Consider the following 57,671-nt stretch of genomic DNA (forward strand, 5'->3'; position numbering starts at 1 on the left):
TAGCGTCTCGCTGAGACCTTTTGTTTAGTCTATTATTTTGTGCTTTAAGAATTAATAATACGTATGCAGCCCATTCCTAGCGCAAGTCTCCTATGTTTACAAAAGTTTAAATTCGTAAATATAATTGAAAAAAGATGAGAGCACATGCAAGTCTAAATAACTATCAAGTATATTGTCACTAAGATCAAGCCATGCGCTAGGAATGGGCTGCATACGTATTATTAATTCTTAAAGCACAAAATAATAGACTAAACAAAAGGTCTCAGCGAGACGCTAAGACCAGATTGGGTATCTAATTGCAATCCGCTTGGACTAGCAGGGGAGAAAAAATACATTATTTAAAGATATTTTTCTAAGATTTGCTTCTTTAAAAAATCCAAGAAATCATTAGCATACTTTTCATTACTAGGTAGTTTATACACAGGAGCTTCGCCATTTTCGTCGATCTTTAGCAAATCAAAAAAAAATGTCTCACCTACATCATTACTCATTATCGATAACTGCGTAGAATTAATAAACCCATTTTTCCTATCAAGCTTATTTATATATACTATATCGCCACCAGGAATATCCTCATCTTCCGAATTATAAATGCTGAATATTTCATCTCCATAAATTTCCCCGCCAAAATAATGCTTTAGCCACCATATATATGATGGTGGAAACACTACATTTAATCTCCTCTCCGCGCTCAAGATTTCTTCATCTGAAACTCCATCGCCATATTCTGCAAAATTTAATATTTCAGAATTATCTTCAATAAGGTTTTTTATTTCTTCAAATTTATCCATGTTATTTTTTTAGTTTGAAATCCAACGATCTATTCTCCCAATAAGCCTTTTTCCATTTATCAAAAAGTTGTCTATTTATACCTGAACCTGTAGTATTAGGATTTATATGCAAAATCTTAGAATATTTTTTATGAAATGTTTCCGTCACTTCAGCTACTCCTGCCCCCAAGCTGGTGCGAGCTTGTAGCTCGTATCCAAATTAACTTAAATTATATCAATTTCTAACAACCCCTTTCTCCAGAAAAATCTATTGCGCTGCTATACCTCACAATGGTAATCTGCTGTTACAAAGCCTGCCTCAACTGGATTGTTATATCTTGAAAATTATGAAAGTTTAGGATTGCGACCTTCTAAATTTAGAACTATGGCTTTTTTATATTGGTACGAGTTAAAAACTCGCACCAGCACAATTTATCTAATTACAATCCACTCGGACTAGCAGAGGCTAGTGAGGGAAATTCATTTTGATGTAACTTTATCCAAGCTGTTTCTTCCTCTGAAATCTTACTATTTAAAGGATGTTCTGAATAATCTTTTATGACCCCCAAACACTCTTTTTTTAATTGATTATTGGGATTCCCATAATCATATATTATATGAGCTGCCCATAGGGGAACAAAATATTGGCTCTCTCTAAAGAAATATGCAAACTCTTCAATTTCATTACTATGAAGATATTCCACTCCAATGTCAATTAATAGCTGGTAATCCAAGTCCTGATAATTAATTGGATTGGATGGAGTAATCCCTTTAAAATAGTTCACTTTGCATTGCAATAAAAAGCGATCGCCTTTGTTATTCATTATTTTATTATTTAACTTTATTTATAGTGACTCCTGGCGCATTTTTAGGTATCCCGTTAACAATACCTTCCGTAGTGCCACCCCAAGCTGGTGCGAGCTTGTAGCTCGTATCCAAATTAACTTAAATTATATCAATTTCTAATAAACCCTTTTCTCCAGAAAAATCTATTGCACTACTATACTTCCAATGGTAATCTTCTGTTACAAAGCCTGCCTCAACCGGATTGTTGTGAATATAATCGACTTTTTGATCAATTACTTCATTTGACCACAGCTCAATAGGCTTGTTATGCTCTTGCCAAAACTGGCCATTTGTTATATTACTGTTTTTCTCTCCTGCTCGTTTAAACATCCAAAGCAGCCACTCTTTTCTGCTTTCTTGTATATTTTCACTAATCTCCTTTTGAAGCTTCTTGGATGTGTGTACTTTGAAATCGCGTAGTACATCGCCTGGATTATTATTTTTTGCACTAAATATTAAATGTACATGGCTAGGCATTATGCACCAGCAATAAACTTCCATGCCTTTACTTTTTCGACAATAATCTAAACTCTCTATCAAAATGTTAAAATATTGTAACCTAACAAAAACATCAATCCAATACACAGTTGCAAAGCTGACAAAATATAGTCCCTCTTTGTTATAAAACTTATACTTTCTGCTCATTTTGTTCCGTTATCTAATTTATAGCAATTTAGATAATCTATGATTATTATGTCTCGAAAATTATGAAAGTTTAGGATTGCCATTTTCTAAATTTTAAAACTATGGTACGAGTTAAAAACTCGCACCAGCACAAATTTATCTAATTGCAATCCGCTCGGACTAGCAGGCGACAGCCATGGACAACCCAAGAAGACAGCCTGTTGTTAAAGCATTTTAATGAAGGCAACAAAATCTCCGACCTGACCAGACTGCACGGACGATCCTATGGAGCCATAAAAGCAAGGCTAATCAAACTCGAAATGCTGGAAAAGTAAAAAGCCCGGCACAAATACGCCAGGCTAAAATTATTTTAAACACAAGTCAGCCAGCTCACAAGCCTTCACACGAAGACTTGCGCTAGTGATGATTTCTTTTTTTAAAAGGGTATAAAAAAAATAGCATTATAAAGATCATAAATATATCAAAAACGAAGATTAATGCTCTTGGAGTATTATAACCATTTAAATATGCTTTAGTCTTTGTATATGAAATTACTATATCTTTATGATTACTCCTCAATTCTTTTGCATCGTAATTATTCAGACTCACACTGTCCACCTTTAATTGATTTAATAACTTATTATAATAAGTAAACTGAACGATAGCTTTATCATGTCCCTCACCTAGAATAATACTTTTAATTTCACCTACGCTAGCTCTTCGAATTATATAAAACTTACAGTTTGAATATAAATCATATGTAAAGCCAATTAGTATAATCGACGCTACAATCTTAACAATAATTCCACTAAAAGATTTTTGCATTATTTATTTTTTAAATGATCGTTGTACTTATCGGATAAATAGTCTAAACCACCTTTTAGCATTAAGCTTTCACCAAATTTCTCTGTTGATTTAAGACTGTTCCTAGCGCCTCGAGTCACATCGTCATAACCCCCAAGCTGGTGCGAGCTTGTAGCTCGTAACCAAATTAACTTAAATTATATCAATTTCTAATAAACCCTTTTCTCTAGAAAAATCTATTGCACTACTATACTTCCAACGGTAATCTTCCGTTACAAACCCTGCCTCAACTAGCTGGTTGTAAATATACCATGTCTCGAAAATATGAAATTTAGGATTGCAACTTTCTAAATTTAGAACTATGGCTTTTTTATATTGGTACGAGTTAAAAACTCGCACCAGCACAATTTATCTAATTACAATCCACTCGGACTAGCAGGCGATTGCCATTTTCTAAATTTTAAAACTATGGTACGAGTTAAAAACTCGCACCAGCACAAATTTATCTAATTGCAATCCGCTCGGACTAGCAGGGGGGGCTCAGTGCAACATAATGTAATGGTGTTTTAATTGCCATACCTTTTTATGGCAAAGCGATCATTCATTTACGATAATTGATAAGATAAGTTACTAATTAATGTTAATATCCTTAACTTAATGACATTGGACTTGCGCTAGTGAGGGGCTAGCGAGGAAAATTCTCTTAACTTTCCTCGCAACGAATATATTCTATCGACAATTTTGCCTGACTTAAGACAGCAATTATATTTTTCAGATACCATGTTAAGTCGGTTATATCAGTATTCAAGATTGTCTTCCGATTTAAATCGGCAATGAACACAATCTTTTCTAATTTTGGATAGAATAAAGCACTAACTCCAATAGATACATCTTTAGCAAAAAGGGCAATACCAATTAATTCCTGTAACTTTTCTTTTTCCCTTATTTGTGCATACACAGTTTCAATTTCTGTTATTGGCGAGTATTCCCAACCAAAATCAGTGTCTCTGAGTGGTAGAAATCTGATAACATTGTACTCATTGATACTCCATCCAGACAATTGAAACATATCAATCAAAGAAAGAACATCCTTATTTAATGGGTTATTATTAACACCAAATTCAATACTTGCAATTTTTGACATTATTCTTTTACATTTTCAAAATATTCGATTCCTTTCTTTTTGAAGAAATCTTTAAATTCTTGAGAGATCGATTTTTCCGAATAGACTTGAAAAATTTTTCCATTTTGATTAGAAATTGATTTTTTCTGTCCAAATGTCGACTTCCATTTACTAGGGTCTTTGGACGCAACATTCTCCCAAAAGTTGCCTCCTTTTGCTTCATACCAAACATTTCCAAAAGCACCATCAAGCTCCCTACCACCACTGGTGAAGCTTCCAGTGCCCCCAAGTTTTTTAACTAGAAGAGCCTCAAAATCTGCTCCAATTTTATTAGAAATATTCAATCGCGGCTTAGGCATAGGCCATAACCTTGATCCAAGTCCCGAAAGTCCGCCGCTAGGACTTTCTCCTTCAGCCTCCATTGTATTGAAAACACCAATAAACATTCCTGTCCTGGCTTTCTGATCAGAGTTACTCCAACTCCACCCACCATAATTTGATGGGCCGCCGTGAGCTTCAGCACTCTTCATATCCTTTTCAGAAGTGAATGTCCAGGTAAAATTATCTGTCTGCTGCCCGTTACCATCTAACCCATAAGTTACTGGAGCGACTCCACTGACAATATATTCTTTTCTAGGATTTGAAACCGTTGTTGTGCGAGTCTTGAACCAACTTGTCCAAGTTGGGTCCCATGAAGACGTAGTCTCAACAAAATTCTCAACTTTACCAGGTTTCAACCAAGGTTTGCCATCACCAGTTCTAACTAAAGTATAATGAAACTTTTCTTGACCATCCACATCGATCGCCTGTATTGGCGTATTACTCGCAAACTGGTAAGGTGTCAACTCTGGATATTCCTTAGTTATCGGATCCACGCTCAGAAACTTTCCTATCCTCGGGTCATAGATCCGCATCCCGTAACCGAGGCGCTGCCGAGCTCATGAACGCCTATGAAATTATAAAAGAAAGTGAATAATCCTGCTGGTTTCCTGCTCCTTTCACCTCATTATCGTTCTCCTTACCGTTAAAACCATAACGGTAGGCGGGGTTACTGTCTAAAGTATAACTTCTGCCAGGCATTTGTCCACCAAAGGCATAATAATCGTTGGCATTAATTACGTTAGACTCAAAAGGAGCGTTATCGTTTTTCCGAACATCATTAATCACCACCATGGTATTGCCCAAATGGTTGCTTAACTCAAAGAACTTTTTGCCATAGGTACCCCATTGCTGGTTACCTGTACTTAAAACGGCACTTGCTAAGTTAATCTTTGGCCGCCACATTCCCAAACGGCTACTGCCATATAAAGTTTGCTCCTGCCAATGAATGCTTCCGCCTTCATTATCGTAAACCGCTAAGTTATTGCCCTGTGCATCGCGTACATAATAGGTATTAAGGTTATTGCTTGTTTTACTTACCCGGTTGCCTGATGGATCGTAACTATAGATAATGTTTCCATTACCACCCTTATCAATTAAACGGATTTTCCCAAGCTGGTGCGAGCTTGTAGCTCGTATCCAAATTAACTTAAATTATATCAATTTCTAATAAACCCCTTTCTCCAGAAAAATCTATTGCACTGCTATACCTCACAATGGTAATCTGCTGTTACAAAGCCTGCCTCAACTGGATTGTTGTGTCTCGAAAATTATGAAAGTTTAGGATTGCGACCTTCTAAATTTTAGAACTATAGCTTTTTTATATTGGTACGAGTTAAAAACTCGCACCAGCACAATTTATCTAATTGTAATCCGCTCGGACTAGCAGGCGATTGCCATTTTCTAAATTTTAAAACTATGGTACGAGTTAAAAACTCGCACCAGCACAAATTTATCTAATTGCAATCCGCTCGGACTAGCAGGGGCAATGTAAACCCATGCAGGATAACAACGTACATATGGAAGTACTGGAGCAGCTGGCCGCAGGTGTTGACCCTGCAACCGGAGAGGTTTTCCCTCCCGACAGCCCTTATCAGCAAGGGCCCGTAATCAGGGCGCTTTACTTTGCAATCACCGAACTTAAAGTTTTAGCAGTTAAGGGAAAACAGGGACAGCCATGGACACCATCAGAAGATGAGCTGTTGGTAAAACAGTTTAACGAAGGGATTAAGATAACCGAACTCGCTAAACTGCATGGACGCTCTTATGGCGCAATTAAAGCAAGGCTTCTTAAACTCGGAATGCTGGAAAAGTAAAAGCCCGGCACAAGGCCAGGCTAGTATTATTTTAAAGCACAAACACTGTTACACTTATGCTTGCGCTAGAAATCGCTTAAACTAGAGGGATATTTTCCAGTCGCTTTGATTGACAGTAAAAAATTCTCAGCTTCAATCCTATCTTTAAAAAAGTAATCATATAAAGAAAAATCAAGTTCGGGTTCTTTACTTACCGTTGCAACTCTTACATCATCTGAAGATAAGGCTAGAGTCAATTTATATGATTCGCTAGGAAAACAATCAATATCCATAAATACTAAATCTTCTTTAAAGTAGTCTATGTAAGTTATACTATCAGAGAAAATATCTCTGACGAAACCTTCAAAATATTTAAGATCTATCATTTTTTTACCCCTGCTTTCTCAAATAAAGTTTTACTACCATCTTTTGTCTGTATCTTAAAACTGCCATCAGTATTTAATACAATCCTTTGACCCTTTGTTGTAGCTATCTGAGTGCCGTCTTCAAGAGTTTTAACATATTTTTTATCTAGAATTCCATACATTCTTCCATCATTTCCATCAGGTATACCTGGAGCTTTCTTAATCCCGCTATATGCATCCTCAACTTTATCAAGAGATGAATTTATTAAATTAATAGCCTCCGTTTGATTTTTAACAGGATTTGCTAACTTCAATTCTTCCATAAAAATACCTATTCTTTCCATTTTATTAAGGACTGTTTTTCCTGCCACAGCAAAAATTGGAATCATTTTATTAAAAGTATATCCTAAACCAAAGTTTAGCATACTGTTTGCTAGTGCATTTTTCGCACGTTGAGACTGTTCTTTTTTAGCCTCATCTGTGGTTGCACTTTTATGTTCAAATGCAGAGAATAGTTCTGATGCGCCTAGAAACGTAGAGAATCTTCCACCAGATAAAATATCGAGACCTAAACCTGTTCCGATTGCTGTTCCTGTTATAGCCATCCGATTCATACGAGCTCCATTCTCTTTAATTTGTTTGTCAGTCAAGCGCTTACTTTTTGGCTTGGCAAAATCGCCGAAAATCAATGATGTTTCAAAATTTCTAGGAAAATATTCTAGTCCATCTTGATCAATTCCATCGATAGGCCTGTTACTCGCAAACTGATAAGGTGTCAACTCTGGATATTCAGCTGCAATCGGATCCACACTCAGAAACCTCTGTACGCTTTTCCGCTACAATATTCCACCTCTCTACACAGTACTGGTCAAAGAACTTTTGTTTTTTCAAACATTTAAAGGTAGAAAGTTTTTTCTTTCAATTGGTTTTCATCTGAAAGAAAAAGCTTTGTACGGGTACGGCGTGATGGATAAAGCTTTGGTTAGCGGGTTGGATTGAGCGGATTTATCCATCATGCCGTACATCCAAAGGGGTTTGGGGCATTGGAAGATTGCCCCAACTACAACTGCCTTGCTGCCGCAGGCTTCGCCGCTGACTGACCGGAGGGAGACGGCGGAGCGGTGGCCAGGTGGTGGGAAGAGCGGCTACTTAACATAACACCCATTATAACTGACGGCTTTGGTTGTGTTTGGGCTTTGTGGGGCAGTTTTATAATGCGTGTTATGTTATGGTGCTTTGGGGCAGTTTTTGGGCGGGATTTTTGTTTGAGGGGGCGGCAGCGTATAAGCCTGAAAGGTAGGGGAACTCGTACTGAAAGGCGCATGTGCTGCCATGCGGGGTACAAAAAGCGTGACAAAAAACTGCCAGAAGGGGCGGCCAGGCTAAGGGCGAAAAAGACAGGGGGAACCCCGTATGTACGGGGTGGCTGTATTTTTTGCCCGGGGTCTGTGCGAATGGAATTATTGTAGCGGATGCAGTTTGTCAATGGCTGATTTTAACTCTTCCAGTCCTGTTTGCTTATAGGCTTCCGTGGCCGATGTCCTTCGGTGTCCCGCAAACTCCTGTACTATCCTGATATCGTTGTTTTCCCTGACCAATTGGGCAATCACAGACTGTCTTATTTTGAGTGGGATTAACTTATTCTGAACGTCTTTGCCCTGGTTTATCATTCTGTTGATGCTACCGCTCCGAAGCTGCAGGCCGTCTTCGTTCAATAAAAAGTATTCTTCTCTTTTACTCGGTTTTTGTTAGTTTCTATAAGTCTTGAATTCGTTCTGAAGATAATTATGGAACAGCAATATTTGCTTTGGTTTTAGGCTCAATGTCCGGCTTTTATTTTTGGTATTGCCTTTTACTTTTATTGATCCGTCATCAAGGTTTATGTCGCTTATTTTGAGTTGGCTAATCTCCAACACCAACAAAGCTTGATAAATGAGCAAGCTGATGATTATCTTATCTCTTATCTGATTGGATTTGTTCCTGCTTTCCCAGGTTTCAAAAAGGTTTTCCAATATTTCTTTTGGGTAAAGGCTTTCAATCTGTATAGCTCTGTTTATCTGGTCTTTTAGGTTCAGGTACTGGCAGGGATGGTCGTTCCGCTTTCCTGTGGCCACCAGGAAACGATAGTATATTTTTATGGCAAAAAGATTGTTGCGCAGGGATTTTGGATGCAGGTTTTGTTCCCTTAAAAGCCCGATATAATCCAGCACATCGGCATAGCTGGCCGTTTCGGCCTTGCTTCCCATTGTCAGCACGTATCTTTTTATGGCGCCGCTGCTTTATCTCCGTTATTTCCATCGCCAAAAAAAGTTTACAATTTTTAAATACACATTATCAGGTGCAAAGAAACATAATTGTGTTTACAAAGACAACATTTTGATATTTTAATAACCATTTTTATATGCATATATTTGACAATAACGCTTCAAAACAGGTTTATTGATACATAAAAAGGTGCATTATGGATACTTTCGGTAAAAGATTAACGGAGTGCAGGAAGGCAAAGGGCCTTTCGCAAAAGGAACTGGCGGAGGCTTTCGTGACCTCGCATACCACCATCGGCAAATATGAACGCGACGAGATGGTGCCGTCAATCGATGTCGCCAAGAAACTGGCCAGGATTCTGGATACCACCGTAGGCTATCTGTTGGGGGAAAATGACCAGGCCAATCTGTTTAAGGACCCCGCTATGCTCAAACGCTTCCAGGATATTGCCGTACTACCAGAAAAAGAAAGGGAATGCCTCCTTACTACTGTAGACTACTTCATCAAATCGGCCAAGATAGGTGCCATGTAAACCCATGCAGGATAACAACGCACATATCGAGGTACTGGAGCAGTTGGCGGCAGGTGTTGACCCTGCAACAGGCGAGATTTTCCCGCCCGATAGCCCATACCAGCAGCCTCCTGTAATCAGGGCGCTCTATTTTGCAATCAATGAAATAAAGAGCCTCGCCCAAAAGGGAAAACAGGGACAGCCATGGACGACCGAAGAAGACAGCCTTTTGTTAAAGGATTTTAACGAAGGCACCAAGATCTCCCAACTCGCTAAACTGCACGGACGCTCTTATGGAGCAATTAAAGCAAGGCTCATCAAACTCGAAATGCTGGAAAAGTAAAAAGCCCGGCTTGATCACTGCTAACATTTAAAACCCGTCTATACGTAGATGGGCATTTGCAGTGGAGATAGCATTTTAGAAAAGTAAGCTAGCATACGCTCAACAAATATGATGACATTAGAACAAATCAAAACATTTCTTACTTCCAGCAAATCCAGCGACAGAAGAAAAGGCGCCAAGGAAATTGGCAAACAGAAACTAATTGAGCTTGGAGAAAGCCTTTTTAATGCCTATTTAAAAGAATCTCAAAATACAAAAACATGGGAAACCCAAGTTGAAATGATTTTAGCTTTAGGTTTGATCGACTATAAACAAGCACTTCCGATAATCAGCAAAATAGTTTTATTAAACACACCTCATAGCATGATAAGCTATGCATCCGCACAAACCTATATTAGACTAAAACGAAAATCTCTAGAAGATGCAAAGCCAATAATTGAATTATTAAAAATAGGCTCTTTATCCATAGTCGATGGAGCATTAAACCCCCTTGGATATGACAAAATGATCCCTTCAACAGATGAAATAAAAACGCTAATTAGATTAGCTTGGGACTTACACAAACACAAGGACCGTATAGGAAAGGAGTATGCTTATTGTGATCCTAGATATGGATTAGCAGCCTCATGCGCTGGATGGGACAAACAATTAACCTCTGACTTCCTTAACCATTGTTTAGAAACAGCAAACGGAGATACATCGTTACTAAATGTTGCAAAAAACGCCTTAAAGCAAAAATATATTAAGCTTCGTTAGCATCCTCAAGGATAATAATTACCATGAGGATGCTCACTGATACAGCTCAATTAATTTTTAGAAACTAATACCCAGGGCTTCTCTTTCGTCTCACGAATAGCATTAAAACCAATAGGAAGATCTGAAACCTCTAAGATTGTTGGGTCTACTTTGATAATCTGTTGTAAAGAAACAACAACTATTTCAGATTCATTGATAGTTTGATCACCCCAGAACTCCCAAGCACCATCCTCATGATGAGCTATATAAACTATCGGGCTGCTATTGGTCATTACATATTTACTTGTAAAAACAGCCGTATCTAAATTTTCCTTAAATTCCTTTATCATTGATTTCTTCTTTGAGATTCCTTTTTTAAATTTTGTTCTTTAGAAACCACTCTTAAATTTCTAATGCTATTTGACCCACCAGTAACTCTTTCGTCAATATGATCTACTTCAGCCTGTTTCATATCTGCTTTACCTCCTTTAGGGACATTCGTTGGCATATTAAGAACACTTCCATCTTCATCGCTTCTAAGTAGGCCTCCGTTTATTTTTTTATTGTAATCTAAAATACGTTGACGTTGAGTACGTGTTGTCTCTAAACCAGGGCCAACAGTGTTAGGTTCTTTTACACTCGAATAGTCTACTGGCCCATTCCATTTAGGCACTACTACTCTGGCTCTAGTTGTAATTAGCTTTGTCGTCAAATGTGCCGCCACAGCATAATCAGCCAATTGTTCGCCCCGCTGTAAGCCCAATTCAAAATTTGAATTAAAGGCCGCATCAAAAGAAATATTAGGATTTTCTTTCCATGCCTCTAAGTCTTCAAATCCACCAGTTGGATTAAATTTAGCAATTGTACCATTATAACCACTTTTATTAAACTCATAGGTATTGGTGTTTATTCCATTATTATAAGTAATAACATCCTTACGAGGCGCTTTAGTTGTACCTATATGAAATAATCCAAAAAAAGTCCAATCATATTCTCGGACTACCTTATTTAAAGTAAAAACGGGCTTATTTTTAATCAGCGTTAGAGTATAATGGTATTCTTCCAAACCATCTAAGTCAATTGCCTGTATCGGCGTGTTACTTGCAAACTGATATGGGGTTAACTCAGGATATTGCTTTTGTAGTGGATCCACACTCAGGAATCTCTGTACGTTTTTCCGCGACAATATCCCACCTCTCTACACAGCTTTTCAGTCAAAGAACTTCTGTTTTTTCAAACATTTTAAAGATAGAAAGTTTTTTCTTTCAATTGGTTTTCATTTGAAAGAAAAAGCTTTATACGGGTACGGCGTGATGGATAAAGCTTTGGTTAGCGGGTTGGATTGAGCGGATTTATCTATCATGCCGTACATCCAAAGGGGTTTGGGGCATTGGAAGATTGCCCCAACTACAATTGCCTTGCTGCCGCAGGCTTCGCCGCTGACTGACCGGAGGGAGACGGCGGAGTGGTGGCCAGGCGTTGGGATGTGAGGCTACTTAACATAACACCCATTATAACGACGGTCCCAAAGGGTCGGGATTTCGCCGTGGGCTCAACTTCGGGCGAGCGGTGGAGGGCAGTTTTATAATGTGTGTTATGTTATGTTGCTTTGGGGCGGTTTTTAGGCGGGATTTTTGTTTGAGGGGGCGGCAGCGTATAAGCCTGAAAGGTAGGGGAACTCGTACTGAAAGGCGCATGTGCTGCCCTGTGGGGGTACAAAAAGCGTGACAAAAAACCGCCAGAAGGGTCGGCCAGGCTAAGGGCAAAAAAGACAGGGGGAACCCCGTATGTACGGGGTGGCTGTATTTTTTGCCCGGGGTCTGTGCGAATGGGATTATTGTAGCGGATGCAGTTTGTCAATGGCCGATTTCAGCTCCTCCAGTCCTGTTTGCTTATAGGCTTCCGTGGCCGATGTCCTTCGGTGTCCCGCAAACTCCTGTACTATCCTGATATCGTTGTTTTCCTTGACCAATTGGGCAATCACAGACTGTCTTATTTTGAGTGGGATTAATTTATTTTGAACGTCTTTGCCCTGGTTTATCATTCGGTTGATGCTACCGCTCCAAAGCTGTAGACCGTCCTCGTTCAATAAAAAGTATTCTTCTCTTTTACTCGGTTTTTGTTTGTTTCTATAAGTCTTCAATTCGTTCTGAAGATAATTATGGAACAGCAGTATTTGCTTTGGTTTTAGGCTCAATGTCCGGCTTTTATTTTTGGTATTGCCTTTTACTTTTACCGTTCCATCATCAAGGTTTATATCGCTTACTTTGAGTTGGCTAATCTCCAACACCACCAAAGCTTGATATACCAATAAGCTGATGATTATTTTATCTCTTATCTGATTGACTTTTTTTCTGCTTTCCCAGGTTTCAAAAAGGTTTTCCAATATTTCTTTTGGGTAAAGGCTTTCAATCTGTATAGTTCTGTTTATCTGGTCTTTTAGGTTCAGGTGCTGGCAGGGATGGTCGTTCCGCTTTCCAGTGGCCACCAGGAAACGATAGTATATTTTTATGGCAAAAAGATTGTTGCGCAGGGATTTTGGATGCAGATTTTGTTCCCTTAAAAGCCCGATATAATCCAGCACATCGGTATAGGTGGCAATTTCGGCCTTGCTCCCCATTGCCAGTACATATCTTTTTATGGTGCTTTCGTAACCGCTGATACTGGTTTTGCTTTATTCATTTTTTAGGTATTGTTCAAGGATCATCGCATCAGGTTTTGCATTTGTTTTTGATTGATGTGTGTATACATTTGGGTGGTTTCCAATTGGCTATGCCCTAAAAACACCCGCACCTGTCCTACTGGCATCCCCTGCTCCAAAAGATGTGTGGCTATGGAATGCCGTAGGCAATGGATGGTGATTTGTTTTTCTTTTAGTTCCAGGTTTGAGGTTCTGTCAATAATCATTTTTAGCATTTTATTGTAAGTAGCCTTTTGCATTCTACCACCTCTGGAATGAAACATAAAGGCGGTACTTTTGGGCTTGTAGTCCCTGCCTTTGGTTAGATTTTCTCTTTCATTGTAATAATAGCTTGAAAGGTCTTTTACTACTCCATTTGATAGTGGCACAACCCTCCTCTTATTGCCTTTTCCTTGTGGTATAATGATTATTTTTTCTCGTAGTTTGATATCTTCAATATTGCAGTTGACCAGTTCTGATACCCGTAGACCACAACCATAGGCCAAACTCAATATTGCTTTCTCCTGTGCCGTTTCTGTTGCTTCGTAGAGTTGTTTTATTTCTTCTTGTGTCAAACGACTTCTTTCGCTGGTGGTTTCCTTTGGATAGGGGAACTTTAATATACTGGTGGGATTGGTTTTTATTTGCCCGTCCTGTAAAAGCATTTCAAAAAAACCACTCAATATCCGCATATGGCTATGCGTTGTTTTTGGGCTCAACGCCCCACCATCTTGTTTACTTGGCCTGTCGCTGATGTAATGGTAATACTCCTGGATTTGATGGGCTTGTATTTCGTTGATTTCTAAAAGCCCCTTGCGCTCCAGCCAACTCAGGAACTCGTTCAGATAATTGAAACTTGCCTGATAACTGCCAGGCACATAGCCCAATCTTTTTTGGTACTGATAGAATGTTTGTGCTATTTTTATGTAGTCTGCATTTACGACTATGATACTTGAAGGTCTGCCCATATATCCATACTTTTTAGAACGGTGAACGCCAGAAGGGTTATAAGCTGTAAGTTATTGACTTTAAGATTTTTGAATGATATTCTGGTGTTCGGTTGGTGTTCCGTAGTGTTCGCTTATAATTGATTTAATTGATTATTTAGGCTGTCTTTTATTTTGGCTCTCAGTCCTGCGATGTTGTCCCAATACACTATCCTATACTTGAAGCCCCTGTTCGCAAACCCGTACTGTTTCAGGTATTCCAACTGCAGTAGTTTTTGTATGTAGTAATGTTGCTGTGTTTTGCTTACTCCCGTAGCTTCCCGTACCTCAAAACGGTTGAACTCGTACCCCCTGTTTTTTCCCGAAGCATCGGGATTTCCGCCTACGGCTCCAACTTTTTTATCTACAAAGTTTTTTAGCTTCTCAAAAAACTGCCTCAGACTACCGTCCAGTTCATCTACTTTCAATAAAATACTTTCAAACAATATTTCACAGGCGGTCTGCAGATCTTCTTTTTCTGTGATCAATCTGCCTTGTTTGTCCTGCTTTCGTTGGTATTGATTGAGTAAGGTAATCTGTTTCACGAAGCTTTGGTACAGCTCGTTCAACCGCCTTATTTTATGGGCTTCTTCGGGCAATTTGATTTTGTGGGCGTATGGGTTTATCACTTCATAAGGCTTTAATAATCGCATACAGTTCTGCAAAAACTCACTTACTTTTCTTTGGTCGCCTTTCTCTATCAGCCCTGCCGATATTTCATTCTGGTACTGGATGATTTTCTGTGTCTGTTCCCTGCTTTCATCAACTGCAATAAGGAATGAACGGCTTACATTGTCCTCATAGATTTCGCCTTTGGTGGTACAGCTCAAACTGGCTATCGGCCCCCTTACGGTTCTTTCTCCACCGCTTATTTTTCCGCTGGCATCTTTTATACTGGTACTCGTGATCAGTATTTCATTGCTCTGCAGTTCCCTTACCGCCAGCTGTGCATCTTCTTTCAGTCCGTCCAAATCCTCGAAGCATAATAGCTTGTTCACAAAAAAGTATTCGTCCTGGTTATAGAAACTGTTGTCAGTTACCCGTGTGTACCGTTTTACATCTTCATCGGGCATCAGGTGGCTGATAACTTTCAATAATCTTGTTTTTCCGCTTCCGCTACTGCCCTGTATCAGTCCGTGCAGCGTATCGGGCATCTTGTAACTGCTGGCAATAACGAACAACAGAACACGGTTGGTTTCTTCGCCAATAATCCCAGCTTTGCCTATCAGTCCGTTTATGCTTTTGATTAGGTTTTCTTGCTTTAAAAACGCTATGCACTTGGTCACTGTGGCCGCAGGCACCTGTATCTTACTTTCCTGTTTGCCCTTGGCCTGATGCATCTGCTTTTCTTTGTAATGTTCCAAAAGACTGGCCAGTTGCATCAAATCAGCTTCTACCACATCTTTATGCAGGCCCAGTTTTTCAGCTATCAGTTTACAGGCACTTTCTACCTGCTTATACTCGTAAAGGTCCAATTTCAGGGTGATGCTGTTCATTGGACTTGTATTTGAAGGGTGATTTTCAGGCTGTCCAGTTGCTCTATCCTAAAGCCCTTTATCTGATAGGTTGCTTCCTTGCCCTGGTATTTCAGGTTGTAGGGATTGTTGGTATTCAGTCCTGTGGGTTGTTGCTCTGCCCTTTCTTTTGTTGGCTGTTCAGTATGGATAGACATTTCAAGAGTTTCAGTTTTTTCTTTTTCAATTGATTTTTCATTTGAAAGAATAAAGTCACATTCCTTTCTGGTATCAATCAGATGGGTGAGTATTTCGCGGTTATGCCCCTGCAGTAAACTGTTTACATCTTCATTCTGTGGTACAGCAACACTCGTGATTTTTAGGTTTGGATATTCAGCTTTCAACATTGGCGCATATTTGGCCACTGCTTTTTGCCCTGGCTCATCGCCGTTCAGAAAAAAGATGATTTCTTCCAGTTCTTTTAACGCTTTGATTGATTTTTGGTGCTCGTCAGTAAGTCCGTTCGTTCCGTACAATGCCAACAGGTTGTATCTGCTGGCTATTTCGGGCTGCTGTAAAAGGGTAACGCAATCAATAATACTTTCGGTCAGCAGTAATTTCCTGGTATTTGCTGGCGGGTAATTCGGGTACAGTCCCTGCCTGTCACGTAGGTAAAAGTGCCGTTGCTCTTTGTCTGCCAGGGTGCTTCTAAAGTAGAGTGATACGATTTCATTGGTTTTGTTTCTCATTGCAAACACAATGCACCATTTACCAAAAGGTTTATAGGCTACATCCCCAGTTCTTGCCTTCATTCCCAGGTCCAATAATATTCCATACTCCAAACATTCTTTTATCAATGCTTCGTCTTTCCTTGTACCGTGGTGGAACTGACCTGCATTGTAGCCCACATCCGTATTTCTGAAATCAATGCATCTCTTTTCCAGATATTCCTGGGCTGGCTTTGAGTTGTGCACCGCATTCTTGAAGTAGGTAAACATTCGCTCCAGGAACATTGCCCTTTCTACGGCCTCAGCCCCCGCCCTCTCCGGAAGAGAAGGAGCTGCTCCGCCAATGATTTTTTCACTGCTGTTTTTATTTTCTTTTTTGTGTTCAAGAATGCCAAGCATTTCTACCGCTTTCTGGATGGCCTCGTGTTTTGCGTCTTTAGGGCTGAGCTTGTCGAAGCCTTCTTTGTACAGGATAAAATCTATTACGTCAACCGCCTTGCCGTTTATTTTGCAGTTACTGCTAAAGCAAAACGCTGTCTGCGTTTTGTAGTACAGTTGCAGGCTCGGGGTCTTGTCATCGTGGAACGGACACCTTAAACGGTTCTGTTTATCTGCCTTTAACCCGTAATGCCTTACCAGTTCCGCTAGCGTGAGCCGCTGCCTTATTTCCGCTATTTCCATCCTCCAAAAAAAAGTTTACAATTTTTAAATACACATTATCAGGTGCAAAGAAACATAATTGTATTTACAATGACAACACTTTGATATTTTAATAAACATTTTTATATGCATATATTTGGCAATAACACTACACAATAGGTTTATTGATACATAAAAAGGTGCATTATGGATACTTTCGGTAAAAGATTAACGGAGTGCAGAAAGGCAAAGGACCTTTCGCAAAAGGAACTTGCAGAGGCTTTCGTTACCTCGCATACCACCATCGGTAAATATGAACGTGACGAGATGGTGCCGTCAATCGATGTAGCCAAGAAACTGGCCAGGATTTTGGATACCACCGTAGGCTATCTTCTGGGTGAGAATGACCAGGCCAATCTGTTTAAGGACCCCGCTATGCTCAAACGCTTCCAGGATATTGCCGTACTACCAGAAAAAGAAAGGGAATGCCTCCTTACTACTGTAGACTACTTCATCAAATCAGCCAAGATAGGCGCCATGTAAACCCATGCAGGATAACAACGTACATATGGAGGTACTGGAGCAGCTGGCGGCAGGTGTTGACCCTGCAACGGGAGAGGTCTTCCCGCCCGATAGCCCTTACCAGCAGGCTCCCATAATCAGGGCGCTCTACTTTGCAATCTCCGAACTTAAAGTTTTAGCAGATAAGGGAAAACAGGGACAGCCATGGACGACCGAAGAAGACAGCCTTTTGTTAAAGGATTTTAACGAAGGCACCAAGATCTCCCAACTCGCTAAACTGCACGGACGCTCTTATGGCGCAATTAAAGCCAGGCTCATCAAACTCGAAATTATACAATAAGTAAGCGATTAAATACCAATCAGAACATGTATTATTCAATAGAAAACAGCACCGGCAAAGATGTTGGAAATGTATTCCCTCAAGCTAGTTGCCTAAACCAAGATCTAGCTCACAGTATCCAGTTCGATGAGTTCTCTAATTTTGACAGCGAGATATTGTTTAAGCTGGAGCCAAAGGCTAAACTTACAGATGTGCTATCTCAAGCGGCGATTTCAGCCTATGGTTTTTTAGTCAACAATAAGGTAAGGCAAATCTTGGAAGGGTTCAACCTAATGGAGCATCGCTACTATAAATGCCTGGTTAAAGATCAAAAAGGAGTAGTACATGACTATTATTGGCTGCATTTAGTTGATGATAATACTAAAAAAATTGATTATTCAAATTCGATTTTCTACTGGACTAAAAGCACATTTAGGAAAGGGATTTTAGAGCTAAATTCATATGAAGACTATTTAAAACAAAAAAAAGATAATGGGTTACTCTGGGGAGTTTCATCTGAAAAATTAAAATTAAATACTCGGTTTGATACCACTTTAGATCTGGTAAGTAATTTACCGTTCGATAGCAATACATACATTTCTGCAGGCATTAGAGAAACAATCAACAAACTAGATATCACTGGTATTGAAATTAATGAGGCCCCAAACATATCATGACTTGGGGCTTCATAATTATTTTATTTTAATATCATTGATCTTTTTCCCTCCATCAATAGATTCTTTTTTAATGATACTCTTCAATTCGCCAACCAGATCATTTAAAAACTCTTTTGCCTGTGCTGGTGTGTAATTCTTATTTGCTTTACTGAAATCATTTAATGCTTTTCTAATTTGCTTCGTATAATTTGGATGATTTGCATGTACTCCTCCATCAACAACAGCCTCGCCAGCCTTGGTATACTTTTTAAGCGCAATACCATTAACAGCAGTATTAAATTCAAATCCAGCATTTACAGCATCTTGAACAACCTTCTCCTCTTTCAATAACTGAACAGGAATAATGTGATGTGCTTCTTCGCCAGCTTTTATTGCAGCACCCAAAGCTTTACGTAAAGCTGAATTATCTAATATTGCATCAGCAACTTTTGTTCCTTTACTAGCATGGTAAAGCCATTCAGCACTTTTTGCACCCCATTTTGCTGACTGCTTCAACAAACTTCCGCTCACAAAAGGAATAACTGCACCAGCTGCTGCAAGCCCCTTATCCCAGCTAGTTGCAGGAGAACCATCAAAGTTAATTGCATTGTTACCTCTTGTCATCCAAGTAGTTATTACAGTTGCATCATTTACATCAGAGGCAGTAAAAACACCCGTAAAAAAATTTTTGTACGTTTTGTTCATCCCCTGAATTACCTGCATATGATCATAGTTGGATACCCCTCTCGGAACTATCATCACTGCGGATTCCAATCCATCTCTATCTATTGCAGCTATCGGAGTGTTACTTGCGAATTGATACGGCGTAAGCTCTGGGTACTGCTTGGTAATCGGATCCACACTCAGAAACTTCCCAATCCTCGGGTCATAAATCCGCATGCCGTAATCCTGCTGGTTGCCTGTGCCTTTTACCTCATTATCGTTCTCCTTACCGTTAAAGCCATAACGGTAGTTAGACGAATTGAAAGCTCGCCCTGGCATTTGCCCACCAAAAGCATAATAATCATTTCCGCTCACCGCAACAGGAAGAAACTCATTACCGTTAAAATCGCGGTTATCGTTAATCACCGATAGCACATTGCCCAGGTGGTTGCTTAACTCAAAGAACTTTTTACCATAGGTACCCCATTGAGAAGTACCATCAGCAACAGCTAAGTTAATACTCGGCCGCCACATTCCCAAACGGCTGCTGCCATACAAAGTCTGTTCCTGCCAGTTGATGGTTCCGCCCTCATTATCGTAAACCGCTAAATTGTTGCCCTGGGCATCGCGTACGTAATAGGTATTTAAAGTACTGGTGGTTTTACTTACCCGATTGCCTGATGGATCGTAAGTATAGGCAATATTGTTACCACCTTTATCAATTGAGCGGATTTTTCCATAAACAGACCAATCGATATTGTTGACGCCACTTTGGTTATCGCCTATCATATTCCCGATCTGATCATAACGGTAGTTCTCCGCTATCTGTCCGGCAGCAAGATCAAAATCACCTGCACTTCCACCTACCGCATCAGCAACCTGCCTTAAGCGGTTAGTTGTTAAGCGACCGGTTTTGGTATCACGCTCGTATTTATAATCAAACGCATCCATTGTTATACCGCCCTGGTTGCTCCGTTGCAAAGCCAGGATGTTTCCATTCCCATCGTAAGTAAAATCTTCTTTATATTTATTACCCGCGCTACCCGAATTCCAGGTACCGCCTATGGCTTCGTGGTGCCTGAAGGTTTTGATTCTATTCAACTGGTCGTAACCATAACTGTAACCAACCGTTGCACCTCCATTAATGCCTGCAATGGCATAAGTACTGTTACTGATGTTCCCATTAAACAAAGGTTTTCCGGCAGCATCGTTATTATTGCCCTGGTAACCTTGCTCAAAAGCACCAGCGGCAGTTGAAATGGCTTTGTAATCGCCATTATAATAACCCAGGCTATAAGCCAATGCATCTTTAGCTATTGCAGTACCATCGGCACCAATATCTTTGCTGGCATCGTTCAGGGTAGCTCCGTTAACCCCTTTTAGCCAGCCCTGTAAGGTATAGGCATAATCTACTCCTTGTACTTTTGCCGTGGCACGACCCAGTTCCATCCTGGCTAATGGGCCATGCAGGTAATATTGGTACGAAGCATCTAAACGTTTATAGTCGTTATCTAATTCACTGCCAAAACCATAGCTGGTCATGTTGGCCCGCGTACTGGTCCAGGCGGCAATTAAACGGTTCTCACTATCGTAATCGTACTTATAGTAAAACTGGTCTTTCTCAGGTGTAGCTGTTCTGCTGTGCTGATAGGCCAATAGGTTTACCTTACCGCTAATCAGGTCGTACTCGTAATCGAGGGTTTTTATGCCAAGGCCATTTATCTGCTGATACAACCTTTTCACATTTCCGCCCACATCGTAGCTGTAATAACTGGCGTTAATGGCTGCAGTACTTCTATTATCGCGATAAATACTGGCCGATACCCTTTTGCGCAGGTTATCTTGCTCGAGGGTAATATTTACGCCCGCTGATCCTGGCGCTTTATCATCGTAAAAAGTTTGGGTAATCTGGCTATCTGCTCCTGTATTATTGTTCAGAATTTCGCGGTACCGAGAATCTTCCAGGTATGGTGTTGTTGGTTTTTTATCTCCTGTAAGATTTTTCTGGCCAACTTCAAAAATCCTGCCCAGCGCATCGTAATTGGTAAAGCTATAATCTGAAGTTGCTGCCTGTTTTGCATTTTGCGAAAACACCAAACGGCTCAGGTAATCGTACCAGAAATTGCTTGCCCCACCATCTGGTGTTTCCTGTTGTAATACCTGGTTAGTGGCATTATATACATAACTGGTTTTAAGTACATGCCCAGGGTAAATACCGTTATATTGCGTTTCTTGGGTACTGTTATCGGCAAGGGTAGTTGGTCCGCCTGGTGCCGGTTGGTTAAAACGGAACCTGGCTATCGCGTTTTCATCAATTGCTGCAAAACAGCCACTAGCTGCATTGGCCGCAATTTCACCGGCCGACATTAAACGGTCGTGGTAGGTCCTTAAATATTTAATATTGGCAAAATTATGGGGCATGGCAATCGGGTTGCTGGTAATGGCCCAGCCACAGCCCGCTGTAGGTGCTCCGGCAACAGGTGCATAACCTTTACCGTTTACATAAATCTGCAGGGCACCCTGCGCCAGATTGGCGCCTTGCACCACAAGGTGTGTCCATGGGGCAAGCGGAAAAATATCGCTTACATCTGCGGTAACATGGTTGCTCAAAGTAATGCTTACATTATCTGCCGCAGTTTGGTTTAGGGTAAAAATATCAACATTTACCAGATTACCGTTTACGCAGGCCTGTAGCATATATTTCATATCAGGCGTGGTGCCTATAAACTGGCGGCTACCATCTAAAGCCGCATATAACCACATTTCTATGGCGTTGTTGCCAGTATTTTGTAAGATGCTGCTTAAGTTACTAAGCGCGGAGGCTTCAGTGGTTATTGGTCGTTCTGGTTCTCCACTGCAATCGGATGTTTTGAAGGCACGGTTACGCTTAACCAGCTCCATATCGTTGGGTTGCAAAAGTGTTACCCCTTCTGGTGGTACGGTGCGGATCAGGTTCCCGGCCAGATCATAATAGTAAAGCGTATAATGATAGGTCTGTTCTTTTGCAGTCAGCGTAACATTGGCCTTTGCAGCCGCGCAGGTACTGATGTAAGAATCTGCAAATTTCTGGCGTTCTTCGGCAATGTACACTTCGTATTCCCTGTTCCCCATTCCGTAAGAGAGTTCAATCAACGATTTTGCACAGGCATAAGGATCGTCGGCTATTGTGCCATAACCGGTTTCGTTACAGAGTAGTCCGCTACGGCCTTCAAAAGCATTATAGTCATCATAACTCAGGGTAAAACCGAACTTCTGGTTGATATAGTTGGTCACAATGGTTTGGTAATTGCTCCAGCTGGTATTAATGGTATTATAAAATGCAGCACGCATCTCGGTCATGGCTGCATCAAATTCACCTTTAGTAATGCAGCCTTTTGTTCCTTCCTGTAAAAAAACAGGGAGTTTGATGTCTTTTTTAAGGAGATGTTTACAGTTCTCACAGCCTTCCACCAATATTAAAAATTCGGGTAAGCTAAGGTTCATTACTGTACCATACTGATCTTTAAGATTCTGATAAAATACGGCATTATCAGTTGATGTTCTTAAACTGGCCAGTTTATTACAGAGTAGATCAGTTGTTGACGAAATAAACTGCTCAGTGGCCTGCTGCAGTGGTTCGTAAGGGTATGGTGAATCGATAAGCCATGGATTAAGCAAGTCATCAAATGCGCCAATGTTTAAGGTAAAACGGATCACATCACCAAAGGAACGGGCCTGATTACCATTTATGATTAAGGATGGCTGTCCATCTGCCAGTGTACTGGCTCCAAATGGGTGATTAACATCTGCTGCTTTACTGCTCAAAGCGATTAGGTTTGCCCTTAAAGTATTTCTATCAGACTCAGCTATGGAGCGCGCATCAAGTCCCTTTTTTAGGCGCTCTATCCATACATCGGCCAGGTAATTACTTGCTGTTGCGACCTGGCTGCTTAAAGCAGCCTGTTGATCACTTTCGTATTGATAAGGATTTGTAGATGCCTGGGTAACTACCGGATCGAAGCTGCTTTTCTTTGTAGCGTATATAGGTGGGCAGCTGGCAGCATCATCAAGTCCTGTAATTTCTACAATACCATCGAAATAATTGTCATCAGCAACACAAGCACTTCCGTTATCAGTGTATGCTCTTGTTTGATAGATTAACGAGTTACTAGATTGACCAGCTACAATGGTTACATAACTAAACCAGTACTGAGGTGGCTGAGGAAAACTTCCATAAATATGATAAAACTGCAGTTTGATCGTAATATTACTCGTAGCTATTACTGGTTGATTATTGGAATTAACCAACGTAAAGATCAACTGGCGCTCCTCGTTGTAATAGTATTCGTTTCTACACATATAAACCGGAGGATTACTATATTGTTCGGTATATATGATATGGTTGCCACTTGTAATGCCAAAGCTTTGACTTTCCTGAATATTTTGCACCTCCTGCCCATCAGTACTGGCAGAACGGGCTAAGGCCATTGTTTTAGATGCCTTACGCTCTTTTAAAAAGCGTTCTATTTTTCTGCGGTGGCTAATTACCGAACTGGTATCGGGTATATAATTTGCAACATATACGTTTCTAAAAATTTTATATTCGCCTGCCCTGATTTTAAGCGCGAAATAAGGTTTAAATGTATAGTTACCAAAACGTTTTCTAAAAGCACTTTTTTTGGCTTCAACGCCAGATTTTGCCTGTGCTTCAGCTACAGTACTTACACTATAGATGACATGGCTCTGGTAATCGGCTACTACCTCTTGGTTCACTGTACGTGAGGCCTGTAACTGAATGGTTTCTTCGCATGGCTGTACCAGATTGGTGTTTACGTTATCAGCAACAGCACGCATCATTGATGATACTGGCACATCGCATGGATTACCGCCACCACCACCGCCTCCGCCACCGGGATTAAGGTTTGTTATGCAAGTGCTTAGCCATACGTTGGTATAGGAGTAAGCGCTTCCATTTACATAAACATTCAGACACGGATAAAAATAGGTTGGTAATGAGTCTCCATTTGGAGGACAATAAGCTGGAGGTTCATTATTTTGATCATAGCCCTCTATAACTGTGAAATAATAACGCTCAGGATAATAGGTCCGGTAAAACTTATTAGGCCCGTTCAATTCATCAGCATAAATTTCGTAAGTTAAACCACAGCCAACGGGTATTGGCTCTTTACAGATAATTTCCCAAACACCGTTATAACGGGTGGTACTGCTACCCAATATTACATCAATACAAGGTTTAAAGGTCATACTTACCGTATTTTGACTACAGTATCCCGCAGCATTTGGAGGGCTAGAAATATTACCTGCAACATAGTAATAAGTAGTTTGAATATTGTTCAGAATATCTTTGGTCCTGTAGGTGTTTGTGCTTACCAAAAAGCTCTCTGTACTCATTAACCTGCTGGTACAAGTATTTCCGGTTGATGGCGCTCCCTGATTGGTACTAAATGGCGCACCGATAACACACTTACTATCCTGGCAGGTAGTTGCATCCCTAAGCTGGTTATAATATTTGTTTTTTAGCTCTAAGTACTTGGTGCGGTATAACGCCCATTCGCGATCGAAAACCCTGCAGGCATAAACTGGCGAACAATAATCCCAATTGTTGGTTGGGGTACCAGCGCCATTGGTGGTTGAACCTTCCGGTGCGCAGTAAATTAAGAAATCAACTACTTTACTTAAACTTTTGGTACTGATACTGGTTAGGTTTAACACCTTGTTGCTATACTGTTGCAGATCAATCAGCATTTGAGGAGCATAAACGCTTCCTGCACCATTAAAAAACGGATCCAGACTTAACAACCAGTTTGCAGTATTATCGGTATTATAACCTGCCGTTGAAGCCTCTTCTATGGCTTCGATTTTCTGATCCCACATTTTACTGGCCACCTGCTGGTTACAGAAATCGAGCTTACACTTTTCGGGGTGAAAAGTAAGAAACACTTCAGCCCATTCGGGTTTCCAATATTTTACCAGATCTGCATGACTAAAATTAGCATCATAAGGAGAAGTTGTGCTGCCATCTTCTTTGGTTACCAAATTTTCTTTATAAGCCGTACTTTCAGAATCGGTTGGTATAAATACGGTATTATGGAAATTAATCAGGAGCACATTGGTTAATGGCTCTGTCATATTGCCCTGTGCATCGAGCATAGCGTATTGCCCACCTGGTGATACATCCAATAACATGGCTTTGCGGTAAACCTCGCAGGGCGACGAAAGCTGAGCACACTTTCCTACTAATACCGTAATACTATCACTTATTTTAGTGAAAGTTGTATGAATTACGGCATTGTAGTTATCAGGGTTCTCCTCTCCCAATTTCATCAATTTATCTTTAAACATGGCCGTAAAAGCCTGTTCTGTTCCCAACTTGGCACGTGCAGTGCTACAATCGGTAAAACAATTTGAGAATTGATTCTCTTCTAAATACTTAATTACAAAGTCGGCACGTTTTTTTAGTACCAGCGCTTCCTGCCCTTTATTAATAAAATTATCGGTAAACTTATCAATCACCTTTTTACTCAATGCAAAATTGAAGGTGATGTAATATTCACCAATATTTGGAAAAATGGTACTGATACTATCGGGCAGGTTACTGATGTAATCGCACACCACATCACTAGTTCCTATTCTTAGCGTATCACCTGGTAAACTAAATGGGATTTTATTTTTACAATCATCTACAATGCTCACCGTAAGTTCGTAATAACAACTGCTGCAGGGATGAAAAGGTCCTTCAGGGTAGGTATGAATCAGCTTTTCGAGATCAAACTTAAACTTTGCATCCCCGGTTACCGACGCCATGTAGGTGGTAGTTGCCGAAAGGCTTAAAGTACTGGCGTTAAACTGAAATTGCTCGGGCTTTAAAATATTGCTCCGCACCTCTTTTTCAGCTGGTTTTGAGGCAAGTCCGTCTACGTTATCTGGTGTTCTGCCCGCCAGCGCTGTAGCAACGGTTTTACCACCCGCATTTAAATAACTGATGCTGATTTGCCCGTTCGGATCTACCACCATGTTTTTAAGATAGTGCTCAGCATAACCTACATCGTTACCGAATAAAATATCCAATTCCTCTTGTTGTGGTTTACCATAATAATAACGGGTAGTACGTCTTCCGCCTTCTGGCCCAGGCTGAAACATCGGCCCAACTCCGCCCTGAAGTTTGATTCTTCCGGTATTATCTGCGGTATACTGCGTTACTGATAATGGGTATTTTTCAGCATCGGGAATGTACTTATTAAAATCCCTTTCTCCGCCCAATGTAGTACCCAAAAATTCGCCCGAATAGTAATTCGATGCTCCTGAACCTGTGCCCAATTTAGCTGGTTGTATTTCGCAGCCGGAAAGATTGAGATTGTTCAAACTATAAGGATGTCCTGCCTCATCGACGTTGAAAGCGGGGAAATAGTGAAGAAAGGAAGAACCGTTGCTTTCTCTTACCGGGGCTGGAAGAATACTGGCTGAGGCACGGCCAAACTGATCGTACACGTTTTCCTGCACCACCGCTACATTATCGCTGCTGTTCAGGGTTACCGTTTGCCTGCCCCTGAGGGAGCCATCAAAATAACTGATTACTTCTTTCTTTTTGCCTTCTTCGGCAAAGGCGGCAGAATATTGCCAGTTGAGATTCGGCTCGTGCCAGTCTAGCGGCCATGCCGCATATTCGGTATTGTTTTCCTTAGTATAAAACCACTCACCTTCGTTCCTCAAACCATCAGGGGTATAGCTAACCTGTCTGATCCTGACCACAATGTAATCGGCATTATACACCAATGAAATGGTGTCCTGCTGTTTATTATAGGTGGTAATGCGGGTAGCGTTGTTCCTAAACATGGGCGCAATCTGCGCGCTACTGTAATTGGTAGAACTTATGGTATTTGGGGGTGCCATACTTTGGGCCATAGCCCCCCATTCACTTTCAGCGTCAACAGCTACCCATTCAATATCATATTCTTCAGCGCCCAAAACAGATCCCCAGCTTAAGGCAAGTTGCCGGTTGTTGTTAATCCTCGTACCAGCAGTTAATCTTCTAAGTCCACTTTGGGTACCCAAAGTGGTTTCGCCATTTAGACCGATGAAAAGAAAAGGTTTAAAAACGTATTTCCGGTCGATATCGATATGACTGGTTAACTGAATTACCTCTGGTAGCTGGCTGCCATATTGCGGACTCGAAATACCGGTTACATACACTTTTACATAATACCCGTTTTCGAAAGAAAAAATATCCTTTCCTTTATAAGCTGCTCCGGCTGTTTTATCGTAATTGATGCTGAGACTGGCCGAATCGATTTTGGTTGGTTCTACCTGTGCAGGACTGCTAAAATATTCTACCCTGAAGGTTAATTTACAACTAAAAGACTGTGCAATGGCCTGCTCACTAAGCAACTGTAGTGAAACGGTATTCTTTACCGAAATATTGGTAATATCGGCCCAGTTAAATGATGGGTTTTTAAACTTTTCGTCTTTTACCAATAACGAATCGCCAACCTTGATGCGGCCCTTCAAAAAGTTTTGATAGGGTTCTACAGCTGCAAAAGCAAACTGCTGAACAAAAAGCAACACCACTGTAAAAAAAACAAAACGGAGCGTTCTTAACATATTATCTTTATTCTTAATTCCTTATGGTATAAACCAGCGATGATCAGCTGATTTAAAATATTTTTCAATCTCTAATACACTAAACCTCAATAGGTTTACATGCGCACAATTACTTCGTAACCTTTATAAGCATCGGTGGTACTGTATTGATTCTTAGCCAGCTTCCTTAAGATGCGTGTGCTCATCAGTTTCGATGCATCGGCAAGCGTATTGGCATACCTAAAATCGACTGTTTTATCTTTTTTGGCATTCAGAGGATCATCTATATTGCTCATCCTGATGCTTACCCCTTTTACATGGAGATTAGTTTTATCAAAATAAATAGCATATTCTTTACACTGGATGTGGTTGGGGTTCAAAAGTGAAATCCTGTTTTCAGTAGCATTTACCACATTCTCCCTGATCTGATATTCTTCTTCTTTCATCCGCTTAATAAGCTGTTGCATATCGGGCAGAATATTTTGCGCGGTGATTTTTTTGCCCTGTGATACCAAAATTTTCTTTTGCCCTTTATCTACATAGATGTAAAGGCCATTGGCATTCAATGTTTCGGTTAAACCCAGGCTCGAATAAAATGTAGTGCCCCGTTTAATTAAACGGTATGGGAGCTTGCTTACATTTTGGCTGCTATCGCTCCCATTGTGCACACTAAGCTTGCCACTGATGGAAATATTTTCCTGATCGAACTGGAGATCTTTGGCAATTTTGGCCAAGCGCTCCAGTTTTATGGTATCCACAACAAAAACGGTATCAACAGGTGCTACTACTTTAGCAACAGGTTTTTTAGCCGATTTTTTTGCCATGCTTGCAAAAGATACGGCCAGGCCAATACCCATGGCCAGCGATAAGAATATGATGTTTTTATAGCGGTTTTTCATTTGTATTATCTTTAGTTCTTTCTGTACGATGATCGGCTTTCTTTAATGGTGGCAATACCTCGTTCGGTTTCTTTCTTTACCCGTACCAGCGATCCTTCATCATCATATTCGTAAAAAGTAGCAAAGGCATTTTCATCCAGTTCGGCCATCAGTTTAAAACTGCGACTATCGTAAGCGTAAGATTTTAAGTGTGCTGCTTTAGGGTGGATGCGGATATCATCCAGCTTTACACCATTTGTAGATTTAACAATCAGCTGCAAGGTTGCTCCAGGAATATCTCCAAAAGAACCTCCTGTATAAATGGTACCTTCCATTAATTTCCAGCCTTCTACTATCGCCTTGCATTTTAAATCTACCGGAGTTAAAGTGCTGCCATCACCTTTAATGTTGATATTCAGATCTGTGCTACGGATTAAAGGATTGTTATCCTTAACCCAAACATTAAACAGATATTCCTTATTGGGCATAGGCTCAAAACCGTTTGGATAAAGACCTGTGGTTCCTAAAAGTGAATAACCCGTAGCAGATGAACTGAGATAACCAGCCGTTTTATGTTCTGCGGCATGGATTTTGGTATCTAGTAAAATACCCGTAGAATAGATATTGAGACTGGATCTACCACTATGTGAAACCGTACTATCGATCAAATTCGTCAAGCCCTTATCGCCAACCGGGTTATATAACTCACCTTTAATGGTTTTATTTTTAAAGGCTACACTATCACTATTAAACTTAGATCTATAATCTTCAAAAGAATTTATGTAAACTTCCCTATTCATGGCGTTTGAAGCCACCGCAGCTGGTAATTCTCCGTTAAAATCGAATTTAGCGGCACTGTAACGGTTTAAAGCATCTTTATTTTCAAGCTCCTGGCCATACTTATCGTATAAGGTTACGGTATTGGCATTTACCCAGTTTGAAGTTGGATTCTGAATCCAACCACCACCGTTTGCATTGCTCCACCAGGAGGTATAAGTGGTTAAAAAGCCTGTTTTTTTAAGGTCCATACCCCGTTTACCCGCTGTAAAAACATCGTTGTATTTACGTGTGGTTTGGTAAACTTTGCTTTGGTAAGGGCGCCAGTTGCCAATGAAGCCTTGTATATAGGGATTGATAATTTTAACTGTTCCGGGTTGAACGACATCACAAACACCGACCGGTTGCCCATTTGAATAACTATAATGATAGGTCCTGTAATTTGCTCGAAAATAGGTTTCTAAGGTAGAATAGGTTGAAGATTGAAATAGAGTTGAAACAGTAGAAGATTGAGTAGGAATATTCCCTCTCAATTGTGCAGTACTAAAAATGATATTAATTCCACTACCGTCACCTGCATTTTGAATTTGCTGCAATGTATTATTGTAAAGTTCAACTCCTATAGCCTCATTTGGTAGTGAGCTTTTGGGTATTGTCATTGTAATTTTATGTACACCTGCCGTTAGATAAACGGGCAAAACTGTCCATTGATTTACTGGAGAAACATATGTAATTCCGTCATCAGTACAATCAAAAATATAACTCATCGATGAACCATTTCTTCCTGCGCCAACATAATAAGTTTTTGTTTGGGGAACAGTAAAACTCATGCTAAATTCATAAGTATTTTCCCAATTTACCTCTACAGGGCAAACATTAGATGCCTTTAACCTTCCAGGACTATTGAAAAAACTACCTGCAATGTTACAATACAAATAGGCAGCCAGGTTATTTGTAGCCTGAACAGGTTCAGTATCAACACAAGCAGAGGCTCCTGAAGAGGGTACGTACTCATTTTCACGCATGTACCAATTCAGGGATTTGTCTTCAATGATTTCAGCAGGAATAGAAGAATTAAAATTATTTATCACCCAAGCCTCATCAAAAAGATTCACCGAAGTAGAAATCACCTTTAAACTGCTTAGGTCACCTGTCGAAACCAATTTAAACTGACTACCCTGTATTGGGTTTTCCATACAAACCACGCTTGTGGTAGGTGTACCCAATATATTGCGGTAGCCCGAGCGGATAATTTTGGCCAGTGGTATATTTACAGTTACAGTTTTACCCTCACGGTCGATTAATCTTTTGGCACCTGCAGTTTCAATTACCCAATAATGGGTACCTAAAGCCACATCTACCCATTCATCGCCCGGCATTACAAAACTGCTGTAAGTTGCATTTTGTATCACACCATTTGTACCCGTATTAAAGTCTTTTACCATCGTACCCAGGTTCTGGTAAGCTGCGCCCATGCCTTTGTACATCCAGTAAGCCGGCAGGTTTACCGAATAATAATCCTGTTTAAACTCATTCTGGGTTTTGGTTACCAGCGCTTCGCCCGTAACACCATCATAAGCCACATTCTCTACCGCTATAGAAGAACCATTTTCGGTTTTAATTACTTTTTTAATCAGTCCATTAGTGTGTATTACCTTTACTGCACATGCAGACCTAAAAAGTTTATATTCGCTGTTCGTCCCAAAAGGAAGATGCGGTATAAAAATTGGAATACCGAAGAAAGGTAAAGGAATTACGTCTCCTCCAAAGTTAATAGCAGTACCATTATTGCTGCTTTCTTGTTCCCTAAAATCGGTAAACAGTTCTATATCCCTGCCAATTACACCAGGGCCTACCTGCCCCTTTGCGTTAATGATGCTCACATTATTGTTTAACCGTTTTTCTACCGCCTTTGGGTTATCTACCTGATATTCGTACACCGACGATGAAATTTCTGCACCCGATTGATTAAAGATGCGATTGGATTTCGGCTTTCCATGCATATCGTTCAGTTCAATCATATATCCCTGTGAGAGGATCATTTCTTCTATACTATTGGTCGAAATAATTGAATACTGTTGCTGTGGCCTTGGGTTGTATTTCTGCATCGGCATAGCGGTTACCCGCACCGGAAAATCTTTTGCGGTATAAAACTCATTCACTACATAACCAGTTTTTGGGCTATTGGCAATAAGAATTTCATTGCCATCCTGATCGAGATCAACTACGGTAACTTTACTATAACCCACACTTGCACCGGGGTATAGCGATTCGCCAAAAGGTTCTTCCAGCTCGAAGTAATTGTTAATGGCACCCTTTATTTTTTGCACATAAGGTACAGGCTGGCGTAATGCATTTTCATCACTACCTACCGAAGGTTCGTAAGCGGCAACACCACTACTAATCTGTCGGCCAGTATCATCCTTTGTAGTATAGGTGTAACTTTGCCCGTAACTGCCAGACCTGGCCGCACTACCGCTGAGGTTGCTCCATTCATCACTGATTGCGATCTTTTTCACCCTGGCACCGCCGCCTATTTTGGCTTTTGAATTTAAGCTTATCCTGGCAAAAGAACGCGAAACATCAATGTTGGATCCATAACCTTTTCTTTTCGCTTTTTGATAAAAATTTTCGCGCAGTTCTTTTAAATTGCCTGAAGCATTGAAAATAGCTGTAATGGCAGCTTCAAATCCCGATCCGTTATCCTCAACACGGTTTTGATAACCTGGGTAGGCAAATTTCGGATAATCGTTTTTAAGTTTCTGCCAGGCTGCAAAACGGATGGGGTTAGTGGTTACATCGCTTTCGCTTATCTGCTCCAATATCAGTTTGACCTCGCTACCTTCGAAATGCACACTATCTACCCTACAGTAGGCAGGTACAAAATCATCCCCCCCATTTGCCGCGGGTGCATTGGAATTGCCCAAATTGATGGTCGATTTGGTATAAATATAATCGGAACCATTTAAGTAGTTCTTTTTAAACCACCTGGTTTTATTGCGCTCGGTACTGGGTGGCTGTTCATCAACCGTTAGGCTAATTTCATCTGCACCACCGTTGTTAAGCCGATAAGGCACCATCACTGCAGCGCGTTTATTCTGTACGTATGCATAATCATCAGCTTCGTAGGTTACGGCAATTTTCCCACCAGAAGGAAGACCGATGCTGCTGATGTTCCAAAGCCCTGCTGCCTCATCTGCCCGGGTTTCATCCTGATCGGCATAAGGATACTCTTCGTTGTTTAATCCACCGGGGTTAGCGCCCTGCTTATAAGTTCCCCACCGATCGGTATTCATTACTCCATAGCGCACCTCAGGATTATTATTATTTAAGCCTTTATTGTAATTAAATGCATAGGGATGATTAGATCCTTTATGGGTATTGCCATATTCAAACCATACCTTTTGTAAAGTAAGCTTTCCACCACCCTCTGCAGCTGAATTTGGCGTGCTCTTACACAGATCATAACCATATTTAAATTTCACAACCTTGATTGGTTTGCTATAGTCGTGTTTAGAATATAATCGGATTTCTACTAATTGCTTCTGTTTAGCAACCGAGCTAGGTTCTCCCTGCCAAGATTTTACCCCTAAGGCATCATCTCGGTCTTTAGTAATAAAAAAGGCCACCTTATTTTTTGATTCGATAGAGTGTACATAATAAATCTCTTTTTCGCCATATACGATAGAGCCCTTATCATCATCAGGATCTGCCAGTTGCCCGCGGTTTAAACTGGCTTCGGGAACATGGGTATTATCACTCTTTTTATTGCCATAAGGTGTACGCCATCTGTAATTCGAAATCCTGCTGTAATTAAATTTAATAGCTGTTCCATCATCATCGGACGTAATACCATCGCTGGTTTTATCTACATAATCTGGCGATAAAATACCAGAAATAAGATAGCTGTAAGCATAGGCAGGCTGCTTTTCAGTGTGAAAATAGTCGTCAATCCCTCTTCCATCAGTCTTCAAAACACTATGAGGTGCAAGGGGATTAATGTTTACAATATCTGTTCTACCGGTACGGTTATCATTGGTATTGGCTAGAGCGAAAGAAATTTCTTCTTGCGCCAGGTTATATACCGGGATGCCGTATACCATACGCTGGCCAGCCCCACTGGTTACAGTAAGCTCAGAAATGTGGTGTTTTTGTCTGTAACCCGTATCACGGAGCTCTTTGGTTGGTTCAACGGACAAGGGGTTAAACTGGGCAGGATTAAATCCAATCTCATCAATAAAATTGTAATGTTTAATCTGTTTATCCATTCCAACCTTTGCCGCCTGCGCTGCTGTAAGGTAAGAAACTACTGATGATTGAACTTCTTTATTCTTCTTTGCAAGAACAGGTATAGACTCTGTGATGGTACTGTTATAGCCAAATACTTTTTTAAAGGCTGCATTAGCCGTTTTTCCTGAAGTTGAAACCATCAGTGGCGTTACACTACCTAAATCATCTGAAAGTTGCTTATCCTCCACATTATTTTCTCCTGCGTGCTTGAAGAAAACATGCTGTGCTTTGGGATCGGTTAATGATTCTTTCTGAAAATCACCATTTTTCAGGTAATTGTTATTGGCTGTCCACTTGCGTGATACATTGGAAGTTCTTTGATTAAATATAGCGACTCCACCATGAGCGTAGCCACCAACCCCAATATCAAAGCCTGCGGTATTCGTTTTAGAAGCATCGTTCACTTCATTGTCAAAATAAACACCTGTACCGCCACGGTAAAGACGGAACTGCCCAGAGCCTGCCTGACTATTGTAACTAAAAACATCGGGAGTTCCAATAGGCAATGCTAAGTTTGGAAGTTCAGGAATTACGGGATTTTCCTTTTCACGAAGAAAATCGTGAACAGCATTTTTGGTATCCTTTCCCATTTCCGAATAAAGAAATCCGTATTCAGGATTTTCTAGTTTCCCATCATTTACTACTGATCTAATATTTCTATACCCTGTACCTCCTACTCCTGCATAGCCTCCAAAGAGCGCTCCGCCTACATCTACACTAAAAGACGAATAATCGGAAAAATAAGGATACTGTATTTTGGGCATGATCGGTTCTGTATTGAAGTTATAGGTATTACTAGTACTGGTCATGAGTAAATTGTGACCAAAACTGAGCGACTTCAACCCAGAGCGGGAATTATAACCTAGAGAAGAGCTAAAAGAAGAAGACAACAATCCTTTTTCCCTCTTATTATCAAAAATAGACAGTGATATATTTGGCGTCACATCTACTCCCGAAGAAGTATTGGAAAGCACACCAATGCCCATACCCGCCGTGAGCATACCATCATTTGCCAATGAAAAAGACATACCGGCATTTGCGCTAATCTCTGCCCCCATCCCTGTATAATTATCGCTAAAAACCCCAAAGCTAAAAGACCCCCTTACCTTTGCCCCTCCAAACCATTCTGCCCTTGCGGTTAAGCGGCCACCAACGGTAACTTTGGCCTTGGTGTAATGTTGTGTCTTTAATTTATCGCCATTAAAATCATCAGGAATCCCCCTAAGCTGCCTGTTAATTGCACCCACATTTAAATTCCATCCCAATCCTACCCAACTGGCTTCATCGTCAATACCTGTCCCAGATTGGTAATTCAGGTTAATGGGATATCCATCAATATCCATTAAAGGAATATTATATTTAAAATCTCCACTAAACAGATCAACCATATCAGATACGCCAACCGGCTGAAAAGATTGCGCCTCGGGCTGAGAAGGCCCGGAGGTTAGTGCCCATGTACTGATTGGCTGTACGAGCTGTAAAAGCCATAGGGCCAATAAAAATCTTGCGGTAAATTTAATCCTGCTTCTGTAACTGTAATTCATATTATTTGATTGCAAGCACGTATTTTTTCTGATTGATAAATTTGTCGTGGTAAATGAGTGTATCGCTTTTTTGATTAGGTGTTTTGTTAAAAGCAACCAGAAACTCATAACTTCCTTTAACCCCGTTTGATACCGGTTCTATGTACAAGGGATAATCTTTTTTATCACCATGAAGCAAATACATGCAGCTGTCTGAGCGGTAAAACATTTCTTCAGTTAGCTTATTGCTCCCATTTTCCAATACTACTTTTGATGGAAATACCCTTACCTGAAAAGTGGTTTCTCCTTCTGTTGCCTGGCTATTACGAATAGCCATAACCGTTAAATCATCGTCTTTTAACTGCGCTACCTGGTCTTTAGCCTTACAGCTAAACAATAAGGCTACTAGCATTACATATCCAAACCTCATTCTGCCAATTGTTTATAGGTAAATCTTAAACTCTTTTGGGTACCATCAGGCATCCGTATCTTCATTATATAAGAATAATTGTCGTCGAAAGAAAAATTCCGGCTAATGTCTATGTTAATCTTGTTCTCTCCTGCCTTAAGCCTTAAAGTAGGTAAGCTTCTGATTTTCTTTGAAGGGTTGTTGATGCAAACAATGCTATAACTGATTTTCTGAGGCCCGTAAGAATTGGTTAATGAGAAACGGATAAACCCGTTGCTGATGTAATTATTACCTCTTGCCAAGTCTTCAATATCCCTATACCCATAATCAGCAGGGATCACATTATTCACACTATCCTGGCAGTTTACTTCGAACGACCAAACATCTGAACGGTTGATTACCGTTTGATCGCGGTAGGCGCTCACCTGCCAGGCATATTTTTTACCCGCTACCAGTTCTTTTGAATTTGGTGGATAAACCAATAGATTGGCCACTACCCCTTTCTGATTCACAATTGGCAGGTTGTAGTTTAAGGCTTCAACGGCATTCTGTTTATCTTTAATTTCGACCAACATCACCTGGTAGAGCAAACCATCTACTTTTGGTATAGAAGGTTGCCAGGTAAGCAATGGCTTTTTTTCGCAAATTTCGTCCTGATCGTAGGGTTCAATCAGATCTAATGGCGCTGGTGGCGTAATTTCGTTGTTAAACGTTTGATCGATAATGATTTCCTGACTTGAAGACGCCGAATAAATATTAAATGAATATTCGTAATCGCCCTGTGGGAAGTATTGGTTACGCCTGATAAAGTTTGCCGTTGCATTCTGCGCCATGGCCACGCTGGCTGTACGGGCCACTCCCGAAGGAATAATGTTGTTCCCCGGCGCAATGGTAAATACCCCCGTTTGTATGGTGGCAATTTTTCCGGCACGTGCTTCCGTTACCGTAATGTTCATCCTTACCGATTTCACACCTGAAGCATTGAATATAGATGCCCTAAAAAGACCGTTCAGCGTGGTACCATATACCTCTGGAACAAACACAATACTGGTTTGGGCAGACACAACTGTGCTTATGGAAATAAATAAAATAAATAATCTTAGTTTAAGCTTGCTCATTGTCTGTCGAGATAATAGTGTATAGATATTTCTCCCCTATTGGTAGAAAAAAGATCGGGATAGGTTGGGGTAATCAGGTTTTTACGGATATCTACATAAGCCGAGATATCAAAATGTTTCTTCAGCATAAACTGGATACTTTGTTTAATACCGGCCTGACGGGCAAGATTTTGGTTATCGAGGTAACTTAATCCACTCGACATTGAAACACCGCTGAATAACTGGTATTGTAGCGATGCATCTGAGTTGAGCATATTACCCAATATGGTATTGGCATTAAGTTCGCGGTTATAAAAAAGGTTTCCAGAAAGTGAAAAGTCTTTAAATACTACTGTTTGCACATAGTTTAACTGCAATAAACTGGAATTGCCCAATGATAAGGGGTTGGCAATTTCTTGCTGCGCCACACTTACATGGCTAAACCCGCGCTGCCCAAACAGTTTATAATTCGAATTGAGATCGAGCTGAAGTTTTTTAGAGGCATATACCGGAGTGCTGCCCTGAGATACCTTATCTACACCGTTATCAATATATTTTATCCCCAAATTAGCCGACCTGGAAATGCGGAATCTCGAATCGAGCTGAATGTTATGGTTACTCCAATGTGAATTGTCTGTCGCACTAATTGGCATGTTTTTAAAATCGGAGCGTACAGAAAGTGTCATTTTCTTATGGAAAAATTCTTTACGGATATTTCCACCAAACCTTAGGTTAAGGTTACCGATTCCCTGTTGCCCGGGATTTTGAAATCCCGAACCTGCATAATTAACAAATACAGTACTCCTGATTCCCAGCTTTTTATCATCGATAGAATGGTTTAGCCCAACCGACATGGTTTGCAGAAAATCATCCCTAAAATAATTACCATTGGTATTTCTATCGATTATTAACTGATCTGGACCAAAGGCAGCAAGTTCTTTGTATTGCGTAGAGGATTTGGAAACATCGAAAGTAAATGTTCCTGCCTTACTGAACCGAAAGGCCTGACTAACGGTAAATACCATATTATTTCTCGGCAATGCATTTTGAGCTGATCCAAAGCTTCCGTTAAATTGCCGATCGTAAGTGCCCACCCATGAAAGCTTGCCCGAACCGAACGAAAAATTTGTAGTGGGTACACTTAAATAACTGTAGAGTTTTGGGATGGCAAAGGTGGACGCATTAAAACCGGCATCTTTTGTTGAATTAAGGTCGCGGTTGGTACTTAAACCCACAGTCACCGGCCCTCTTGGCGTTCTTAAAGAAAAATTGAAACCATTTAAAAAGAGATCGCGGTTGAGAAAACTTCCAGGCAATTGATGTCCAAAATTACCAGCCTGAAACTCACGGAGCTGCGCATAACTTTTCTGTAAAAAGCCCATATCTTTTCCTTTAGCAAGTTCTGAGACAAAGAAATTTTCGAGTTCTTTTTGCGAGATTTTACCTTGGGCTACTTTTTCCAGTAATTCAAGTTTTTCAGGGTCAAGCCCACTATCATATACAGACTGTTGGACCTTTTGGATTTCGGTAAACAATTCCTGCTTTTTAGCATTTAATAAGTTGGTAAGCGAATCTTGCCCGTGTTGACTAAGCTGTTTTCCCCCGTTCTGTGCCTGATCTTTTATTTCCGCTGTAAATTCGTTCAGTTTTGCCTTCAACTCCAATTCATCCATCTTGAGCATGCTTCTTAAATTTTCGGGATTATTTAAATAGGCCTGTAGTTTTGGTGAAGCAGAAAGATTAAGGTTCTTCGCAATCTTATCTTGTATCTTTTTTCGTAGAAAGGATTCTGCGGTTTGTCCACTCAACACATTCTTGCGCAAGTTCCGGTACTTGTCTATATCTGCCTTAAAAAACTGGTTAAAACTTGGCTTGGGTAAATTGAACTTAAAAAGATTGCCCTGATCGAACCTAAAATCTCTCATAGCGGTATAAGTGTTTGCCAATGAAAGATCAACCGGAATATTATATATTTTCAATTGGCCATAAAAGGTTACATTATTTAACAGGTTTTTACCATTGGCCGGGTTCTGCGTTTTAATGTATTGGGTTTCATTTCCTACTGACACATCACTAAACTGTATCTTAGAACCTTTTTTGAGTGTGTCTTTTTTTAAGAGTTTAGCAATATCAGATTGTTTTACACGTTCATCCGCTTGCGTTAATATTGATTTTTTGGTCGCCTGTATTTTCCCCATTGCCATTGAATCGAGCTTAGAGAATTTCTTTTTCGCCGATTTCAAGCTATCTGTAACCAGTTCCTTTGTTTTAACATATTGCGAAGAAACACTCAAAGATTGTTCTTTAACATTTTTTTTCAGGCTATCCTTACTTAAGGATCCGGTTATAGCCGATTGTCCAGTTAGTGCGCCTACTTGTAACTTTAATGATTTTTTAGTCTCCTGGATTTTTTGCATAGCCAGCGAATCTAGCTTGGAGAACTTCTTCTTGCCCGATTTCAGACTGTCTATAACAGCCTGCCCTGTTGAAGGAAGTTGCGCGAGAAGCTGCACTGAATGCAGGCAAAAAAATACCAGCACAGTAGCTGTTATTACGGCTTTGTTCATACATTAAATTTAGCATAGCTCTTTATCAAAGGCTTTCCCTGCATTTAGGATAAGACAGAAATAGACATTAATAAAGCGTTATTTAGTTTGTTTGGGAGTTTGAGAACTCAATTTCGAATATCATGATAAAAATAGCGGTAAAAAAGCTCAATCAAGCCCTTTTCCACAAACAGGAACTTTCTGCTGACGAAAGTGACTTAATCTTTGATGAAACCCCAAATATTCAAATGCTGTTTTTTTGTAAAGAGTTTTAAACTCTTGATAATCGAGGTCATATAATATACCTGTAAACTTAGTAAACACCATTTTTTATATTTCTTGAATGTTTTTTTGCTATTATAACCCGCTTAGATTGCTGCTTTTTTAACAGCTTAATTTCCTTATCCTGCTTAATTAAGTGAAGGGTGAGTTCTTCGATTTTCTTAAGCAATATTTTGTTCATTTCGCCCAATTCAATTCCATTATTCTCTGCCTCTTTTGCAGAAGGCACTTCGGGTAAGTGTTTGTGTTTTTTGATATAAGCTTCGAGTGCTGGTAAAGACAGGTTTTTATAATCCTCATTAAACACATAATCAGGAGTTTGTTGCCCATTCACCCTAATTTCGTTTGCTTTGATCCGCCCATTTACGGTTAACTTATCTTCGGGATTAAACGTACCAATGCCAACATTGCCTACAGGATCGATAACCATCCTCATCATGGGCTGTGCGCCGTTAGAGGTGGCGAAAATCAATTTTGCGCGGGCATCATTGGTAGCATCATCCATAAGTTGAGCACCTATATAAGCCATACCTTTATTAAATTGAGCATTCTTAGCCATCCAGGTTATACTACCTGCAGATGAGCCACTTACAGTTGAATTGTTACTGAGTATAAGGTGAGACTGGCTGTTGAATTCCGTACTTGGGTTCAATATCTCAAAAACCTTATTGTTCCCACCGTGGAAGTAACTCTGTGGATTACCAGTATTCAAGCCGAGGTTTCCTGAGGGAATGTCCATCGTTAGAAAATTGGTTCCAGAAAAGGGTCCACCCAGATAAATTCTCTTGGTGGAAGTGGCATTGTAAACCGAAAAAGCATTGTAACCGCCAACAAAAATTGCTTCCGGATCCCAGCCTGCATAGGTACCGATAAGCTGATGTACAAAATCCCCCTGCCTGCTTGCAAGCACATTATCGTACGCATCTTTGATGGTTACCCCTGTAGTAACGATCGGCGCCTGCGCACGCAATTGCCATGCACAACTAAAGGTTATTATTAAATAAATTAAATACTTCTTCATTTTCCTTTGGATTGCCTTGCCAATATTTGTTTAACCTGTTCTTGTAATGCTGAAAGCGTTTCACGTTGATCCGTTGTATTCTTTTTAAGTAGATTAATATCTGCCAGTTGTGCAGCTAAAGCTTTATCCTTTTCAATCAAATGCAGTGTAAGTTCTTCGATCTTTTTGAGCAAAAGTTTGTTCATCCCCCCAAGTTCAATTCCGTTCTTTTCTGCTTCTCTGGCCGAGGGAACATCAGGCAGGTGTTTGTACACTTGTATAAATTTTTCAAGCTCAGGTAAGGGTAGCAGCTCATATTTTGGCGCAAAAACATAATCGGGCATTGCATCAACATCAACCCTGATCTCTCTTGCCCTGATCTTTCCGTTTACTGTTAGCTTCTCGGAGGGCAGATCAGTCCCTATACCTACACTCCCATTCATCACGTTCAGGTTGCCAACATAAGTATGGGCATTGTCTCTTATCGTATTAAAGATGGTTACTATGGCACCATTATCATTCAGGTTGTCGTCACTGATAGAACCGAGTTCCAATGCGCCTGCTAAAAGGTTACTCACTTTAAAAACCCCCAAATCTGCACCTATTGCCGCTTTTACCCATATCTGGCTTTCTCCTCCAAGATTTAATAGTGCAAACTGTGGTTGCAGCCACGCTGCATAGCCCATACTATGATGCTCCTGAATAGAAAAATTCTGTGAATTGATAAACTGGATCCTACCCGATACCAATGAAGGCTTATGTGCTGTGGTATGTTTATACGTGTATTCAAATTCGCTATGCAAACCACCAACTTTAGCCACCAGATACCATTTTCCATCGGCAGGCAAACTGAACTGCTGGGCGGATAAGTTCATACCGCTAAAGAGAGCTAAGATTAAAATGTATAAATGTTTCATTTGATCTTTCCTTTAAGTTCGGATATTTCCATTTGCTGCTGCTTCAGTTTTTCAGTTTGTTCATTCATTTTACGGTCGTGTTCAATCATGTGCAGGGTGAGTTCTTCGATTTTTTTAAGCAGAAGTTTGTTCATTTCGCCGAGTGCGATACCATTTTTCTCTGCCTCAGCAGCTGAAGGAACCTCTGGCAGATGCCGGTATTGATGAATATACTTCTCAAGTGCTGGCAGTGGCAGCAACTCGTAATTGGGTGCAAAAACATAATCCGGCATGCCAGTGGCATCTACCCTGATCTCTCTGGCCTTAATCTTTCCGTTTACTGTTAGTTTTTCTGAAGGGTTAGAAATATTGACCCCAACATTCCCTGTGCCATCAATCACGATATCATCACCATAAAACCAGTTCAATCCATTGCCATATTTATCAAACATTCGCCGTGTACCCAAAATCATCTTTCCGGTTGCGTTACTATTATCAACATTACCCGCAACAGTAATAATCCTGCCCTGGCCATAGGCATTAGACCCGTCACTATTCGCGGGGATAACAAATTCAATCTGAGCGCCTTTATCCAAAAATCTCCCTCCTGTAGTAGCTTGGACTACAATGCCACTCCCCCCAAATGTTGGTGGAGGAGCATTAAGTGCTGTTCCATCATAATTAAGGTGAAGTTTCGAAGAAGGGCTACTTGTTCCAATGCCAACATTACCGTTTGGCCATATTGTCATCCGGGTCTGTAGTCCATCGCCTTCACGGGTGTAAAACTTCAGTCCTCCCCTGTCAACATGCTGGCCAAGTCCATAGTAAGCCTCTACCCTTGCATTTTCTATCCCAAAATTTGAATTGAAAAAACCCAAACTACCATAATCACGGTCAGCGCCGGTAGTATTAGGATTTGGGGTATCCGCCCTACTCAATGCCAAATTGCTATAGGTATGGTTATCCCTTGAAGTAAGACTGGCAAATGTTTCTCCCTGGGACGGAATTCCTAAAAAATTACGGAGACTCGTTACATCAAACTTTCGGACAAATTCATCACCCGAGGAGGCAAAAATCCCGGTAAGTGCTGTTGAGCCCACTTCAAGTATGGCCTGAGTCCTGAAATAGTTAGCCTTTATGTGACCTCCATCGTCCCTTCTTGCCATCGTATAGGCATCAGCATCATAAGCGTAGCCTACAAAAGCCGAAGTACCAAGTTCCGAAATCAGGGCTAGACGATCCCAAGGTGTATGTTGCATACCTGTACCCCAATCCCAGTTATTCCTTACCCATACTGCATTATTTGAAGTTTCAAACATCAGCTGTGCATTTCTGGAAGGCTGCCCTAAACTGATTACCTTAAAATTAGAACTGGTTACCGAGCCATGAGGTGTATTGGTAAGTGCTCCTCCTGCTGTTTCAAATTCATATAGACCAGGTTCCTGATAAGCATTGAAATCTGTACTTCCGGGTACATAAGTGCTTAGTGCATAAGGACCAACAAATGTCCTCATCGAAGCAACGCGAGGCGAAGTGTCTTTTATATTCCGTAAGGAATGTATATTTATCTTATTCCGACTTACTGTTTCATTAATGGATCCAGCATTAGCCAAGAAATGACCATGCTCTTGTGAAAACACAACAGTCCCATTGCACATCAATAAGATATAAAACAATATTGCCTTGATTTTCATTAGTTTTTACCTTTTATACTTTTAGCCGCTGTACTTTTTTTCAGTTCATCAATATCCATCTGTTGTTGACGGATCATTTTTTCCTGATCAATTAAATGCAGCGTAAGCTCTTCTACTTTTTTTAATAACAGCTTATTCATCTCACCAACGGCCATTCCATCGCGTTCGAATTCTTTTGCAGAAGGTACTTCAGGAAGGTGTTTGTTTAAACGGATGTATTTTTCAACCTCGGCGAGTGAAAGTTTATGATAAGTTTCTTCAAAAACATAATCAGGCGCACCCTGCCCGTCCACACGGATTTCGCGGGCCTTGACCGTACCGTTAACCGAAAGTTTTTCAGTGGGATTGTTTACTCCGATACCTACATTACCCGCGCTGTTCCAAATGCCACCGGGAAACTTGATATTAGGAGCCCCAAACCCACCATCGTAACCCAGCTCAATTGTACCATTGCCCACACGGATAAAATCTACCCTTGATCCAGAATCATGAAAACCGATGGTAGAATAATCCTGACCGTTGAGCAACATGGTTGTTTTGTTGGTCCAATCACTAATTGTTGGCGAAGAATTCGCTAGCACATTCCCCAGACTCAAATAACCATCTGTATTATGAATAATGCTATTGCTACCTAGAACCATTGCACCACCTTGTATATGTAGCTTCGCTCCTGCATATGCCGTACCGGTCCCTATGCCGATATTTCCATCAGGACTAATGGAAAGCCCATTAGACAATTGATTATTGGAATAAAGCGCCAGACCATTATAAGTAGTAATCAGTGCCGTGCCGCTATGGTCGTCTCCTGTTATGGAAACCCTACCTCCCCATATGTCGAGCTTCTCCCGCGGACTAACACTTCCTATGCCGATATAACCATTTTGGCTCATCACCATATTTGGCGTGTTGCCCATTTGTTTCGATAGAAAACCAAGTGAACGGGAATTTCCTTCCAACTGGAGTGAAAACTTCTCCTCACCCCAGGCACCCACATTAAGCTCTGATTCAGATTCGTTCTGTGCAAATACAATTGCATTCCTTGCACCTGAACCGAACGTCCAAGCATCGTTATTCTGCTGGAAACGTCCTGTCAACATGAAAGTGGTGCGGCCAAAATCTGTCGCATTATTTGTCAGTGTAAACAGGGTGGAGGCATCAAACCAAGAGTCTCCCTTTACCTGAAAATGACCAGCAGGGTTTAAAGTATTTACTCCTGCAGGGCCAGCGTTTGGAAAAGTATTCTGAGCATATGCCTGATGTGAAAAGGCAATCATTAGCATAAAAATTGAAGCTATGCGAGATGTGAATTTCATTTCTTAAAGGATTTTAGTGTTTTCTCCAATTCAGCGATCTTTAAACGTTGGGCATCTAATAAGTCTCCGCGTTTTTCATTTAGATTATGCTCCTCAATGATATACAAGGTGAGTTCTTCAATTTTTTTGAGTAGCAGTTTATTCATTTCTCCCAGTTCAATTCCGTTCTTTTCAGCTTCAATAGCACTCGGTATTTCGGGCAGGTGTTTGTTCTTTTTAATATAACTTTCCAACTCCTTCAACGTTCCAACCTCATACCCCTCTTCAAAAACGTAATCAGGCATATCCAGCGCATCAACGCGGATTTCCCGTGCTCTGATTTTGCCGTTAACCGCTAATTTTTCTGTTGGATTTAAGGTATTAATACCAACGTTGCCATTGCCCACTATTACAATATCATCGCCATAAAACCATTCAACAGGTTTACCATTTTTACTAAATGACCTACGCGTTCCCAAAATCATTTTGCCTGTAGCATCGCCATTGTTGCTATTTCCCGCTACTGTAATAATCCTTCCCTGGCCCCAGGGATTACTTCCATCAACCGAAGCAGGCACAACAAATTCTATCTGTGCGCCTCTATCGGCTATTCTACCTCCTGTATTCGCCTGCACAATTAAGCCGGTACCAGCAAACTGATAGTTATTACCACCATCTGTAGTAGCATATGCTCCATTGAGATGTAGTAAACCCAATGGATTAACAGTGCCAATACCTACATTACCTACGTTGAAATAACTTGGAATGATACTGTTATTGGCAAGCTGGATGACTGGATCTCCCCCACTATTTGCATTTGTAATTCTTAAGCCATTACTAAAACGATGAGTGGCCCATCCATCATTCAGGTCAACAATATCTCCATCATCAGCTAGTTTTATCCCACCTCCTGTCGTATTACCTGTTGATACCATTAAATTTCCCGAAACAGAGAGATCACCGCCCGCTATCTCTAATTTTGAAGTTGGGTTGGCTGTACCAATCCCAACAAAGCGGTTATCTGCACGAATATGAAAAATGTCGTTATATTGAACATTGTTATACTGATTGCTTATAGTAAAGTCATTTCCAGAGTAATCGGTATAGCCCAATGCCCAGTTTCCATTATAGTCTCCACCGGAGGGATCGTTTTTGGCAAGGCGTAGCCCTGCCCAGCCATTTGGTTTTACAATCAATAAGCCCTCGCCCCATGCAGCATATTTAGCCAGTATTTTCACATTATCCTCGAAGATACCGGTACCATTTACATGCAACCTGGCATTAGCGTTCATGGTACCAAGCCCAAGGTTACCTGCCCCATCCAAATGAAAGCGGGGAATACCCTGTGTAAATAGTTTTACCCCCTGAAATCCTGATAAATAAGCATAGGGAGAAACACCATTTTCTTCGCCATACCAACCTAAACCGTAATGAGATACATCTTTACCTAAGTAATTAAATCGATCCGTAGGGTTGTAAGCCACTGCAGGTATATGCACACCTGCCTCAAAGGTTTGAGCAAAACAAAAAATGTGGATATGGATCAAAAAAATGATTGACAAGAAACTTTTAAGCTGTTTGCCAGAAAAAGTACAGAAACGGGTTTGGTTCATCATATTTTTATTTTTTCACTTATATACCATAGTACAACAACTGCAACATTCAACATTAGCTGACTGTGCATTACTACCCATTACATAAGAAAATATTTACTATAGGCCAACTCATTTTTATACGTTTAATGATCGATCTATCCAGTAATTAGTTTGTTTGTGAAGCTTGAGAACTCCGGATCGAAGATGAAAGAAAAAAAAGAGATTTTATATAGCTAACCGCTTCCATTACACGTAAGTGGTATTATGGTACCACGAATACGATAAAATGTATGATGAAACCTCTTTTTTTGTCAATCGTACCCTACAGATTATTATATTTGAACTTTAAAGTGCTCTCTATATGAAATTTAACTGTATTGCGGTCGATGACGATCCCGCAAACCTCGAACTACTATGTGATTATCTCACAACCCTTGACGATTATGAACTTTTAGAAAGTTTTACCGACCCCATTAAAGCAATGAACCACATTATTTCAGGAGATAATCTTGATATTGTTTTTATGGATATTGAAATGCCAGGCCTTTCGGGAATAGATTTAGCCAAGATTATCCGCAGTAAAACAAGAAACCTGATTTTTACAACAGCCCATTCCAGATACGCACTGGATGCATTTGAAATCGAGGCTGATGCTTTTCTCCTCAAACCTTTCTCTCTTGGCCATTTTGCTACAGTACTGCATAAATTACAAAGTAGACGTATTCTCCCTATCCAAGAAAAGAAAAAAGTTGATGATCAGTACTTCTTTATTAAAAGTAAAAATGATAAGTCAAAATTGGTAAAAATCAGGTTTGATGAAATTATAGCAATTGAAAGTATCCAGAATTACATTTCAATATATACTACTCATAAAACTGTTGTTGCGCATATAACCCTTACAAAAATTAAAGAAATACTTAAGAATAATAATTCATTTATTCAGATTCACAGATCTTTTATTATTTCGAGAAACTATTTAGAGGAAATTGAGAACAACCTGGTACGGATGAAAAACGATCTATTGCTAACCATTGGTGAGAATTACCGGGACGAACTCATCGGTTTTGTAAAAACGAAAACGATTAAAACCGGACGGAATTAGTAATCAATTATATTATTTGACAAATAATATGATGGAATAAACAATGGTATAAATTTAAAAAATAAAAAAGATAGTAAAAATTCATAATTGCTATCTATTTGCCTATTCGAACCCGAAAATTTATTAATTTGATTCGAATTAAATTAAAGCGGGCGACAAAGTTTGAATAAATCTTTCTTTGTCGCTCGCTCACACTACCGATATTACATATGATACGCTGTCACACTGAGCTTGTCGAAGTGCTTTCATGGTATAAAAAACAGGGGTCTTCGACAGGCTCAGACTGACATAGCAATTATTTTTATTGAAATTTAAACAGGCTCTTATAGTTAGCCTTGTATGAATATACCCCGATTTCTCCTGGTTACCCTTTAGCTTTCGCCCATACCAATGCCTCCACCAACTATAGCCTGTTATAGAAGGTCCGTTAGTGGTTAACCATCTTCATTGCGCCTTCACTATAACGCTCACCAGTGATAGGATATCGCCTGATCAGTTCATCAACCGCTGTAAGATCATCACCTGTCAGCTCAACTTCAATCGCACCTACATTATCTTCCAGGTATTTTCTTTTTTTCGTGCCTGGAATCGGGATAATATCCTCGCCCTGCGCCAGCACCCATGCCAGGGCGAGCTGTGCAGGTGTGCAGCCCTTGGTACCTGCCAGTGCCGCAAATTCAGCTATAAGCCTATTGTTACCGGCGATATTTTCCTGTTGGTAACGTGGCAGGGTTCTTCTAAAATCATCGTCAGCCAGGATATTTACATCGAGTGCATTGGTAACCAGGCCCCGAGCCAATGGAGAATAAGGCACAAGTGAAATACCAAGTTCACGGGTAGTCTGCAATATCCCATTTTCCACATCCCTTGTAAGCAACGAGTACTCACTTTGCAGCGCAGCAATCGGGTGCTCGGCATGTGCTTTGCGTAAAGAAGCGACAGAAGCCTCACTCAGTCCAAGATAGCGTACCTTTCCCGCTCTTACCAGATCGGCCATAGCGCCAACGGTTTCTTCAATCGGAATGTTAGGGTCAACGCGATGGGCATAGTAGAGGTCTATCGTATCGATTTTCAATCGTTTCAGGCTCTGTTCAACCGCAACTTTCATCCAGGCGGGAGAACCATCAAAATAGGTTCCCGTTGCGCTACTGGGGCCGGCAATTCCATCTTTAAAACGGAATCCAAATTTAGTTGCAATAAATACCTTGTTGCGGTTAGGTACAAGTACCTTAGAAATGAGCGCCTCATTTGCTCCGTTTGCATACATATCGGCAGTATCCCAAAAATTAATACCAAGATCAAGTGCTTTTTCAAGAGTCGCTAAACTTTCTTTGTCGTCTGTAGGTCCATACGCAAAACTCATGCCCATGCAGCCTAAGCCAAGTGCAGACAGTTTTTCGCTGGTTGTTCCTAAATTTCTATATTTCATTTTGATCAGATTTTGTTCACTCAAATGTAGATAAGAAAGCAAAACCGCGACTTATAATCATCAAACAGATCGTTATAATATTCAAACAGTTTCTCTCAATTTAGTAGGTGCTGAACCGGTGTGTTTTTTAAAGAACAGTGTAAAATATGAAGGGTATTCAAAGCCCAGGCTGTAGGCAACATCACCGATATTCCAGTCGGTATGCTGCAATAGTGCCTTAGCCTCTTTAACAATCCGGGCAGCGATATGAGCGGTTGTAGTTTTACCAGTAACCTCTTTTACAGAACGGTTGAGGTGATTGATGTGTACAGATAAAGCGTCGGCATAATCGGCAGGGTTTTTCAGTTTGAGTATAAGCGTAGGAGAATCAATTGGAAACTGTCTTTCCAGCAGTTCAAGAAATAAGGCAGAAACCCTTGAAGAGGCATTGGCATAAGTATGAAAATTTGTGGCCGGATTATTTTTCATCGCCTCATGAATCAACAGGTGCAAATAGCTACGCAGTACATCGTACTTGTGCGGATAAGTGGAGTGCATTTCTGCCTGCATCTTCTGGAATATGGCCGAAAATTCGCGCAATTGAACTTCATCTGGAAAGAACACCGGATTACAGCCGACCTTAAACAAAGGTGAATCCCGCAGGTTATTTACCCGTTCACTATGCTGAATGAAATCTTCGGTAAAAAGACAATACCAGCCCGACTGCTGATCTGAGTCTGCTTCCCAGGAATAAGGCACAATGGGGTTTGAAAATAGCAGTGCAGGTCGATCAATCTGTATCCACTTATCTGCATAATAGATCTTTCCCTTACCAATGATAAGTGAAACCTTATAAAAATCGCGGCGACTGTATGGGCTTACCACAGCGCAGTTATCTCTTGTGAATACGTTTATGTGGCCAATGCCAGCATTATCAAGTGGAACATCGATGGGAGCATGGTCTGGCAACCTGTTGTAAAAATCGATAACGGTCTCTGCTTGTTTCATACTGTAAATTTATAAAAATCAAATAATATACCTTGCATAAACCAAATTGATTGACCTCAACCGCCAATTCCAGAAACCCCTAAAACAAACTGCTTATCAGCATTAATTAACAATCTGTTTTTAATGAAGAGCGGTCAATAGATTGTGTTTTCAAAACCCATCATCCAAAGCCCTTACCAAACCCAAAGTATCTTCCAATAGTCTGTATTTAACGATCAATCCCTCAACAATCGTTATTTCTGTGAAAAACAGCGATTTATAAACTTTGTTTGTTTTCACCATCCGAGTTTGAAAATTCCCCGAACTAATTACTACATTTCCAACGACTGCTATATGATCAATCATTGCAGAAACGGCTTCTGTATTTTGCCATAACAGTTCAAAAAATTCCCGTACCTGATCACAGGTATTTCGGGTTCCCAACCAGGGCGCGATTGTTTCGTCTCCAGGAACATACCAATCAAGCTCTTCCGGGAACATTTCTATTATCTTTTGGATGTTACGTTCACCTAATGCAGAATAATAGCTCAAGACTACATCGATGGGACTGTAAGATTCAGTTGCTTTCATCTATTTTTAGTGTTACAATATCAAATGCCGGACAGTAAGAAATGGCCTGTCCGGCATTTATTTAAGTTTACTTAGCGCCTGTTTAAAAATTAAATAAAATTATTTCGTATGTCAGTCTGAGGGATAATTTATTTTATAAAAATCAATATGAATGACGTATACATTTATTTTTTTGCCTTAGGGCACAGTCTTGCCTCGGCTCACCGCCGCCGATAGGCTCTTTCTTTTTGGCATCAAAAAGACCAGCACAGCTAGCTTGAATGCCGTTGAAAACATAAAGCCCCATGAAAAAACAAAAAATGCCGGCTGAAAATTTTTCTTTTGAAGCCAGTTGTTTGGCCAGAACAATGCAACCCGAAAAATTTGTTAGGCCGGATTTAAGTAGAACGGGGATAGCAGTGCTATGGCCTAGCTGGATGGGAATGCGAAAGCGGTTAAAGTGCTGATTAATAATAGTTTATAAAACAACATCAATGGTAGCGTAGTCGAAGACCATTTCAACGCATTAATAAATGCAATCGACTACGCTCAGTGCGACAGCAAAAGGCCATAATATTTGTTATAAAAATTTAAACAGGCTCTTAGTTTGTCCAGAAGTCATCCTCCTGCACCTGATCAGCAGAAAAAATCTCTACATTACAGATTTTACCATGCTCAACCGTGTAAATATCTATATTGTAAACGTCGAGTTTTTCTCCAGAGGGCTTCTCTGCCATCCAGTGTAACAGGCATGCAACCCGGTTGCCGTTTAAGCTAATTGATTGATAAGCATCTAACTGTAATGTGTTACCGGAAATCTCGAACATCTTACCGACCATTCCGAATACCTCCTGCTGTGAACGCTTTAGGCCTGAGATCTCGTTGCTGCCAGGCTGTGACCAATTTACATCAGAAGACAATAGTTGGCCAATTTTTTCAAGATCGACCGCTTTAACCGAGGTCAAAAATTCTATCACTGTTTCTTTTGATTGATTTTCCATCATATTTTCTATTTAGTATCTGAACCAAAGTTCGCAGGTTCAACTGAAGTTGAGATTACCATTAAACGACATTAAGCTATCTTTTCCCGTCAAATTATTTTTATTCTCTACTATATTGATATTTTAGCTTCCAATATTTATCTACTATGGAAGATCAGATTAAAAATTTCATATCAAGACTGATTGGTTATGCGGTTCAAAGAGACATATCTGCAGAAAAACTTCTCCGTGCCTCAAACATCACCATAGATGAACTGACAACTTCAAAAAATCCACTTACGGCTAAACAGATCGATGATGTCTGGTTTAATGCTGTATCTATAAGTAGAGACAACTTGTTCGGTCTTCATTTTGGGGAATCCTTACAGCTACAGGCATTGGGAATTGTCGGAGAAATAATAAAAACGAGCAGAACAGTGGGTGAAGCGGTAACTAATGCTGCCCCATTGGCCCAAATCATCTCAGCATCGGTAGAGCTCAGAATTTTCAGGGATGACCATCATTTTTCGATAATATTTGTACCGGCCACTCGGGATTGGAATCAAAATACAACTGAAATACAAACCGTTGACCTTTTAATGGTTCTGGTAATACACGAACTTGACGGATTATTGTTTAAGAAGCTGTACCCAAGTTCGGTCAGCTTCGCCAGATCGCTGGATAACCTTGAGGAATATGAGCGTATACTGCGTTGTAGGCCGGAGAAAAATGCAAAAACCACTCAAATTTCATTTGATATTGCCTACTGGAATGAAAGGATTATAAGATCAAAACACGAACATCAGCAAGTTTTGCTTTTGGAAGAGGGCCTCTGGCAAAATACGCATGCATCTGACCGGGCATTAAAAAAGCGTATCTACAATTACATATGGTCTAACTCCTATCTGAAAATGGTTACCCTGGAAGATATTGCATGTAACTTTAATCTCAGTCCACGTACACTCCAGCGTAAACTAAAAAGTGAGGAGATCAATTTTCAGCAGCTAGCTGATGAAGCCCGTAAAAACCTTGCTTTAATGTATTTGAAAGATGATTCTCTTCAGATAAAAGAAATATCTACCATGCTTGGCTACAATGAAGTAAGCGCATTTATACGTGCATTTAAACGATGGACAGGAACGGCACCCACTGATTATCAGAAAAAATTGCTTCGCTCGTAGTAAAAAAAATCACATCATTTTTTAACGGCTATTATCGTTGTTATACTGCTGTACAATTGAGACAGGTGCAAGTAAACCTGTGGCGATAATCAACCCGGCAAACTATAAACAGCATAATTTAGGCGTCGCAAAGATTGCCTTGATAATATTTTAATGGAGTACGACTGGTTACTGGTATCTTAAATGATAATATTCCCTGTGTAGCTACTCATTGCAATAGACTGCCTGTCATCTGAAATAAATGAAATCCAGGTATGCAATTCATTTTCTTTTTCAAATGCGGGGATTACAATTGTCTCCATCCCATCAATTCTTCTTGCGCCACTGAGTTTAAAATAAGTCCGTTGAGCTTTAACATTATAAGCAATTACCATCACCTGATCTGTTTCCCTAATCGAGTTATTAGCTGTATTATTTTCCCAGCTGAAATGAAGGCCCACATCGTCTTTAACTACGTTGGGCTTTTCTGCCCCCAACAAACTTCCAAAGGTTAGACATACCTTTGCATAATCAATTTCGCCATTTGCATCCAATGCATTGAGCATATTGTACGACTTGGCTGCATTATGCGCGGTGATCATCCTCAGTTTAGATTCGAGATTGTACCCAACCCTAATGAATGTAATTAAGGGTTTAAGGAAATGCTGCATCCTGGTAAAACCAAACCTGCAAAGCTTTTGTTGGGCTGTTCCTTTTTTGTTTTTTACACTGGATTTAGGTAGCGCTTTCATCACCCATTGTCCATTTAGTTGATAGCCTATTACGCTCCCAACTTTCCCGGTGAAACCACCGTTGATTCCTTGTTTAAATATTGCCATAATTTTAAAAATTATGGGATGATTAACACTAAGATAAAAAAAGAATTGTAATCAACATACTATTTCAACAAATTTAACAGGGTTTTAAAACATAGTTAGTTCGGATATAATTGTCACAACTCTGTTGTAAGTCCGAACCAACTCCGAACCAAGCCCGTCCCAATCCTTAGTTTTTCCGAACCAAATCCCGATTCATCAAGTAGCTTAACGTAACAATTTGAATCGAATTTAACTTTAAGATACAGCCTCCTTTTTTCCAGGTTAAAAATCTACATGATAATCTTTGGAGAATGGTTTTGCTGCCCAGGCTTTTTTCGATGTCCACTCTGCAGAGGGTGCGGCCCAAAATTCATCGCTAGCGGGCAAACCCAAAGGAAGGAACGATAGTGTAGCCATATACAAACTACCTGTAGAGGTATAATAATCAGCTATTTCCGGATCATGCCCACAAAAACCAAGCTGTAACCATCCTTTTGCGTCAAAAGTTCCGGGTATGCCATACATATTCTGTTTAACTTTAGTTAAGGCAGAACGTACCTGAGCGGGCTGAATAGTTGCTGGCAACTTATGCATTAAGGCAATTTGACTTAAAGCTTGGAAAGCGCCGGTTCTATAGGTAATCGAACGTCCAATTGGTGGATAGGTTCCTTCAGGAGAAATCATGCGCTCTTGCCCTACTACATAACGCTGCATCCTTTTTACGGCAAGATCGTACCGTTCTTTTTTGATTAGGTTCTTATCGAGCATAACAGCTAGCGTATCCACCATCATCGGGTGGATTACAAAGGAGTTGTAATAATCAAAAGCCATGTTTACGCCATCACCATACCAACCATCTCCTTTATACCATGCGTTTAATGTATCTACCCCCTCATTTAAGCGGCTTTCATCGTGTGGTTCGCCAATCGATAATAAAAAGGCTTCGGTAATAGAACCAAATAACAACCAGTTATTTTTAAAGGGTTTTCTGTTTCTTAATGATTTAAACGAAGCAATAATTTCGCGTTTTGTTTCGGGCTTTAACGGTTCCCATAGCGCTTTAGGTGCTCTTAAAAAAGTTTGTGCCAGGTAGGCTGAATCAACAATTGGCTGATAATCCCTGGTAAAATTTAGTTTATCAGGACTATTTACCGCAAAACAGCTATCCAATCCCTGAATGGCTTGTAATTTCAATTTATTCCTTAAAACACCTTCGGCTGTGGTATCATCAGGTAGCGAAAGCCAGGGTGCAATTCCGGCATAGGTACGGCCAACAGCTTCCAAATACGATACAGCAGGTGTTCTGGAGTCGAATTTCGGTGCAGTAACCACTGGCATATTTTTAATCAGTGTTCCATTGGCTAAATTGGAAACAACGGGGCTGGCAATCTTATACAGCAGTTTATACCAATATTCTCTGTCGTTTTTTGGTTGAGAACTTGTACTGTTATTAGTTTTTGTAGCGGATAAAATTTCGTTAGGATTAAACAGCCCAAATACTCCGGTTAATGACAATGCGCCTATAAATTTTCTTCTTTCCATTTTTTGTGTGTTATAAATACCAGTTTTTGTAGCGCATTAGCGCCTCGAGATAGTAATAATCGGCGTAGCTTAGCGGAACGTCGACTTCTGATTTCAGGGGCAGGGCTCCAGTACTGTGCATCAGTAAAAAACCGCCGTTTTCACCCTGCTTTGCAGTATACGCATCAGATGAGAGTGAAATGATCATTTTTTTTGCTACGCCTACATATAATTTTCGCTCGCTTTTTGTTGCATACTGTCCTAATTCTAGCAAACCAGAGGCAATAACCGCAGCGGCAGAAGCATCACGATAAGTATCTGGAATGTTAGGTGCGTTAAAGTCCCAGTATGGAATCTGATCGGGAGGCATATTCGGGTGGTTGATAATAAACCTGGCGATGTTTTTTGCCTGATTAAGATAATGTTTGTTCTTGGTAAAACGGTACATCATGGTATAACCGTATAATCCCCAGCCCTGGCCGCGGCTCCAGGCCGATTCGTCAAAGGCCCCCTGGGCCGTACCTCTTTTAAGTACTTTGCCAGTGGTCATATCGTAATCTACTACATGGTAGGAACTATAGTTTGACCTGAAATGGTTTTTAAGCGAAGTATCGGCATGGTTGAGGGCAATTTTCTTGTATTTCGGATCGCCACCATGATCAGACACCCATGCCAACAGCTCCAGGTTCATCATATTATCAATAATAACAGGGCCTTTCCATTGTTTACTGCTATTCCACGATTGGATTACGCTAGCAGCAGGGCGGTAGCGCGTGGCAAGCGAAGCTGCAGCTGTATCGATGGTTGGTTTATATCGCGCATCACCTGTAATGCGGTAGGCGTTGCCGAAACTACAGAACATCATGAAACCTAAATCATGGTTTCCGGTATAATGTTTCTCCTTCTCTAGTACGGCAAGGCGTTTTTCTGCCTCTTTTAAGGTGCCAGAATCTTTAGTGTATTCGTAAATATAAAGTAGCGAACCCGGGTAAAAACCACTGCACCACCATTTGGTATCGCTCGTTTCCAGCTTATTATTTTTTGCATAATAGGTTTTCGGCATGCGGTCTGCCGGTGTGTTTTTGGCCAGTAACTGATATTGTTTCTGTGCAAATTCAAATTGCCTGTCGAGCAGATTTTTCATCGCTTTTTTTTCATCGGCTGCCTTTTGTGCATGAGCAATTACTGCTGTGGCCAGGAAACATATGGTGAACAATAATTTCTTCATAGGTTAGGTAAACTTGTATAATCCATTTTGTGTAAGCCTTAACATAGGCTTTTGATGTTGGTTGCGGCAAATTTGTGCTTTTACAAGTTTAAAAGAGGTGAAAATCGGAAATGATATGGTAGAAAATCGGAAATCAACTACCTTTTGGAGTTAATTTTACAACAATCCATTTTACTGAACTTGTTTTAGGCAGTTGACCGTTTCTTTTGAAAAATAATGCCCAATGAGTGGCTATAGGATTTTGAAATTTGTAAAAACGACTGCCTCCCCCATCGGAGAACGGCCTTTCTTTCAATTTCATCGGTCTTTAATCAATGTATATTGATTAATGGTACTGGATTTCATTATGCTTATCTTACTGAAAGTCAATTGATTTTTAACTCAGCATAGTGTTTAATAAACCAGGTTAATGCCGGGTTTTTATTTGATTCTTTATAAGCCAGTACCACCTCTGTGTTGACCGGAATAGCATCAAATTCAATAAAAGATACTTTCAACTGTGCATATTGTTTTTTTAACGACAACGGCAAAATAGATACACCCAGGCCTGCTTCTACCAGTTGTAATATAGAGTGTACATTGTTGGCCTCGTGGGTAATATCGGGACTAAAGCCCATCCGCTGGCAAATTTCCATAAGTTTCTGGTTATACTGCGGTGCAAAATCTTTATTAAAGAATATAAACGGGCTTTTCTTCAAAAAATCAGCAAGTCCGTTCTTCGTATCAATTTTTTGGTCTGCTAAAGGAATAACCACTACAAATGGATCAAAAAACAAAGATTCTACTTTCAATTTTTCCGATAAAACCGGTGCTCTTAAAATCCCCACATCTAAACCACCATGTTCTAGCTCTTTAATTTGAGCAAGTGTAGGCACTTCGAACAAACTCGTTTTCAAATAGGGAAATTCCCGGTACATTAATTTTAAAATTTCTGCCAGGTGCGATTGGTAAACCGAACTGATGTAGCCAATCTTTAATTCGCCGCTAATACCTTCATGAATTTTACGAACCACTTCTTTACTCTCTTCCAGTTTGGCAAACATGGCATCCACTTCAACCTTAAAGTACTTTCCGGCATTTGTTAATGCAACCCGCTTATTACTCCTGGTAAACAATTGTACTTCGAGTTCTTCTTCCAGTTCTTTAATCTGCCTGCTCAAAGGAGGCTGCGAAATAAAAAGTTTGGTTGCAGCTTTAGTAAAATGAAGTTCTTCTGCAACAGTTTTAAAATACAACAAATGTCTGAGCTCCATATTTATAATACTTAACAGGTATCGTTTTATGCTAAAATTGATATTTTACAAATATGATCAACAGCACTAACTTTACAAAAAAATTAAAGCAATGAGTAAAGATTATTCGCACAAGGCAACAAATGAAGAAATTAAAACAAGGTTTGATAACGATGTAGAACGTTTCTCGAACTTAGAGAGCGGACAACAAACCACCATCGATGCGCCACTTACCATGGAGCTTTGCACCGGAGCGGCCAAATATATTAATCCAAATGCAAAAGAACTGTTGGATATTGGATGTGGTGCGGGCAATTACACGTTAAAAATGCTCAGCAAAATCCCAAACCTTAACTGTACACTTAACGATTTGAGTTTACCGATGCTGGATCGGGCAAGCGATAGGGTATCGGTACAAACAACCGGAACAGTAACCGTTATACAGGACGATATGCGTAACCTTAATTTACCCGATAATCATTTCGATATTATACTTGCTGCTGCAACATTTCATCATTTGCGCACCGATGCCGATTGGGAACTTGTTTTTACCAAAGTTTACAAGGCTTTAAAACCTGGAGGCAGTATCTGGATTTCAGACC

46 protein-coding genes and 1 pseudogene (1 of these 47 running past the window's edge) are annotated in these 57,671 nt (G+C 40.3%); 11 read left to right on the forward strand and 36 right to left on the reverse strand.

Annotated features, from left to right (window positions below; translation table 11 throughout):
- Positions 1-338: 338 nt before the first annotated feature.
- From J7E57_RS21315 to J7E57_RS21350, 8 genes are all read right to left on the reverse strand, one after another.
- The gene (locus tag J7E57_RS21315; RefSeq protein WP_215131139.1) at positions 339-791 is read right to left on the reverse strand and encodes an SMI1/KNR4 family protein; all 453 of its coding nucleotides are present in this window, start codon (positions 789-791) and stop codon (positions 339-341) included.
- A gap of 1 nt (position 792) precedes the next feature.
- Positions 793-939, reverse strand: coding sequence for an HNH/ENDO VII family nuclease (locus tag J7E57_RS27515; RefSeq protein ID WP_410522694.1), 147 nt, complete (start codon positions 937-939; stop codon positions 793-795).
- Positions 940-1,210: 271 nt separating this feature from the next.
- Positions 1,211-1,594, reverse strand: a complete 384-nt coding sequence (locus tag J7E57_RS21325; protein WP_215131135.1) for a hypothetical protein — start codon at positions 1,592-1,594, stop codon at positions 1,211-1,213.
- A gap of 121 nt (positions 1,595-1,715) precedes the next feature.
- A complete protein-coding gene (locus tag J7E57_RS21330; RefSeq protein WP_215131133.1) occupies positions 1,716-2,261 on the reverse strand; it encodes an REP-associated tyrosine transposase in 546 nt (181 codons plus the stop codon).
- Positions 2,262-2,657: 396 nt separating this feature from the next.
- Positions 2,658-3,065, reverse strand: a complete 408-nt coding sequence (locus J7E57_RS21335) for a hypothetical protein (RefSeq protein ID WP_215131131.1) — start codon at positions 3,063-3,065, stop codon at positions 2,658-2,660.
- A gap of 682 nt (positions 3,066-3,747) precedes the next feature.
- Positions 3,748-4,188 (reverse strand): hypothetical protein, encoded by a 441-nt coding sequence (locus J7E57_RS21340; RefSeq protein WP_215131129.1) that lies wholly within the window; start codon positions 4,186-4,188, stop codon positions 3,748-3,750.
- Positions 4,188-5,081 carry an RHS repeat-associated core domain-containing protein gene (locus J7E57_RS21345; RefSeq protein WP_215131127.1) on the reverse strand — a complete coding sequence of 298 codons (894 nt, stop codon included), beginning with the start codon at positions 5,079-5,081 and terminating at the stop codon, positions 4,188-4,190. The genes J7E57_RS21340 and J7E57_RS21345 overlap by 1 nt, the downstream gene beginning before the upstream one ends.
- Before the next feature lie 34 nt (positions 5,082-5,115).
- Positions 5,116-5,451 carry a hypothetical protein gene (locus J7E57_RS21350; RefSeq protein WP_215131125.1) on the reverse strand — a complete coding sequence of 112 codons (336 nt, stop codon included), beginning with the start codon at positions 5,449-5,451 and terminating at the stop codon, positions 5,116-5,118.
- Positions 5,452-6,044: 593 nt separating this feature from the next.
- Between J7E57_RS21350 and J7E57_RS21355 the strand changes: the two genes are divergently transcribed.
- Positions 6,045-6,362: a hypothetical protein gene (locus tag J7E57_RS21355; protein ID WP_215131123.1), complete on the forward strand. Its 318-nt coding sequence runs from the start codon at positions 6,045-6,047 to the stop codon at positions 6,360-6,362.
- Between the two features lie 65 nt (positions 6,363-6,427).
- On the opposite strand, the gene J7E57_RS21360 is transcribed toward J7E57_RS21355, so the two are convergent.
- The 3 genes and pseudogenes from J7E57_RS21360 to J7E57_RS27520 form a co-directional block, all read right to left on the reverse strand.
- Positions 6,428-6,727 carry a hypothetical protein gene (locus J7E57_RS21360; RefSeq protein WP_215131121.1) on the reverse strand — a complete coding sequence of 100 codons (300 nt, stop codon included), beginning with the start codon at positions 6,725-6,727 and terminating at the stop codon, positions 6,428-6,430.
- Entirely contained in the window at positions 6,724-7,515 is a 792-nt protein-coding gene (locus J7E57_RS21365; protein ID WP_215131119.1) for a hypothetical protein, read from the reverse strand. Before J7E57_RS21365 ends, J7E57_RS21360 begins: the two co-directional genes overlap by 4 nt.
- A 651-nt stretch (positions 7,516-8,166) precedes the next feature.
- A pseudogene (locus J7E57_RS27520) lies at positions 8,167-8,952 on the reverse strand (tyrosine-type recombinase/integrase).
- Positions 8,953-9,167: 215 nt separating this feature from the next.
- On the opposite strand from J7E57_RS27520, the gene J7E57_RS21380 reads away from it, so the two are divergent.
- The 3 genes from J7E57_RS21380 (at position 9,168) to J7E57_RS21390 (ending at position 10,581) form a co-directional block, all read left to right on the forward strand.
- Positions 9,168-9,503: a helix-turn-helix domain-containing protein gene (locus J7E57_RS21380; RefSeq protein WP_215131113.1), complete on the forward strand. Its 336-nt coding sequence runs from the start codon at positions 9,168-9,170 to the stop codon at positions 9,501-9,503.
- A gap of 4 nt (positions 9,504-9,507) precedes the next feature.
- Positions 9,508-9,825: a hypothetical protein gene (locus J7E57_RS21385; protein WP_215131111.1), complete on the forward strand. Its 318-nt coding sequence runs from the start codon at positions 9,508-9,510 to the stop codon at positions 9,823-9,825.
- Positions 9,826-9,933: 108 nt separating this feature from the next.
- Positions 9,934-10,581, forward strand: a complete 648-nt coding sequence (locus J7E57_RS21390) for a hypothetical protein (protein ID WP_215131110.1) — start codon at positions 9,934-9,936, stop codon at positions 10,579-10,581.
- A 50-nt stretch (positions 10,582-10,631) separates the two neighbouring features.
- Here the strand turns inward: J7E57_RS21390 and J7E57_RS21395 are convergent, their stop codons facing one another.
- The 6 genes from J7E57_RS21395 to J7E57_RS21420 all read right to left on the reverse strand — a co-directional run bounded on the left by J7E57_RS21395 (position 10,632) and on the right by J7E57_RS21420 (position 17,089).
- Positions 10,632-10,910: a hypothetical protein gene (locus J7E57_RS21395; RefSeq protein ID WP_215131108.1), complete on the reverse strand. Its 279-nt coding sequence runs from the start codon at positions 10,908-10,910 to the stop codon at positions 10,632-10,634.
- Positions 10,907-11,713, reverse strand: a complete 807-nt coding sequence (locus J7E57_RS21400; protein ID WP_215131106.1) for an HNH endonuclease signature motif containing protein — start codon at positions 11,711-11,713, stop codon at positions 10,907-10,909. The genes J7E57_RS21395 and J7E57_RS21400 overlap by 4 nt, the downstream gene beginning before the upstream one ends.
- A 681-nt stretch (positions 11,714-12,394) precedes the next feature.
- A complete protein-coding gene (locus J7E57_RS21405) occupies positions 12,395-13,180 on the reverse strand; it encodes a tyrosine-type recombinase/integrase (RefSeq protein ID WP_215131104.1) in 786 nt (261 codons plus the stop codon).
- 83 nt (positions 13,181-13,263) lie between these two features.
- Positions 13,264-14,208, reverse strand: a complete 945-nt coding sequence (locus J7E57_RS21410; RefSeq protein ID WP_215131102.1) for a tyrosine-type recombinase/integrase — start codon at positions 14,206-14,208, stop codon at positions 13,264-13,266.
- 113 nt (positions 14,209-14,321) lie between these two features.
- Positions 14,322-15,722, reverse strand: a complete 1,401-nt coding sequence (locus J7E57_RS21415) for a hypothetical protein (RefSeq protein ID WP_215131100.1) — start codon at positions 15,720-15,722, stop codon at positions 14,322-14,324.
- Complete coding sequence (locus J7E57_RS21420; RefSeq protein ID WP_215131098.1) at positions 15,719-17,089, reverse strand: toprim domain-containing protein; 1,371 nt, start codon at positions 17,087-17,089, stop codon at positions 15,719-15,721. Before J7E57_RS21420 ends, J7E57_RS21415 begins: the two co-directional genes overlap by 4 nt.
- A gap of 165 nt (positions 17,090-17,254) precedes the next feature.
- On the opposite strand from J7E57_RS21420, the gene J7E57_RS21425 reads away from it, so the two are divergent.
- Genes J7E57_RS21425 through J7E57_RS21435 form a run of 3 tightly spaced genes read left to right on the forward strand, consistent with a single transcriptional unit; the run spans position 17,255 to position 18,565 of the window.
- Positions 17,255-17,590 carry a helix-turn-helix domain-containing protein gene (locus tag J7E57_RS21425; RefSeq protein ID WP_215131096.1) on the forward strand — a complete coding sequence of 112 codons (336 nt, stop codon included), beginning with the start codon at positions 17,255-17,257 and terminating at the stop codon, positions 17,588-17,590.
- A gap of 4 nt (positions 17,591-17,594) precedes the next feature.
- Positions 17,595-17,909: a hypothetical protein gene (locus J7E57_RS21430; protein WP_215131094.1), complete on the forward strand. Its 315-nt coding sequence runs from the start codon at positions 17,595-17,597 to the stop codon at positions 17,907-17,909.
- A gap of 26 nt (positions 17,910-17,935) precedes the next feature.
- Positions 17,936-18,565, forward strand: coding sequence for a hypothetical protein (locus J7E57_RS21435; protein ID WP_215131092.1), 630 nt, complete (start codon positions 17,936-17,938; stop codon positions 18,563-18,565).
- 15 nt (positions 18,566-18,580) lie between these two features.
- Here the strand turns inward: J7E57_RS21435 and J7E57_RS21440 are convergent, their stop codons facing one another.
- The 6 genes from J7E57_RS21440 to J7E57_RS21465 all read right to left on the reverse strand — a co-directional run bounded on the left by J7E57_RS21440 (position 18,581) and on the right by J7E57_RS21465 (position 39,325).
- On the reverse strand, positions 18,581-27,805 hold the full coding sequence (locus tag J7E57_RS21440; protein WP_215131090.1) for an RHS repeat-associated core domain-containing protein: 9,225 nt from the start codon (positions 27,803-27,805) through the stop codon (positions 18,581-18,583).
- Between the two features lie 95 nt (positions 27,806-27,900).
- On the reverse strand, positions 27,901-28,683 hold the full coding sequence (locus J7E57_RS21445; RefSeq protein WP_215131089.1) for a hypothetical protein: 783 nt from the start codon (positions 28,681-28,683) through the stop codon (positions 27,901-27,903).
- A gap of 11 nt (positions 28,684-28,694) precedes the next feature.
- Positions 28,695-35,273, reverse strand: coding sequence for a hypothetical protein (locus J7E57_RS21450; protein WP_215131087.1), 6,579 nt, complete (start codon positions 35,271-35,273; stop codon positions 28,695-28,697).
- A 1-nt stretch (position 35,274) separates the two neighbouring features.
- Positions 35,275-35,682, reverse strand: a complete 408-nt coding sequence (locus J7E57_RS21455) for a hypothetical protein (protein WP_215131085.1) — start codon at positions 35,680-35,682, stop codon at positions 35,275-35,277.
- Positions 35,679-36,779: a DUF928 domain-containing protein gene (locus J7E57_RS21460; protein ID WP_215131084.1), complete on the reverse strand. Its 1,101-nt coding sequence runs from the start codon at positions 36,777-36,779 to the stop codon at positions 35,679-35,681. The genes J7E57_RS21455 and J7E57_RS21460 overlap by 4 nt, the downstream gene beginning before the upstream one ends.
- Entirely contained in the window at positions 36,776-39,325 is a 2,550-nt protein-coding gene (locus tag J7E57_RS21465) for a hypothetical protein (protein ID WP_215131082.1), read from the reverse strand. Before J7E57_RS21465 ends, J7E57_RS21460 begins: the two co-directional genes overlap by 4 nt.
- Before the next feature lie 122 nt (positions 39,326-39,447).
- Between J7E57_RS21465 and J7E57_RS27305 the strand changes: the two genes are divergently transcribed.
- Positions 39,448-39,579, forward strand: coding sequence for a hypothetical protein (locus tag J7E57_RS27305; RefSeq protein WP_262897902.1), 132 nt, complete (start codon positions 39,448-39,450; stop codon positions 39,577-39,579).
- A gap of 38 nt (positions 39,580-39,617) precedes the next feature.
- Here the strand turns inward: J7E57_RS27305 and J7E57_RS21470 are convergent, their stop codons facing one another.
- The 5 genes from J7E57_RS21470 to J7E57_RS21490 are packed head-to-tail and all read right to left on the reverse strand — an operon-like array spanning position 39,618 to position 46,084.
- Positions 39,618-40,607: a hypothetical protein gene (locus tag J7E57_RS21470; RefSeq protein WP_215131080.1), complete on the reverse strand. Its 990-nt coding sequence runs from the start codon at positions 40,605-40,607 to the stop codon at positions 39,618-39,620.
- A complete protein-coding gene (locus tag J7E57_RS21475; RefSeq protein WP_215131078.1) occupies positions 40,604-41,503 on the reverse strand; it encodes a hypothetical protein in 900 nt (299 codons plus the stop codon). Before J7E57_RS21475 ends, J7E57_RS21470 begins: the two co-directional genes overlap by 4 nt.
- Positions 41,500-43,176, reverse strand: a complete 1,677-nt coding sequence (locus J7E57_RS21480) for a hypothetical protein (RefSeq protein WP_215131076.1) — start codon at positions 43,174-43,176, stop codon at positions 41,500-41,502. The genes J7E57_RS21475 and J7E57_RS21480 overlap by 4 nt, the downstream gene beginning before the upstream one ends.
- Positions 43,176-44,489 carry a hypothetical protein gene (locus tag J7E57_RS21485; RefSeq protein WP_215131074.1) on the reverse strand — a complete coding sequence of 438 codons (1,314 nt, stop codon included), beginning with the start codon at positions 44,487-44,489 and terminating at the stop codon, positions 43,176-43,178. Before J7E57_RS21485 ends, J7E57_RS21480 begins: the two co-directional genes overlap by 1 nt.
- The gene (locus tag J7E57_RS21490; RefSeq protein WP_215131072.1) at positions 44,486-46,084 is read right to left on the reverse strand and encodes a hypothetical protein; all 1,599 of its coding nucleotides are present in this window, start codon (positions 46,082-46,084) and stop codon (positions 44,486-44,488) included. The genes J7E57_RS21485 and J7E57_RS21490 overlap by 4 nt, the downstream gene beginning before the upstream one ends.
- Before the next feature lie 340 nt (positions 46,085-46,424).
- Between J7E57_RS21490 and J7E57_RS21495 the strand changes: the two genes are divergently transcribed.
- The gene (locus J7E57_RS21495) at positions 46,425-47,165 is read left to right on the forward strand and encodes a LytR/AlgR family response regulator transcription factor (protein WP_215131070.1); all 741 of its coding nucleotides are present in this window, start codon (positions 46,425-46,427) and stop codon (positions 47,163-47,165) included.
- Positions 47,166-47,592: 427 nt separating this feature from the next.
- Here J7E57_RS21495 and J7E57_RS21500 read toward each other — a convergent pair whose 3' ends face one another.
- The 4 genes from J7E57_RS21500 to J7E57_RS21515 form a co-directional block, all read right to left on the reverse strand.
- Positions 47,593-48,594 carry an aldo/keto reductase gene (locus J7E57_RS21500; protein WP_215131068.1) on the reverse strand — a complete coding sequence of 334 codons (1,002 nt, stop codon included), beginning with the start codon at positions 48,592-48,594 and terminating at the stop codon, positions 47,593-47,595.
- An 81-nt stretch (positions 48,595-48,675) separates the two neighbouring features.
- On the reverse strand, positions 48,676-49,581 hold the full coding sequence (locus J7E57_RS21505) for a helix-turn-helix domain-containing protein (RefSeq protein WP_215131066.1): 906 nt from the start codon (positions 49,579-49,581) through the stop codon (positions 48,676-48,678).
- Between the two features lie 150 nt (positions 49,582-49,731).
- The gene (locus J7E57_RS21510; RefSeq protein ID WP_215131064.1) at positions 49,732-50,151 is read right to left on the reverse strand and encodes a nuclear transport factor 2 family protein; all 420 of its coding nucleotides are present in this window, start codon (positions 50,149-50,151) and stop codon (positions 49,732-49,734) included.
- 581 nt (positions 50,152-50,732) lie between these two features.
- The gene (locus J7E57_RS21515) at positions 50,733-51,134 is read right to left on the reverse strand and encodes a nuclear transport factor 2 family protein (protein WP_215131063.1); all 402 of its coding nucleotides are present in this window, start codon (positions 51,132-51,134) and stop codon (positions 50,733-50,735) included.
- 143 nt (positions 51,135-51,277) lie between these two features.
- Here J7E57_RS21515 and J7E57_RS21520 point away from each other — a divergent pair, with 143 nt between their 5' ends.
- Entirely contained in the window at positions 51,278-52,291 is a 1,014-nt protein-coding gene (locus tag J7E57_RS21520; RefSeq protein WP_215131060.1) for an AraC family transcriptional regulator, read from the forward strand.
- 179 nt (positions 52,292-52,470) lie between these two features.
- Here the strand turns inward: J7E57_RS21520 and J7E57_RS21525 are convergent, their stop codons facing one another.
- The 4 genes from J7E57_RS21525 to J7E57_RS21540 form a co-directional block, all read right to left on the reverse strand.
- Positions 52,471-53,109: a DUF6266 family protein gene (locus J7E57_RS21525; RefSeq protein WP_215131058.1), complete on the reverse strand. Its 639-nt coding sequence runs from the start codon at positions 53,107-53,109 to the stop codon at positions 52,471-52,473.
- A 261-nt stretch (positions 53,110-53,370) separates the two neighbouring features.
- Positions 53,371-54,630 carry a DUF2264 domain-containing protein gene (locus J7E57_RS21530; RefSeq protein WP_215131056.1) on the reverse strand — a complete coding sequence of 420 codons (1,260 nt, stop codon included), beginning with the start codon at positions 54,628-54,630 and terminating at the stop codon, positions 53,371-53,373.
- Positions 54,631-54,640: 10 nt separating this feature from the next.
- Positions 54,641-55,837 (reverse strand): glycoside hydrolase family 88 protein, encoded by a 1,197-nt coding sequence (locus tag J7E57_RS21535; protein WP_215131054.1) that lies wholly within the window; start codon positions 55,835-55,837, stop codon positions 54,641-54,643.
- 365 nt (positions 55,838-56,202) lie between these two features.
- A complete protein-coding gene (locus J7E57_RS21540) occupies positions 56,203-57,090 on the reverse strand; it encodes a LysR family transcriptional regulator (protein ID WP_215131052.1) in 888 nt (295 codons plus the stop codon).
- Positions 57,091-57,181: 91 nt separating this feature from the next.
- On the opposite strand from J7E57_RS21540, the gene J7E57_RS21545 reads away from it, so the two are divergent.
- A protein-coding gene (locus J7E57_RS21545) for a class I SAM-dependent methyltransferase (RefSeq protein WP_215131050.1) crosses the window boundary here: on the forward strand, positions 57,182-57,671 show its 5' portion. Its footprint extends 233 nt past the window's final position; only the first 490 of its 723 coding nucleotides appear in the window; its start codon is at positions 57,182-57,184; its stop codon lies beyond the right edge, outside the window.

Origin of the sequence: Pedobacter sp. ISL-64, from assembly GCF_018613605.1 — a bacterium.
Lineage (GTDB): Bacteria > Bacteroidota > Bacteroidia > Sphingobacteriales > Sphingobacteriaceae > Pedobacter.

Coding starts and splice junctions, on each gene's coding strand:
- J7E57_RS21315 (WP_215131139.1), bottom strand. CDS start 791: ATGGATAAATTTGAAGAAATAAAAAACCTTATTGAAGATAATTCTGAA.
- J7E57_RS21325 (WP_215131135.1), bottom strand. CDS start 1,594: ATGAATAACAAAGGCGATCGCTTTTTATTGCAATGCAAAGTGAACTAT.
- J7E57_RS21330 (WP_215131133.1), bottom strand. CDS start 2,261: ATGAGCAGAAAGTATAAGTTTTATAACAAAGAGGGACTATATTTTGTC.
- J7E57_RS21335 (WP_215131131.1), bottom strand. CDS start 3,065: ATGCAAAAATCTTTTAGTGGAATTATTGTTAAGATTGTAGCGTCGATT.
- J7E57_RS21340 (WP_215131129.1), bottom strand. CDS start 4,188: ATGTCAAAAATTGCAAGTATTGAATTTGGTGTTAATAATAACCCATTA.
- J7E57_RS21345 (WP_215131127.1), bottom strand. CDS start 5,081: ATGCGGATCTATGACCCGAGGATAGGAAAGTTTCTGAGCGTGGATCCG.
- J7E57_RS21350 (WP_215131125.1), bottom strand. CDS start 5,451: ATGTGGCGGCCAAAGATTAACTTAGCAAGTGCCGTTTTAAGTACAGGT.
- J7E57_RS21355 (WP_215131123.1), top strand. CDS start 6,045: ATGCAGGATAACAACGTACATATGGAAGTACTGGAGCAGCTGGCCGCA.
- J7E57_RS21360 (WP_215131121.1), bottom strand. CDS start 6,727: ATGATAGATCTTAAATATTTTGAAGGTTTCGTCAGAGATATTTTCTCT.
- J7E57_RS21380 (WP_215131113.1), top strand. CDS start 9,168: ATGGATACTTTCGGTAAAAGATTAACGGAGTGCAGGAAGGCAAAGGGC.
- J7E57_RS21385 (WP_215131111.1), top strand. CDS start 9,508: ATGCAGGATAACAACGCACATATCGAGGTACTGGAGCAGTTGGCGGCA.
- J7E57_RS21390 (WP_215131110.1), top strand. CDS start 9,934: ATGATGACATTAGAACAAATCAAAACATTTCTTACTTCCAGCAAATCC.
- J7E57_RS21395 (WP_215131108.1), bottom strand. CDS start 10,910: ATGATAAAGGAATTTAAGGAAAATTTAGATACGGCTGTTTTTACAAGT.
- J7E57_RS21405 (WP_215131104.1), bottom strand. CDS start 13,180: ATGGGGAGCAAGGCCGAAATTGCCACCTATACCGATGTGCTGGATTAT.
- J7E57_RS21410 (WP_215131102.1), bottom strand. CDS start 14,208: ATGGGCAGACCTTCAAGTATCATAGTCGTAAATGCAGACTACATAAAA.
- J7E57_RS21415 (WP_215131100.1), bottom strand. CDS start 15,722: ATGAACAGCATCACCCTGAAATTGGACCTTTACGAGTATAAGCAGGTA.
- J7E57_RS21420 (WP_215131098.1), bottom strand. CDS start 17,089: ATGGAAATAGCGGAAATAAGGCAGCGGCTCACGCTAGCGGAACTGGTA.
- J7E57_RS21425 (WP_215131096.1), top strand. CDS start 17,255: ATGGATACTTTCGGTAAAAGATTAACGGAGTGCAGAAAGGCAAAGGAC.
- J7E57_RS21430 (WP_215131094.1), top strand. CDS start 17,595: ATGCAGGATAACAACGTACATATGGAGGTACTGGAGCAGCTGGCGGCA.
- J7E57_RS21435 (WP_215131092.1), top strand. CDS start 17,936: ATGTATTATTCAATAGAAAACAGCACCGGCAAAGATGTTGGAAATGTA.
- J7E57_RS21440 (WP_215131090.1), bottom strand. CDS start 27,805: ATGTTAAGAACGCTCCGTTTTGTTTTTTTTACAGTGGTGTTGCTTTTT.
- J7E57_RS21445 (WP_215131089.1), bottom strand. CDS start 28,683: ATGAAAAACCGCTATAAAAACATCATATTCTTATCGCTGGCCATGGGT.
- J7E57_RS21450 (WP_215131087.1), bottom strand. CDS start 35,273: ATGAATTACAGTTACAGAAGCAGGATTAAATTTACCGCAAGATTTTTA.
- J7E57_RS21455 (WP_215131085.1), bottom strand. CDS start 35,682: ATGAGGTTTGGATATGTAATGCTAGTAGCCTTATTGTTTAGCTGTAAG.
- J7E57_RS21460 (WP_215131084.1), bottom strand. CDS start 36,779: ATGAGCAAGCTTAAACTAAGATTATTTATTTTATTTATTTCCATAAGC.
- J7E57_RS21465 (WP_215131082.1), bottom strand. CDS start 39,325: ATGAACAAAGCCGTAATAACAGCTACTGTGCTGGTATTTTTTTGCCTG.
- J7E57_RS27305 (WP_262897902.1), top strand. CDS start 39,448: ATGATAAAAATAGCGGTAAAAAAGCTCAATCAAGCCCTTTTCCACAAA.
- J7E57_RS21470 (WP_215131080.1), bottom strand. CDS start 40,607: ATGAAGAAGTATTTAATTTATTTAATAATAACCTTTAGTTGTGCATGG.
- J7E57_RS21475 (WP_215131078.1), bottom strand. CDS start 41,503: ATGAAACATTTATACATTTTAATCTTAGCTCTCTTTAGCGGTATGAAC.
- J7E57_RS21480 (WP_215131076.1), bottom strand. CDS start 43,176: ATGAAAATCAAGGCAATATTGTTTTATATCTTATTGATGTGCAATGGG.
- J7E57_RS21485 (WP_215131074.1), bottom strand. CDS start 44,489: ATGAAATTCACATCTCGCATAGCTTCAATTTTTATGCTAATGATTGCC.
- J7E57_RS21490 (WP_215131072.1), bottom strand. CDS start 46,084: ATGATGAACCAAACCCGTTTCTGTACTTTTTCTGGCAAACAGCTTAAA.
- J7E57_RS21495 (WP_215131070.1), top strand. CDS start 46,425: ATGAAATTTAACTGTATTGCGGTCGATGACGATCCCGCAAACCTCGAA.
- J7E57_RS21500 (WP_215131068.1), bottom strand. CDS start 48,594: ATGAAATATAGAAATTTAGGAACAACCAGCGAAAAACTGTCTGCACTT.
- J7E57_RS21505 (WP_215131066.1), bottom strand. CDS start 49,581: ATGAAACAAGCAGAGACCGTTATCGATTTTTACAACAGGTTGCCAGAC.
- J7E57_RS21510 (WP_215131064.1), bottom strand. CDS start 50,151: ATGAAAGCAACTGAATCTTACAGTCCCATCGATGTAGTCTTGAGCTAT.
- J7E57_RS21515 (WP_215131063.1), bottom strand. CDS start 51,134: ATGATGGAAAATCAATCAAAAGAAACAGTGATAGAATTTTTGACCTCG.
- J7E57_RS21520 (WP_215131060.1), top strand. CDS start 51,278: ATGGAAGATCAGATTAAAAATTTCATATCAAGACTGATTGGTTATGCG.
- J7E57_RS21525 (WP_215131058.1), bottom strand. CDS start 53,109: ATGGCAATATTTAAACAAGGAATCAACGGTGGTTTCACCGGGAAAGTT.
- J7E57_RS21530 (WP_215131056.1), bottom strand. CDS start 54,630: ATGGAAAGAAGAAAATTTATAGGCGCATTGTCATTAACCGGAGTATTT.
- J7E57_RS21535 (WP_215131054.1), bottom strand. CDS start 55,837: ATGAAGAAATTATTGTTCACCATATGTTTCCTGGCCACAGCAGTAATT.
- J7E57_RS21540 (WP_215131052.1), bottom strand. CDS start 57,090: ATGGAGCTCAGACATTTGTTGTATTTTAAAACTGTTGCAGAAGAACTT.